Raw genomic sequence first — 48,181 nt, 5'->3', positions numbered from 1 at the left:
CGTGCAGCGCGCCCGAGCCCCCCGCGCGCCCCCGCCCCGCGCGCCCCCGCCGCGCCTTCGGCGACCGGGGCGTCTCCATCCTGGAGTTCGCCGGGTTCCTCCCGATCCTCCTGCTCGTCGGCCTCGCCGCCATCCAGCTCGGCCTCGTCGGGTACGCCGCCGGCCAGGCGGGCTCCGGCGCCCGCGCGGCGGCCCGGGTCGCGTCCCAGGGCGGCAGCGGCGAGGCGGCGGGCCGCGCCGCGATGGACGCCGACCTCGACGCGGACGTGGCCGTCGGACGCGGCGGCGACACCACCACCGCCACCGTCACCGTCCAGGTCCCCACCCTGCTCCCCTTCGTCGACGCGGACTGGGAGGTCGAGAAGACCGTGACCATGCCCAACGACGACCCCGACAACCCCGACGACCTGGGAACAGGAGGCGGCTGACGCATGAGTCTGCGCTCCCGCATCGCGTCCCCCGCCGAGGCCGCCGCGCCCAGCCGCGACGACGGCCTCGTGGCGACGTACCGCGCGAAGCTCCTCGAAGAGATCGACCTGGCCGAGATGTCGTCCCTGACGGCCGCCGACCGCCGGGTCCGCCTGGAGCGGGTGCTCGGTCACATCATCAGCCGCGAGGGCCCGGTCCTGTCCGCGTCCGAGCGCGCCCATCTGATCCGCCGCGTCGTCGACGAGGCCCTGGGGCTCGGCGTGCTCGAACCGCTCCTCGCCGACGCCTCCATCACGGAGATCATGGTCAACGGCCCCGACTCGATCTTCGTGGAGCGGGCGGGCCGCGTCGAACAGCTCCCCCTCCGCTTCGCGTCCGAGGACCAGTTGATGCAGACGATCGAGCGCATCGTCTCGACGGTCAACCGCCGCGTCGACGAGTCGAACCCCATGGTCGACGCGCGGCTGCCCACCGGTGAGCGCGTCAACGTCATCATCCCGCCGCTGGCCCTCACGGGCGCGACCCTCACCATCCGCCGCTTCCCGCGCGCGTACACGCTCCAGGAGCTGATCGGCCTCGGCTCGCTCGACGAGCACATGCTGATGCTGCTCGCGGCGTTCGTCCGGGCCCGCTTCAACATCATCGTCAGCGGTGGCACCGGCTCCGGGAAGACCACCCTCCTCAACGCCCTCTCCGGCCTCCTCCCGGCCCACGAGCGCATCATCACCATCGAGGACTCCGCCGAGCTCCAGCTCCAGCAGGACCACGTCATCCGCCTGGAGTCCCGCCCCCCGAACGTCGAGGGCAAGGGCCAGATAACCATCCGCGACCTGGTCCGCAACTCGCTGCGCATGCGCCCCGACCGCATCATCGTCGGCGAGGTCCGCGGCGGCGAGACCCTCGACATGCTCCAGGCCATGTCCACGGGCCACGACGGCTCCCTCGCCACCGTGCACGCGAACACCGCGGAGGACGCGCTGACCCGGCTCCAGACTCTGGGCTCCATGTCCGAGGTGCAGGTGCCCTTCGAGGCGCTGCGCGACCAGATCAACTCGGCCGTCGACGTGGTGGTCCAGCTCGCCCGCCACGCCGACGGCTCGCGCAAGGTCGCGGAGGTCGTCCTGCTGGTCTCCCACGGCCGCCAGCAGTTCCGCATCGCGCCCGTGACGCGCTTCGTCCCGCACCCGGTCGGCCCCGACCGGATCGTCCACGGCTACTTCGAGCACCTGCCGCTGCCCCGCCCCGTCGCCGAGCGGCTGTACGTGGCGGGGGAGCCGGTGCCGCCCGCGTACGGGGTGGCCGAGGCGGTCGACGTACTCGACACGCGCGAGGCGATCGGGTGAGCACCCGAGGCCCCGGGGAGGCGCGCACCGGCCCCGGACCGGCGCCCGACCACGGCCAGGACCCCAGCAGGCCCGAGGAGACCCGAGGACACCGATGAACAACCCCACGCTGCTCGCCCTGGGCGCCACGCTCCTCACCGGCACCCTGGCCGTCGCGGGCGTCCAGACGTACGCGTCCGGGCGCGCGCAGCGCCAGGCGCTCGTGGACCGGCTGGCCGCCGAGGGCGGCCCCGCGGCCGGGGAGGGCGGCGCACGGCGGCGCCGCTTCACGGCGGTCGACCGCCGGCTGCGCCGCACCCGCCTGGGCCGCGAGCTCCAGCTCCGCCTCTCGGCCACCGGCCTGGACCTGACGCCCGGCGAGTTCTTCACGTACGTCATGGCGGTGGTGGCGGCGCTGTGGCTGGTCGCGGCGGCGTCCCTGGCCCCGTTCTTCGGCCCGATCGCGGGCGTCGTGGCCGTCTGGAGCGCGGTGATCTTCCTCAACTGGCAGCGCCAGAAGCGCATCGAGGCCTTCATCAACCAGCTCCCCGACGTGGCCCGCATCCTCGCCAACGCCACCGCCGCGGGCCTGGCCCTGCGCACCTCCCTCGCGATGGCCGCGGAGGAGCTGGAGGCGCCCGCGGGCGAGGAACTCTCCCACGTGGCGCACCAGCTCGCCCTGGGCCGCTCCATCGACGACACGCTGGAGGAGCTGGCCCAGCGCCTGCCGTCCCGCGAACTGATAGTGCTCGTGACGACGCTGGTCCTCTCCAACAAGGCGGGCGGCTCGGTGGTGAACTCCCTGCGCAACCTCACCCAGACCCTGGAGGACCGCAAGGAGACGCGGCGCGAGGTCCGCACGATGCTCTCCGAGGTCCACGCCACGGCCTTCACCGTGCCGCTCCTCGGCCTGGGCTCGCTGCTCCTGATCAACTCCTCGAACGAGGGCGCCCTGGAGCGCGTGACGGGCTCGCCCCTGGGCCAGACCCTGATCCTGATCTCGCTGGGCCTGTACGCGGTGGGGTTCTTCGTCATCAGGCGCCTGGGCAAGATCGAGGTGTGAGACCCGGGCTCGGGGCCGGGGTTCGCGAGGGGAGTGGAGGACACGGTGCTGGGGTTGCTGCTCGCGCTGCTGACGGGCCTGGCCGTGGCCGGGGGTCTGCTGGGGCTGCGCATGTACCGGGCGGAGGCGAAGCTGCCGCCCGACCTGGCCGTCGCCCTGGAGGTCGGCGCGACGCGCGTCTCGGTGGCGGGCGGCGCGGTGGACCGCCTGGGGATGCGCTTCGCGCCCCTGGTGCTGCGCCTGATGGGCCCGAAGCGGGTCGCGGCCAAGCGCCGCAGGATCGACATGGCCGGCAACCCCGGCGGCCTGACCATCGACCGCTACGCGGCGCGCCGCGCGGTCTACGGCGCCTTCGGCGTGGTCTTGGGCCTGGTCTTCCTCACCAACGGCCAGCCCGTCTTCGGGGCGATGACCCTCGTCTTCGGCGCGGTGGCCGCCGACGCCCTCATCTGGCAGGCCATCCGCGAGCGCCGCGAGGTCATCGACCGTACGCTCCCCGACTTCCTGGACGTCCTCGCCGTCGTCGTCTCGGCCGGGCTCGGCTTCCGCCAGGCGCTGGACCGCGTGGCCGAGAAGTACGAGGGGCCGTGGGCGGACGAGCTGCGCATCACGCTGCGCCAGATGGACATGGGCGTCAGCCGCCGCCAGGCCTTCGACGAGCTGCGCCGCCGCAACTCCTCCGAGCAGGTCGCCCAGTTCGTCTCCGCCCTCCAGCAGGGCGAGGAACTGGGCTCGCCCATCGCGGAGACCCTCATCCAGCTCGCCACCGACATGCGCCGCACCGACGCGCAGAACTCCCGCCGCCGCGCCGCGAAGACCATCCCCAAGGCCACGATGGTCACGCTGGTCTTCATGCTCCCGGCGACGATGATCCTGATCGCCGCGGGGATGTTCCTGGGCTCGGGCTCGGACTTCGGGTCGATCCTGGGGGACTGAGGAAGCTGGGGGGCTGGGAGGGGCTGGAGGGTCTGAGGGGGGGGCCGAGGGGGCGGGCAGGGTCAGGCGGGGCCCGTGGCTGCCTGTCGGCCGTCGGACCCGCTCGGCCGGTCCACCCGGTAGACGTAGTGGTCCCGCCCGTCGGCCGGGTTGTCCGGGTCCAGGTCGGCGGTGCCGACGCGGCGCAGGCCGGCCTTCTCCAGGGCGCGCCAGGAGGGTCGGTTGGCGACGTTGACCGGTACGACGACCGCGGTGGCGCCCGGGTGGTCCGTCCACGTGGCCGCCACGAGGGCCCGTACGATCCGGGGGCCGAGGCCCTGCCCGGTCAGGGCGGGATCACCGATCAGATAGTCGATCGTGACCGCCCCCTCGGGCAGCGCGACCTGGGCGGCCAGCTCGTCCGCGTACGCCGGGCAGTCCGCGAAGCGGCTCCGCTGGACCAGGGCGACCGGGGTGCCGTCGAGCAGCACCATCAGGTCCTCGAACGGCTCCTCGCCGCGCGCCGCGGGCCCGAAGTCCCGGGCGACCCCCTCCGGGGAGGTGTCCTGCTGCCACCACCGCGCGACGTGCGGCCGCGCCAGCCACTCCCGCAGCAGCGGGAAGTCGGCCTCGGTGACGCGTCGCCAGGTGATCACGGGGTGCCCGCCGTGGGGCCGGCGGCTCGGCGTGCCGCACCGGGGCAGGCTGCTGCCGCAAGGAAGTCGGTCGCCGCGGGCAAGTCGGTTGCCGCCACTGCTGCCACGGGGGAGCCCTCCCGCCCCACGCCGCCCCCTCTCGACGACCACCACGGCGGCCCCGCCCGCGCCCGGCGGACGACGGCCCTCCCTGTCAACGTCCGGGTCAACTCCCGTTCCCGCGGGTCTGGTTCCCTCGTACCCGGGGCTGCGCACCGCCCAGGGTACTGGCCCGGAAGTACGGGAAACGCGGTAGCGGCTGCAACTGATGTGGGACAGTCGCCGAAGGCACGTTCGGCTGTCGGTCCGTCGCTTCGTCAGTTCGTCGGTGGTGCATGGTGACCTTGCTGAGAGGGAAGGGAACTCGCCAACTTGCCCGCACGGGTGGGCGTTGGTTGCGCAGAGTCTCTGCCGGTGCACGTGTGGTGGCGTACCTTGCCCCTGGCGACAGTGGCGTCGGTCACGGTAAGGGCACCGGTGTCCGAAGGGGTACCGGGTGGGAGAGGAAGGTCGTCCGTCGTGCTGAAGGAACGCGTGCTGGGGGCGTGGGTGACGTGGACGCTGATGGTGTCCTCACGGCTGAACCGGGTTCGGGGAGGCGAGGGGGACCGGGGAGCCGGTTTCGTGGAGTACGCGGGGCTGATGATCCTGATCGCGGGGATCTACACCCTGATCGACGGCCTGGCACTGGACAACAAGATCTCGCAGGCCATCGGCGACGCGGTCGGCGACGTCATCGGCTGACGCGCGCCTCGTTCCGGGACGACAGCGGGCAGACACTGCCGATCTACATCTGGCTCACGGCGATCCTGCTCTTCGCCGCGCTGGCCTTCTTCGCGTTCGCCCAAGCGGCGTCCGCCCGCAACGGCGCCCAATCAGCCGCCGATGCTGCCGCGTTGGCCGCCGCACAGGCGGCACGTGACGACCTGTTGGAGGGGCTGGGAACGGCGATCGAGAGCGGTGAGGACGGTGCGTGGCTCGATTGGCTCGACGGTGTCGAGTACCCGGGTGACGACGCCGGCCCTCAGAGCGCGGCCGACGCGCTGGCTGCTGACAACGACTCGCAACTCCAGAGCCTCTGGCGGGAACAGGTCGACGGCTACCTGGGCTATCGAGTTCGCATCAGGACCAATTACACGGTGGGGGACTCGATCATCCCCGGCACGGAGACGCAGCACGCGACCGCCGAGGCGACCGCCGTCATCGCACCGCGATGTGACGTCGCCCCGGCGGACGACCCGGAGGAATCCGTGGAGTTCTCCTGTAACGGCGAGCCTTTCGAGATCGACCCGGAGGACTTCGACATGGATGACTTGCCCGATGCCTCGGACATGTTTGCCGTACACCTGGCCAAGTGATTCGCGACGACTGGGAAAAGGAAGCCGCTGAGATGAACCTTCGGCGCACCACGAAGACCCGCAGGGCAACGGCCGCGGTGGCGATCACGACCGGGCTGGTCCTCACGGTGGCCAGTTGCGGCGGCGGTGACGGTGACGACGGGAAGTCGGACAAGGGAAGCTCGTCGGCTCCGTCCGCGACCAAAGGCGAACCAGGAGAGAAGCAGTCGGAGGCACCGGCGGAAGGACAGCCCTTGGCGGAGACCAGGGGGGACGGGGTCACGCTGGTCATCGACTCGGCCAAACGCGACAGCGGGGGCTTCGTCACCGTCGCGGGCAAGGTGACGAACTCGTCCGACGGCCTCTGGTCCGGGGGTCAATGGCGCGGAGACGAACAGGAACTGCGCAAGAACGGCGGGTCCATCGCCGGTGCGAGTCTCGTCGACAGCAAGGGCAAGAAGAAGTACCTGGTCCTGCGCGACACCAGTGGGCGCTGCCTCTGCACCAAGTTCGAAGGGGGCGTCGAATCCGGCCAGACGGTCGACTGGTTCGCGCAATTCCCGGCACCGCCCGAGGAGACGACCAAGGTGAGCTTCCAAGTGGGTGCGATGCCGCCCGCGCCCATCGAAATCTCAGAGGGCGAGTGACCATGGCCTCTCGTCCCCGGAAGACGGCCGTAGCAACCGCCACGGTGCTCGCGGCGGTCCTCGCGGTCCTGGCACCGGAAGTCGCCCACGCGGACGACGCCCCCAGCACACCCCCCGGAGGCACCACCACCTCCCGCCCCCCCGAGGTCGACTCCAACAGCCCCGGTCTGAAGCTCGCCGACGGCGCGACCCTCGCCCCGGCCAAGGTCCTCGACATCAAGTCCGTCGTCGAGGACCTCGGCGGCGAGGAGCGCCGGGAGGACACCAACACGGACGTGAAGTTCGCGCTCCAGGCGGAGGTCCTCTTCCCCAAGGACAGCGCGAAGCTCAACCCCGAGGCCGCCGCCCGCATCGAGGCGATCGCGGAGGAGGCGAAGGCGCAGAAGGCCACGAACATCCGCGTGTTCGGCTTCACGGACAACCTCGGCACCTACGAACACGGCAGGAAGCTCTCCAAGAGCCGCGCCGAAGCCGTCCACGACGCGCTGGCGGGCTTCCTCGGCCCGGAGGTCACGTACGCCGTACGCGGCTACAGCGAGGACTACCCGATCGCGGACAACGGCTCGGAGGAGGGGCGGAAGAAGAACCGCCGGGTCGAGGTGTCGTTCCCGCGCGGGGCGGCCGACGGCGGCACGGTGGCCGGGGGCTCCTAGCGGAACCCCTGGCTCAGGTGCCTCAGAGCAGGTGGTCGGCCTTGCCGGCCTTGATGTCGCGGATGAGGGCGCGGAGGGCCTCGCGGGAGTCGGTGAGGTACGCGTCCTCGGCCCCGGCGACGGCGATGTAGGCGTTGCCTTGGGGGTCGGTGCCTATGCGGAAGCAATTGTTCCCTTCACCGCAGAAGGGCTCTTCCCAGGTGATGTCGGCCATGGCGTGCGTCTCCTCAGAGTTCACGGGCGATCCTGCGGATGAGGTCGCGTGACCGGGCGGGCGGCAGCGCGGCACCGTCCCACCAGTCGAGGTGTGCACGGTACTTGGTCAGTTGCGCCTCGGCATGAGTGAATTCCGGCCCGTGGGCGGAGTCCAGTTGCACGGTGTCGAGCTGCGGCACGACCCCCTCCGCGTACAGCAGGGCGTGCCCGGCGCCGGGAAACGCGCCCACGCCGGTCGGTACGACGCGCACCCCGACGTTCTCACGCTCGGAAACGGCGGCCAGGTATCCCAATTGCTCGCGCGTGACCGCGACCCCGCCGAACGGCATACGCAGCGCGACTTCATGCACGTACGCCACGTACGCGAGGGGCTCCGGGCGCGTGAGGACCTGCTGCCGTTCCATGCGGTGCGCGACGCGCAGCTCGACCTCGAGTCGGGTCAGCGGGGGCAGCACGGCGTCGAAGACGGCGCGCGCGTAGCCCTCGGTCTGGAGCAGCCCCGGCACGTGCAGCACCTGTGAGGTCCGTACGCGCGCGGCGTGCCACTCCAGCTCGGCGATGTCCAGCAGCCCCGGCGGCAGGGTGCCCCGGTGCTTCTCCCACCAGCCGCGCTCCTTGTTCTCGGCCATGGCGGTGAGCGCGGCGACGTACCGGTCGTCCGCGCACGCGTAGTTGCAGGCCAGCGTCCGGATGCGGTCGGCGGAGACGGGGCGGATGCCCGACTCCATGTTGGACAGCCGCGTCCTGTCGATGCCGAGGAGCCCCGCGGCGTACTCCGTCGTGACACCCGCCGCGGCACGCATGCGACGCAACTCGGCGCCGAGCCGCCTCTGCCGCTCCGTCGGTGTGCTTCTGGTCGGCATACCGCCCCTTCTCGTGGCTGGATGCGCCCAAGTCTGCCGTGAGCGGGGTTCTTGAGCGAACCGCGATAGGGGTAATTATCTCCGAAGCGGTGGACACTGTGACTCCAGCGGTCCTACGGTCGGTGACATACCGCTCACGCTCGGCGCAGCCGGAAGCGCACGCCGTCACCGAGCCGAGTACGCCCTCTCCCGGGGCGGCGGGCCGGTGGCACGGAGATCCGCGACCGGCGCACGGGTCCGCCGAACCCACGCACTTCTGACCGGAGGTTGGCCATGCCCTTGGCCGTAGTGAACGCCTGCCCCGACCGCCAGGTCGACGACGTGCCCGTGTTCGGGGTGGGCTCCGGCCCGACCCCGGACGACCTCGCGTACAGCCTCACGCTCCCGGCGGCGGCCACGAGCCCGGCTGTCGCGCGCCGCACGGCGGCCGCCGCGCTCAAGGCCCACGGCCTGGACGACGTGGCCGACGCCGCGCTCCAGGTCGTCGCCGAACTGGCGCTGTGCGCCTGCCGCTTCGCCCCGGACGGGGAGGTGTACCTGTGCCTGCGCTACCGGGGCGGAGCCCTGCGCGTGCTGCTCTACGACGGCCACCCGCGGCACACGAACCCGCGGCTCGCCGAGGTCTGCGACGAGCGTCGGCGCGCGTCGCTGACCCTGATGGCGTGCGTGGTGCGCGCCTGCGCCGGGGACTGGGGGTTCGGGGACGCGCGGGAACCCGGGGGCGGGGCGCGCATGTGGGCGGTACTGCCCCGGGAGGGGGCGCGCGCGTACGGCCTGCCGCCGTCCCGCCGCACCTGTGCGTGACGGGAGGGGGAACACACGAGGCGGGAACCCGGTTTCGAAATCTTCCCTCCCCGAGCGGGGACAAGAGGGGCGCGGCGATCGTTGTGCAGGTGTACGAGATCGAGGGGGGACCCCGTGTCCAAGCACGACATCGACACCGGCACGAACAGCGCCACCACCACTGCCACCGACGGCGGCACCGCCCCGGCGGCCCCCGAGGTCCGCCCGGCGACCGCCGAGGACATACCGCGAGCGGTCCGCACCCTCGGGCGGGCGTTCGCGGACTACGCCTGGACGAGGCACACGGTGGCGGCGGACGACCACATACGCCGGGTCGAGCGGTTCCAGGAGCTCTTCCTGACGCGTATAGGCCTGGAGCACGGCCGGGTCTGGGTGGCCGACGACGGCGACGCGGTGGCGGCCTGGACCACGCCCGAGACCACGGACGCGGGCATGGTCTTCGCCGAACTGGCCCCGCCCTTCGCGGAGCTGGCCGGCGACCGCTTGCACGCGTACGAGGAGTGCGAGGCGGCCCTGGCCCCGCACCGCCCGACGGAGCCGGTGTGGTTCCTCGGCACGGTAGGGGTGGACCCGGCATGCCAGGGTGGCGGCCTGGGACGGGCGGTGCTGCGCCCCGGCATGGAAGCGGCGGAGCGCGACGGCGTACCGGCGTTCTTGGAGACCTCCGACGAACGCAACGTCCGCTTCTACGAGCGCTTGGGCTTCGAGGTCACTGCGGAGGTCCCCCTCCCCGGGGGCGGCCCGCGTACGTGGTGCATGATCCGCCGCACGCCATGACCGACGCGCGGCACGGCGCCCGGGAGGGAGGCAGGAGAACGGGACGGAGGGCGGTCGGAGGGAGGACGGTCGGACGGATGCCCACCGACCCCCGGGCCGCCGCGGCCCTCAGGGCCTGGGCCGACGGAACCGACACCTACCTGGACGTGGTCCGCCTGGACCTGTCGGCAGCCGACCTCTCCGGCGCGGACTTCTCCATGGGCCTCCTCTGCGAAGCCGACCTCCGGGGGGCGAGGCTCATCGACGCGGACCTGTACCGCGCGCACCTGGAGGGAGCCGTCCTGGACGGGGCGGACCTGACGGGCGCGTGCCTGGTCAAGGCCGAACTGGACGAGGCCTCGATGCGAGGCGCCGTGCTGCGCGGGGCGAACCTGGGCAGCGCCTCCCTGCACGCCGTGGACGCGCGCGCAGCCGACTTCAGTGCGGCACGACTCAACGGCGCCACACTGCGCGACGCCCGCCTCCAGGGAGCGGACCTGACCGACGCGACGGTGAAGGAGACCTCACTACGGGCGGTACTGGACGAGTCCACGGTGGTCCAAGGCCTGACAGGCACGCTGTTCGGCCCGGCAACTGTGCAGACGACCGAAACGCGGCACCAGCTCGCAGGCACAGCCCTGGCGGACTGGCTCAACACCCGGGGAGCGGACATACACGTCCTAAACACCTGACCGATACCGAACCTCTCCAAAGGGCCACTCAGCCTCCAGCCAGGCAGCAACGGCCGCACGCACGACCCCGTCCAGCTCCAGCCGATCCGCACGCACCCAGGACCGCACGACGGCGACGCGCGGCTCGTCGCGCCCCGGATAGATGTACAGACACCCGACCACATCCCCACCGTCCTCCGCCAGCACGGTGTAAGTGAATCCCCGCCGCGCGGCGAAGTCGGAAGCGTGCTCCTCGAGATCACGAAGATTGTCGGCGAGACTCATCCCCTCGGCCGGCGGCCAAGACCGCTCGCGAAAGTCCGCAGTGGACCGGATGTACGCGACGCTCCCGGACCAGGCAGCGTAATCGGCGTCATTGTGCTGCGGCCCGAGCGGCTCAAGCCGGAACCCGTCACCGACGAGACCGAGAGGCACGGTGAAGTCGTCGGGAACGAAGGGAACATGATCCATGACGCACAGACTAAGGCCCACGGGATTTGTCTAGAAGGACTGGGCGGCTTCGAGGAGTCGGGGCGGCAGATAGGGGGACGAGACCCTTACGGCCCATCCCCGGCGACGGGCGTGGCAGTTCAGAGCCAGGATGTCCAGGCTGATCGCGGCATCGGGATCGTCGGCCCGGTCGGCCACGCGGTAGTGGTCCCGGTGGGTCTCCAGCGCGTCCAGGAGTGCGAGGTTGAAGCTCTCCTCGTCTCCCTCGACCAGTTGGGACAGCAGGATGGCAGGAGGTGGGAGAAGCCCCTGCCGGACAGCGTCGTCGTACCGCACCAGGGCCCGGTCCATGGCGGGCCTGGCGTCCTGAGCACGGAGATAGTCGTGCAGGGCTCTGTGGTACGGGGTGAAGACCGAACCGTCGGCGATCAGGCTCAGGTCGGTGAGGACCAGCGGGGTGAGGTCTTCACGGACGCCGGTGATCAGGGTGAGGTTCACGGCGGTGAGCCAGCGAGTAGCGCCGGTGTAGTGCGAGTCGTACACGCCCTCAGCGCGGGAGGTCTGGAAGGTCGCAGCTCCGAACCGGGATGCCAACTGCAGGTGGCGCAGTTGCTGATCGCTGACATCGACGCCGCGCGTGGCGCGGAACGTGAACAGAAGCACTTGCCTGTTCATGTCGCGTGAAAGCTTGTTGGCGGAGGCTGGTTCATCGCGCGCGGGGTCGAGAAGAGCTTGGGCGTCCCGCTCCAGCACGGCCTCGCTGTCCGTGTCCAGCGGCCGGGGGTTCTCCGGCCGCACGACGGTGACGGGCCCGGACGACAGCTCCGCCGCCGCGTCGGGGCGGCGCTCGGGCCCGTACGCCTGGACCCTGGGGCCGGCGGACTCGAATCCGGTGACCAGCGCACGTGGCAGGTAGTCCGTCTCGAACGGCAGATGCCACCCCTCGCGACGGTAGGCGAGGGCGGCCAGAGCGAGAGGCAGGAGAGGCAGCAGGGTCGCGTACGCCACCTTTCCGACGGCCGACTCGGTGGCGTCACGGAGGACTGCCTGGGCCTCTGGAATGCCGAGGTCCGTTACCTCCGCGGACAGGGCACCCAAGTAGTCCAGGTACTCCTCGGACAGCATCCACCAGTCGTCGCCGACGACAGGCCCCACCTTGGACATCGTCCGGACCTGCGAACCCACCCTGCCGCCGAAGCCGTCGCGCACTGCCGACACCGCCTTGGCGCCGACGTGATGACGCTCTATTCGCACGATGCACTCCCCGTCACGTTGGGCTCGCTGCTGCACGCGTATCGCCGTGTCCGCGCGGCGACTCAGGCTACTGACCACTGATCGCACGTGCGTATCCCGGGTGTGTGCGGAGGCTCGCTCACGGTGGTGAACTCATCCCCATCGCTCCTTTCCGGCCAGAGTGAACACTGCGTCAAGGGTGCTGGCACCAGCCCCGCGTAGCGGTGTCGCCCGCACTGTGCCAGGTGGAACTGTCGAAAGGCGCGGGTGTCAGAGCCTGGGCACGAGCGACGTGCGGGTGCGTGTGATCCGGAGCCCGCCACCCGGCGGCGCGATTACGCCAGTCCCTACCCAACCCCGTTGCGCCTGCAACGCCGTATGGGAGAGTATGTTCGATGAGCTACGTGGCGTGAGCGGGGCGTGAGGCTGCCGGGACGTCGCGAGGGATCGGAAGCCGAAGCGGGGGTGGGTTCGTGAAGTTCGACATGGGTGAGACGACGCTGGCGACGCTGGGGAAGCAGACGTCGGGGTCGAGTGATGACCTGGGCGCGTTGATCCGGGCGCTGGTGTCGGCGGCGGAGCCGTTGGAGGGGAAGTTCAACGGCGCGGGCAAGGCGACGTTCGACGCGTTCAAGCTGCGGGTGGACGACATCACGGCGGACCTGAACGGGTCGCTGCGGTCGATCCTCGGTGGTCAGGCGGGGATGGACGAGGCGTTCGCGACGGGTACGCAGGAGCAGTCGGACAACGCCAACCGAAACATGGGTGCGGCGAACTTCCAGGCGGCCCGTTTCTCCGGCTGAGGCGTCGGAGCCGTCGGCGCGCCGTGCGTCACCGGCCCGCTGTGCGCTGCCGGCCCGGCTGTGGGCCGGTGAGTCGGCGTGAGGCCGCTGGGCCATGGGCCCTGAGTCCCGCTGCAGGTCCGTCCGTTCAGTTCATTCATTCATCGCCACTCGCCACGGGGAGTTGTCAGTCATGGCTGGTAATCAGGACCGGCGTTCGTACGACACCGGCGCATCCGCCGACGTACAGGGCAGTTTGCACATCATCATCGGCCAGTTGGAGCGCGTCCTCGGGGACCGCGACCGCGCGGTGAAGGCCGCGATGGCCGACTACCAGGCCGACGGGGTGTCGGAGGAGTACCACGGCAAGGAAGTGCGCTGGAACAAGGCGGCGAACGAGGTCCGGGAGATCATCCGGCTGGTGCGTTCGACGCTGGAGGAGAACGACGGCACGGCGCAGACCACGCTGGCGAAGGCGCGGGCGGCGGTCAACAACATCGGCTGAGGGCAGGACGACGGCGATGGCGCGGGCCGCCGTGCCGTCGCTGGACGGCGGGGATGACGGGGATCTAGGGGGCGTGTGGTGACGGCTTGGGACATCAAGCCCGGTGGCGTCGGCGGCGTGCTGCGGAAGTCGGGCGAGGCGGCTGAGCGCATGGCCAAGGCCGGCCAGAAGATGGAGAAGACGCTGCCGAGCGCGGCCGCTTCGGCGGGCACGATCGCCGAGGGCGGGCACGAGGGGGACGGCAAGCCCGACAAGGACGGCAAGGGCGGGGTGCAGGGGCCGGTGGCCTCCGCGCTGGGCGTGTTCGCCCGGCAGTGGTCGGAGGACCTGAAGTACATCTCGCGGCGGACCGCGAGTTCCCTGCTCGGCGCGCGTGCGGCGACGCAGGCGTACATCGACGGCGACCTGGAGATGGCCGCGAGCAAGCACCGGGACGCGATCAAGGGGATCGTGCCCGACATGCCCGGTGTCAACGGCGGTCGCAAGGGCGACGCGGGCGGTGGCAGGTGAGCGAGAAGGTCATCGACCCCAACGGCATTCCGCAGTTCACCGGCGACCTGGAGCAGTTGGAGCGGGACGTGTCGGACCTGCGGCGCGAGGCGTCGCAGTTCCGGGACGCGGGTGGTGACGTCCACTCCGAATTCCAGGGGCTCACGGCTTTCTACGAGGCACCGGAGGCGGAGCAGTTGTTCGCCTCGACCAAGCCGGTGCAGACGAAGACGGACGCGTTCGCCGACGACTTGGAGAAGGTCGCGCAGGCGCTGAGCGATTACGCCGGTGACGTACGGCCGCTCGTGGAGAAGCTCAAGCAACTGCAGATCGAGGCCAGCGCCTTCTACATCGACGAGGTCTCCACCGACGACGACTGGCGCAAGGACGACGACAAGGTCAAGCACAACAACCGGCTGATAGACGAGGTGAAGGCGGCGACGCAGGCCTTCCGCAAGGCCGAGCGGGATTGCCACAACAAGATCACTGCGCTGGTCGACGGCATCAAGCTGGAGCCGAGCGACAACGGTGAGCAGAGCTGCGGGACGTACGGCTTCACCGACGAGGTCCTCGACTCGGCCGAGGAGTTGCCCTGGGGCGCCAAGGCCGAGCGTGACTACGACGGCATCGAGTGGTTCACCCACCAGGCGAAGGAAGTCGGCAAGGGCTTCTTCGTGGACGGCGTCATCGGTACGGGCAAGGCGCTGAAGACGCTGGTCGGCGGGGACGGCTGGGGCGCGGCCGGGGAGGCGTGGACCAATCTGGCCAAGCTCAGCGTCGGCGTGACCCTCTCCATGGGACCTGCCGCCAGCGTCTTCTGGATGGCCAAGGACGAGCAACTGCCCGGCTGGCTGCGGGACTCCCGGCGAGCGGTGGTCGAGACGGGCAAGGGCCTGATCGCGTACGACCAGTGGAGCAAGAACCCGGCGCGGGCCGGCGGTCTGGTGGGCTTCAACGCGCTTTCCATCGCCGCCACCCGCGGCGCGGGTTCCGCCGCGAAGGCCGGCGCGGCGGCGAAGGCGATCTCGGCCGTCAGCAAGGTCGGCCGGGCGGTGGACCCGTTCACGTACGCGGCGAAGGGCGTCACGTTCACGGTGTCCAAGGTGGGGGACCTGCTGGCGCCACTGCGCCATGCGCGGACAGGGGGCCCGCTCGGCGTTGCCGACGGCTCCTACCGCTTGGTGGACGAAGGCGCGAACGCGCGTCCACGGCCCGCGGCCGTACCGGATGACGCACGGGCGTACGCCGACAGCAAGGGCAACACCCTCTACATGACGCGGGAAGGGGCCATTGTCGACGAGCACGGCAGGGTCCTGGGCGACATGAAGAAGGAGGGGGCGGGGCAGCGAGAGCCCTCTGGCGCAGAGCGCGCCGCAGCTTCCAAGAGCGAGATACCGCCGGCCCTCCGGGCTCAGGAGCGGCCGGCCGTGTTGGCTGGAGTTCATGCGAACGATGCGGTGACCGGGGAAGTGGGGAGGGTGGGCGACCACCTGCCGGGCAACAGCGCGGCCCATGGGGTCTCCGGTGAGACTGGTCCGCACACGCCTGGCGGCGGGGTGCACGACTCACACGCACCTACCGCAGACCACACCTCCCCGGGGCAAGGGGCAGGAGCAGGTTCTACCGCGCAGACGCACGCTGGGCACACGTCGAGCGACGGGTCCGATGCGGCCAGCGGCACATCACATGGCTCGGGTGGGGCACCGCCCACCGCTGGTACGGTCAGCGGGGGCAGCGCTTCTCCTCAAGGAATCCCTTCGGGAGAGCACTCACTGCTTGACCCACAGGCTGTCGACGACCGCATCAAGGAGTTGGATGATCGTCAAGGGGGCGAAGGGCATGCGCCGGGACGTCACCTGCGTCCGAGCGATCAAGCGCTGAAGGACCGTCTGGGCACTGTGCAGACCGACGCGCAAGGTGTTCCCAAGGTTTACGGCCCCAACTCAAGTGCTCCAGGCCTGCTGAAGTCCGAGAACAACGTCGACCCATTGACCGGGACCACCGTCGATGGGGTGACCGGCAGACCTCATAGGGTCGGTCCCTACGCGACGAGGTTCGATGACGCGGAGGACATGGTCATCGCGGACGCGTACTTCAGGAGCCAGATTGAGCAGGGTGTGCCGCCTGGTGAGACGCCGATCGCGGAGATATTGGGCCCTAAAGGGCATGAGCGATTCACTGGATTTTACCGCAATCCGGCGAATCCGAGTGAGTTCCTGCCGGTAGACTTCGCCGGTGGCACCATCAAGCCGGTGTACCGCTTCCATGATGGCAGATGGAACTTGCATACGATGTACGCTAATCCGGCTCCCGGTCGTCATCCGTAGAAAGGCCGCCGTGTGAACGCGGAACTTGAAAGGTTCATCAGCATCTACCTGCACCTTGAGGAGGCTTACGATACGAGTGGCACTCTGCGGCCTACCTTGATGGCGTTTGGTGACCCGTTTATAAACGGTGTGCGCACAGGCCTGCAGGAGGTGCTGCGGGAACGAAATGTCTCCGTCGGGGATTACGAGAGGATGACAGACATCGAGTTCCCTGACGAGGAGACTCTCTATGAATACCTGCAAGGGATGTATGAATATCTCTTCGGTGAAGGCATGAAGCAGCCAGTTCCACCGGAGTGATCAGAGTGCCGGTGGTGTTTTCGGCTATTTGTGGAGGGTCGACGGGCGTGTAATTGCAGGTGCGGTATGTATGCCCTCGCTGGTGATGTATCGGTCACTTCCGGCGTGCTTGACCGGTACGACTGAGTGCCGCCGGAAGACACGCCCCGATTGTGGCTCACGCGCTGTGCGTTTCAGTCGTGGAGGTCGGTGCCTCGACTCCGGCGAACGTCGCTTTGGGCTCTCGGTGAGAACACGAAAACTCGGGTGCACAACAAGGGCCGGGTGGACGTGCGGACCCCGCCGCCCGCGGATCTTGTGAGGAATGGATACTCATGGTCGCCCAGGACTACGACAGCCAGTTGCTGGAGTCCGTTTCCGTTCGGCGGCGGCGGCTTCGGGATGCTGTTGTTTTCGGTGGTGCGCGGCAGCGGCGGGGGTGGGACGAGCGGTTGGGGAAGGTGTTCGGTGGGGTGGTGATCGGTGCTGTGTTGTGTGCGGGGTGCGTGGGGTGGTCCTTCGGTTCCGAAAGGGTGATGAAGGAGAAGCCCGGGGTTTCCGGTGGTGTGACCCGTTCTCCGGCGTCCGGTGTGTCTGAAACGCCCTCCGTGGGCCCTTCTTCTCGGTGATAGGTTCGAACTTGTGATATCCGCGGGGGCATTGAGCCGTAGCCGAGGTCGTGTGGCGTTGAGCCGGGTGACCTTGGTGGGGGAGCGGCGGCGAGTTGATCTCGTACTGCCTTCTCAGGAGCCCGTCGGGGTGTTGTTGCCCGAGGTGATGCGGCTCCTCGACGACCAGGTGGGGGAGCGGCCCGAGCTCCGGCACCTGGTGACCGCCGACGGGTCCGCGCTCGCGCTCGACAGCACCTTGGAGACGTCCGGGGTCGCCGACGGGGCCGTGCTGCGGCTCGTGCGCGCCGAGGACGCGCCCTCGGCGCCCGTGGTGCACGACGTCACCGACGAGGCCGCCGGGGACCTCGACGTACGGGCGTGGCGCTGGGGGCCGCGCGCCCGGAGCGTCGTGTGCGGCGGCGCCGTCGTCGGGTGGGCGCTGCTCGCGGGGGTGCTGGCCCGGGGCGAGTTCGCCGCCTCCCGGGTGGGGGCGGGGCTCCTCGCTGTGGCCGCCCTCGCCGCGGTCGTGGGCGGTCTGCTCGGGCGCGCGCGGCGCGTCGACCTCGCGGCGGGGCTGATCACCGCCGCCGGCGCCCTGGGCGTACTCGGTGTCTGGACGGCCGCCGACGCCAACGGCTGGGGCGGTGAGGGGCGGCTCGCCGGAGTCGCCCTGGCCCTTGCCGTCGCACTGGCCCTGCTCGGGCTTGTCACGCCGCTCGGGCGTGGTGGGCTGGTGGGCGCCGGAGCGCTCGCCGGGTCCACCGTCGTGTGGGAGGCCGCCCTCGTGACGCAGGGCGATGACATGGCGCGGGTCGGCGCGGTGCTCGCCGTCGTGTGTGTGGTGGCCCTCGGCGTGCTGCCGCGGCTCGCGCTGACGGCCTCCGGCCTGTCGGGCCTCGACGACCGGCGGTCGGGCGGGGTGTCGGTGAGCCGCTACCAGGTCCGTACCGCGCTGGCCGCCACCCACCGCGGGCTCGTCCTCGCCACCCTCGTCCTCGCCGCGTCCGCCGCCGCGGCCGGCGTGCTCGTCGTACGCGACGTGTCGTCCTGGACCGTGCTGCTCGCCGTGGCCACCGCGCTGGTGCTCGCCCTGCGGGCCCGCGCCTTCCCCCTGATCGCCGAGGTCGTCGCGCTGCACCTCGGCGCCTCCGCCGTGGTGGTACGGCTGGTGTGGGTGTGGCTGGAACGGGAGGGCGCGGCCGGGCCGCTCGCGGTGCTCGTCGTCCTCGCTGTCACTCCTCTGCTCGTCCTCGCCGTCCGTCCCGCCGAGCACGTGCGGGTACGGCTGCGGCGGGTCGGTGACGTGCTGGAGTCGGTGGGCGTGATCGCGCTCGTACCGCTGCTGCTCGGTGTGTTCGGTGTGTACGGGCGTCTGCTCGACACCTTCGCGTGAGGTGGGGTGCGAGGCGTGGCAGCGGACAGGGCACAGCACGAGGCACAGGGCTGGGACTGGCAGCGTGACGTGCTGCGGGAGTTGAGCGCGGAGACTCCGCCTTCGGCGGGCCCGGCCCCGACCGGTTCGGCTTCGGTCAGCTCGGTTTCGGTGGGCCCGGCTGCGGCCGGTCTTCCCACGGCGGCTCCGGCGTCGGCCGGTTCGGTTTCGGTCAGTCCGGCTTCGGGGGGTCCGGCCGCGGAGGTTCCGCCTTCGGCGGGTCGGGCGCCGGTCGGTTCGGCCTCGCCGGGTCCGGCTGAAGCTGGTTCTCCCGCGGTGGTCCCGGCTTCGGCCGCTCCGGCTTCGGAAGCCCCGCCTTCGGCGGCCCCGGCTGCGGCCGATGGCCCCACCGCGACCCCGGCTGCGGCCGGACCTGCTGCGGGACCGGCTCCTGTGACAACCCCCGCGACGGGTCCGGCGTCCGCCGGTTCAGCCGTGGCGGCCCCGGCGCCCGCCGATTCGCCCACGGCGGCCCCGGCCTCGACGGCTTCGACCACTTCCACCACCTCAGCCACGGCGCTCCCGGCGTCCGGCGACTCCCCCGTCGCCCCGCCCGGGGTGCACCCGGCGTCCGTCGCCCCGCCCGGGGTGCACCCGGCGTCCGTCGCCCCGCCCGGGGTGCACCCGGCGTCCGTCACCCCGCCCGGGGCGCACCCGGCCCCCGTCCCCCCGCCCTCCGCGGCCCCCTCCTCCACAGCCCCCGTCGCGGCCCCCTCCTCCACATCCTCCATACAGCCGACCCCCATACCCCGTGCAGCCCCCGCGCCCCCCAAGGGCGCCCGAAGCACCGCCCCCCACAGCGCCCGCGACCACGAGGCACCCCCGCCCCCGCCGCCCGAGCCCGGCCCACCGGCCCCCCGCCCCGCGGCACCCGCCCCGGCCCCCAGCCCAGGCTCACCCCCCGCGCCGCACAACGCCCCCGGCAAACCCCCGGCCCGGACCCCCGGCCCGCCCCCTCCCCCCACCCCCACCCTCGACCCCCGCCTGGCCCTCGCCCTCGGTACCCCCGCCCACGGCGACACCGCCCTGCGCCGCACCGGCCGTACGCTGCGCAAGCTGACCGGGTCCGCCTCCCGGGACGTCGACGAGGGGGCCCGGCTCGCCCAGGAGGTGCAGCAGCCCGTCACCACCGGCCGGGTCGTCGCCGTGACCTCCATCCGCGGGGGCGTCGGCAAGACCACCGTGTCCGCGCTGCTCGGCCGTACCTTCACCCACTACCGGCACGACCCGGTGCTCACCCTGGAGGCCGACGCCGCGCTCGGCACGCTGCCGGTGCGCATGGGCGCCGAGACCGTGCGCTGGGCCTGCGGCGACCTCGCCCGCATCCTGAGCCCGGCCATGCGGCTCACCGACGTCACCGGGTACCTGGTGCCCGTCAGCGGCGGCGGCTGGCTGCTGCCCGCGAGCCAGGGTCGGGTCGGCGCGCCGCTGGACGTACCGACGTACCGGACCGTCACCCTCGCGCTGCGCCGCTACTTCGCGGTGACCGTGGTGGACTGCGAGACGCTCCCCGGCGACGTGGCCCGTACCGCGATGGACACCGCGCACGCGCGGGTCGTGGTCGCGCCGATGACCGCCGAGGGCGTCAACGGCACCCGCCTGGTCCTGGACTGGCTCGGCCGACTGCCGCACTCCGCGCTCGCCACCACCGTCGTCGCCCTCACCGCCCACTCCCCGGACATGACCCTGCACACGAAGTCCGCCACCGCGCACCTGCGCGAGACCGGCGTCACCGTCGTCCCCCTCGGCTACGACCGCCACCTCGCGGCCGGCGGCCCGATCCGCACCGAGCGGCTCGCCGAGGCCACCCGCGCCTCCGTCACGCGCCTGGCCGCCGAGGCGATGCGGCGCGCGGTACAGGTGCGGTGAGGCACCGGTGACCCAGGAGAGCCCGCGATGACCCACCGCCTCGTGCACCGCCCGGCCCGCACCACCAGGCCCCTGCCGACCGCCGACCGGCACACCGTCGAGCCGCCGCCGAACCTGCCCGAGGGCAAGCTCGGCAACGCCGCCACCGCGCTGCTGCCGATGGCCGGCGTCATGGGCTCGGTCGTGATGATGACCGTGATCCGCTCCAGCCAGTTCGCCGCGCTCGGCGCGGTCGTCCTCGTCTTCGCGCTGCTCGCCGCCGTCGCCCTGTTCCTGTCGCAGCGCGGCAAGGCCCAGCGCACCCGGCGCACGCAGCGCGAGCGCTACCTGGAGTACGTGGAGGAGCAGCGCCACGAACTCGGTGAGCGGGAGAGGCGGACCCGGGACCGCGCCCGCCTCCTCAACCCGCCCCCGGGCGCCCTCCACGACCTCGTCCGCGACCCGGCGAGGCTGTGGGAGCGGCGCCGCGCGGACAGCGACTTCCTGCACGTGCGCGTCGGCACCGGCGACGTCCCCGTCCAGGAGGTGGTGATCGCGCAGCACGGCGTCGGCGGCGTGCTCACCCCGCCCGACCCGTTCATGCTCAACGAGGCCCGGGCCCTCCAGGCCCGCTTCGCCGTCGCGCCGGACTTCCCGCTGACCGTGCCGCTGGACCGGGCGGGCAACGTGAGCGTCGTCGGCGACCGGGAGGGCGTGCTGCGCGTGGCCCGCGCGCTGCTCGTGCAGACGGCCGTCGCGCACGCGCCCGACGACGTGGCGCTCGCCCTCGGCGTCCCCGGCGAGCGGCTCGACGGCTGGGAGTGGGTCAAGTGGCTGCCGCACACCCTGACCGACGACACCGGTGCGGACGCGTACGACGAGCCGGTCGCCGCCCGGCGCATCGCCCCCGGCCTCGCCGGGCTCGCCCGTCTGTGCGCGGGCGACCTGCGCCGCCGCGCCGCCTACGCCGCGGAGGTGCGGCGCGGCCTCTCCGACCGGCGCGCCCTGCGCATGACCGACCGCATGCTGGTCGTCAGCGACGCCTACGGCGAGAACGCCGCCGAACTGCCCCGCCCGGACGCCGCCGTCGGACTCGCGGACATGGGCGTCACCGTGGTCCACCTGCTGCAGGAGCGCATCCACGAGCCCGACGAGGTGAGCGTCCGCATCACCGTCGAGGGGGAGCACCTCACCGTGGAGGACCTGCGGGCCCCCGAAGCACCCGCGGCCCACGGCCTCGCCGACACGGTGAGCTCCGAGGGCGCCGAGGGCCTGGCCCGCATGCTGGCGCCGCTGCGGCTCACCGCGGAGTCGGCCGCCGAGGGCACACCGGTGTCCGGCCCGGTCGGCTTCCCGGAGCTCCTCGGCGTCGCCGACCCGGCCGCACTGGACCCGGCCGACCTGTGGGCGCCCCGGGGCGAGCGCGACTTCCTGCGCGTCCCCATCGGCCTCGACGACCACCACGAGCCCGTCCTGCTCGACCTGAAGGAGTCCGCGGAGCTCGGCATGGGCCCGCACGGCCTGTGCGTGGGCGCCACCGGGTCCGGCAAGAGCGAGCTCCTGCGCACCCTCGTCCTCGCGCTCACCGCCACGCACCCGCCCGAGGACCTGGCCCTGGTCCTCGTCGACTACAAGGGCGGCGCCACCTTCGCGCCCTTCACCGCGCTGCCGCACGTCGCCGGGGTCATCACCAACCTGGAGAACCAGGCCGACCTCGTCGAGCGCGTCCACACCAGCCTCGCCGGCGAGATCACCCGCCGCCAGCAGGTGCTCAAGGACGCGGGCGACGTCGCCGACATCGGGCACTACGCCGCGCTGCGCGCCAAGGAGCCCGGCCGTGGCCTCGAACCGCTGCCGCACCTGTTCGTCGTCATCGACGAGTTCGGCGAACTCATCACCGCCAAGCCCGACTTCATCGACCTGTTCCTGTCCATCGGACGGATCGGCCGGTCCATCGGCGTGCACCTGCTGCTGTCCAGCCAGCGCATCGAGAGCGGCAAGCTGCGGGGCCTGGAGACGTACCTGTCGTACCGCCTCGGCCTGCGCACGTTCTCCGCCGACGAGTCCCGTACGGTCCTGGACACCGCGGACGCCTTCGAACTCCCGCCGCTGCCCGGCTTCGGCTACCTGAAGGTGGACACGTCCACGTACACGCGCTTCAAGGCCGGATACGTCTCCGGGGCGCTCCCCGGCCCCGCCGTACCGGACCACGACGCCGACACCCGGCCGCTCGTGTGGCCCTACCCGGCCTTCAACACCGCGGTACGGGACGACGCCGGGCCCGGCGAGCAGACCTCGGCGCGCGAGCGCGTGACCGGGCCCACCGTGCTGTCCACCATGGTGGAGCGGCTCGCCACCGCCGCCCCGCCCGTGCGCCGCATCTGGCTGCCGCCGCTGCCCGACGCCCTCACCCTCGACGCGGCGGCCGGGCCGCTGCGCGTGTCCGGTCGCGGCCTGCACCTGAGCCGCGGCCAGGGTCACCTGCGCGTCCCGCTCGGCGTCCTCGACGACCCGGCCAAGCAGTGGCAGGGGCTGTGGACCCTCGACCTGACCGTGGCGGGCGGGCATGTCGCCGTCATCGGCGGGCCCCAGTCCGGCAAGACCACGCTGCTGCGCACGCTGACCCTCGCGCTGGCGCTCACCCACACCCCCGAGGAGGTCGCCGTGTACGGCCTCGACCTCGTCGGCGGCGGCCTCACCGCGCTCGCCGGGCTCCCGCACGTCGGCGGCGTCGCCTCCCGCGCCGACCACGAGCGCCTCGCCCGCACCGTGGCCGAGCTGACGGCCCAGCTCGCCCTGCGCGAGGAGGTGTTCCGCGAGCACGGCATCGACTCCCTCGACCGGCTGCGGAGCCTGCGCGCCCACGGCGAGCTCCCGGAGCTCGGCTCCACCGACCTGGTCTTGCTCGTGGACGGGTTCGGCGCGCTGCGCGAGGAGTTCACCGACCTCGACGACGCCATCGCCGACCTGCTCAAGCGGGGCGGCGGCTACGGCATCCACGTCGTCGCGGGCATGCTCCGCTGGAACGACGTGCGCATCGCCACCCAGTCCCTCTTCGGCACCCGCGTCGAGCTGCGCCTGAACGACCCCTCCGACTCCACGGTCGACCGCAAGCTCGCCGAGACCTTCACCGCGGACGCGCCCGGCCGAGTCCTGACCGACGGCAAGCTCTTCGCCCACACCGCGCTGCCCCGCACCGACGGCCGCCCGGAGACCGGGGACCTGGGCACGGCCCTGGAGGAGGCCGCCCGCACGGTCGCCGCCACCTGGCACGGCGACGTCGCCGCACCCGTCCGGGTGCTGCCCACGCGCCTGCCCGCCGACCGGCTGCCCGGCCCGGGCGCCGAGCCGCACCGCATCGCGCTGGGCGTCGACCAGGACGCCCTCGCCCCCGTCCACCTCGACCTCTTCGCGGGCGACCAGCACCTGCTGGTCCTCGGCGACAACGAGTGCGGCAAGACCAACCTGCTCAAGCTCGTCGCCGCCCAGCTCATCGACCGGTACGGCGACAAGGACCTGGTCTTCGGCGTCTTCGACCCGCGCCGCGGCCTTCGCGGCCACATCCCCGAGCCGTACCGCGGCGGCTACGCCCACAACGCCAAGCTCGCCGCCGCCCTCGCCACCGGCATCGCGGGCGAGCTGGAGAAACGCCTCCCGGAAACCGCTGATCCGGACGCCCCCGAAACCTCTGGCCCCGCCTTCACCGGCCCCCGCATCGTCATCCTCGTGGACGACTACGACATCCTCACCGCCGCGGGCCAGCAGCCCCTCACCCCCTTCCTGCCCTACGTCTCCTCCGCCCAGGACATCGGCCTGCACTTCGTCGTCACCCGCCGCGTCGCGGGTGCCTCACGCGCCCTGTACGAGCCGTTCCTGACCGCCCTGCGCGAGACCGGCACCACCACCCTCCTCATGACCGGCGACCGCAGCGAGGGCCAGCTCCTCCCCGGCCTCTACCCGTCCGCCCAGCCCCCCGGCCGGGGCACCCTGTCCCGCCGCGGCAGGCCCCACCGGATCGTCCAGACCGCCCTCGCCCCCGAGCCCGACGGGACCCAGTCACCGTGACCAAGGACGTCATCGCCCTCACCCCCGCCATGCCCGACGCGGCGGCCCTGGTCGCGGGCCTGCACGCGGGTGGCCCCGGCCTCGGCGTGACGACCGCCGCCGACGACGCCGTCATCCAGCTACGGAGCCCCGGGGGCCGCCCCCTCGTCTCGGTCGAGGCACCCGTCGTCGTGCACACCCCGGGCGAGGCCCAGCGCCTCCTCGGCCCGGAGTTCCCCGCCCCCGACGTGCCGTTCTGGTGGACGGAGGCCCGCGCCTCCACCGCCCTGCCGGAGGCCGAGGCCCTCGCCGGGTCGTTCTGCGGCCGCCTCACGCTGCTCCTCGGCGGCACCACGTGGCCGCCGCGGGCCGGTACGGTCGGGGTCGTCCCGGTACCGGACGACTCCGGCGACGGCGGTGCCCACGGCGACGGCAGCGCCCGCACGGTCGGCGGTGCCCACGGCGACGGCAGCGCCCGCACGGTCTCCGGGGCGCGCGGCGGTTCCGGCACGGCCCCCGGGCCCGCCGCGGGCGGCGGGTCCGACGCCGCGCTGCCCGCCGTCGACGTCCTCACCGACTCCACCGCCGTCGTCCTCGCCGACCGGCCCGTCATCGCCCTCACCGCGTGGCTGTCCGACGTACTGCGCGCCACCGCCGCCTCCGGGCGGGCCCTGCACATCGTCACGCCGGCGCACGCCCGTCTGAGCCTGCCCCTGCGCACCGCCCTGACCGGTCCGCCCAACCGCTGGGTCGTCCAGGACCCGGACCACGGGTACTACGACGGCCTGACCGGCGCCGTGCTGCACTGGCGGGACGGCACCTTCACACCCGCCCGCACCGAGGACGGCGAATCCGTCGTGGCGGACGCCTTCGCGCCGCAGGAACCGCCCGCGGGGCACCGGCTCACCCTCGCCTTCCGCACCCAGCACGCCCCGGACCCCGACCTCGTCCTCGGCCGCGGCCTGGAGGCCGCCTGGCGCCACCTCACCGGCGCCGCCCCCGCGGGCTGGGGCACGGCCGAGCCCATCAACCTGCCCTGGTCGACCCGGCAGTTGACCGCCCTGGCCCGCGACCGCGCCCCGGCCCCGAGCCATCTGCTCGCCGTCGGCCACCCGGACCGGCCCGCGCTCGCCACGCTGCGCGTCCTGCGCACCGGCACGGGCGTCGCCCAGGAGGTCACCCTCGACATCGGCCTCGCCGCCGGGGCGCCCGTGCCCCTGGACGCCGTCGAGCCGCTCGCCGAGACCCTCGTGGCCGGGCACGGACTGAGCACCCTGCTCGTCACCCTGCACCGGGCCCGCCCCGATCTCACGGTCCCCGCCCGTCTGGAGCACCCGCCCGTGCCCGTCTCCTTCACCCTGGGCGCCGCCGACGTACGCGCGGTCGGCCGCGCCCACGCCGGGAGCCCGCCCCTGCCGCACCGCCCCACCCCGCTCGGGCCGGTGGGCGCCCCCGCGCTGCACTACCGCTTCGGCGACGGCACGGACCCCGCCGCGTGGGCAGACGTCGACCGGCTCGTACGGCACCTCGAAGCGGCCCGTAGGTAATCCCGGGCGGACCGGGCGCACTCTGGGACCATCGGCCCATGAGTACCTCCCCCCACGGCGCGTCCACCGGTCGCCGCACCTTCGACGACCTCCTCACCGAAGCCGAAGCCGCCCCCACCGAAGGCTGGGACTTCTCCTGGTTCGAGGGGCGGGCCACCGAGGCGCGGCCCTCGTGGGGGTACGCGCGGGCCATGGGGGAGCGGCTCGGGCGGGCCTCGGCGTCGCTCGACGTGCAGACCGGGGGCGGGGAGGTGCTCGGGGCGGCGCCCTCGCTGCCGCCGGTCGCCGTCGCCACGGAGGGGTGGCCGCCGAACCTCGCCAAGGCGACGGCCCTGCTGCACCCGCGCGGTGCCGTCGTCGTGGCCTCGGCCGAGGACGCGCCGCTGCCGTTCGCCGACGGCGCGTTCGACCTCGTGACGAGCAGGCACCCCGTGACCCCGGACTTCGACGAGATCGCCCGGGTGCTGCGGCCCGGCGGGACGTACTTCGCCCAGCACGTGGGGCCGCGCAGCGTGTTCGAGCTCGTCGAGTACTTCCTGGGCGAGCAGCCCCGGGACGTCCGCGACGCCCGTGCCCCCGAGGGCGAGCGGGCCGCGGCCGAGGCCGCCGGGCTCGAGGTGGTGGCGCTGCGCGCCGAGCGGCTGCGGATGGAGTTCTTCGACATCGGGGCCGTCGTCCACTTCCTCCGCAAGGTGGTGTGGATCGTGCCCGGGTTCACCGTCGACGCCTACCGGGAGCCGCTGCGCGCCCTGCACGAACGCATCCTGCGCGACGGGCCGTTCGTGGCCCACAGCACCCGGCACCTCTTCGACGCCCGCAAGCGGTGAACTCCCGCGCCCGCGCCCGGTGCTCCCCTGCCGGTACGGCTGTACTGTCGATCCGGTGAGTGAGGCGGATCCGCGGCGCGGTCGGGCGGCGCGGGCGCCGTACGCAGACGAGGAGTTGGCACATGGCGAAGGGCAAGGCGCCGTACGCGTGCGGTCTGGACGCGGCCGTGGACGTCGTCGGCGGCAAGTGGAAGCCCATGATCCTGTGGGCGCTGCACGCGGGCGGCACGCTGCGCTTCGGGGAGCTGCGGCGGCACGTGCCGGGTGTCAGCGAGAAGATGCTGATCCAGCAGCTCCGCGAGATGGAGGCGGACGGCATCGTGCACCGCGAGGTCTACCGCGAGGTGCCGCCCAAGGTCGAGTACTCCCTCACCGATCTCGGCCAGTCGCTGAACAAGGCCCTGGAACCGCTCGGCCTCTGGGGCGACGAGCACATGGCCCGCATCGTGGCCAACCAGGAGGCCAAGGCCGCCGCGGCGGCCGCGCGCATCGCCTGAGGCGGCGGGGCGGCGCCGCCGCGCGTCGTGCGTGGGCGGTGATGCGGGTGATGTGGGGTGTGTGCGGTGATGCGTGGGCGGTGGGGTGTCGGGGCGGTACGGCTCGCGGGGTGAAGGCCCAGGCCTGTGCGGGCAATTCGGGCAATCGGGGGCGACTCGGTCCGTCATCTCCGCGTCGAGTCAACATTGTTATCGACCGGTGCGGGCACTGGCTCGATTCCGCCCGGGGAGGCACGGTAAGTTCAGACCAACGCTAATTCGCGGGCGCAAAGCTGCGCGGGCGGCGCCGCGCAGTGGAGGGGGCTGCGCGGCCTCGTGCGCGCCCCGCCCGGGCGCCGGCGCCGCACCGTACTCCCATGTGCGGTCCCGGTCGCGTGCACTCAGGTCCACCACCGGGCGCACGCCGCGGCGCACCTCCGGATTCCGCCGCCGCCCCGGCCTCCGCCGCTCCCGCACCCGGAAGAGACCGACCGGGCCCGGTCGCGCCGTCCGCACCGGCCGCACCATCTGCGCCGTCCGCGCCACCTGCGCCCGCGAGCACCGCACCGCCGACGCCGACGCCGTCCCGCGTCCCGACCCGGTACGCCACGCCCACGGCGCACCGCGTCCCCAGCCTGTGGACGGCGCACGCGCCCCGGGGCGGGGCCGCCGCCTCCCGGGGGCCACCCCCGGCCCCTGAGAGAGGGCACCACCGCCATGGGGGTGGCACAGGGGCCCGGCCGCGCTCCCGTACGGCGCTCGCGGGCGCCCGGCCGCGCCCAGTACGTCAAGTGCGCGCCACGCCCCGCGTCACCCCTTCGGAGCTACCGCTTCCGAGGACCGGAAACCGCCGTCCGGGCCGGAAACCGGCGCACCACCGGGGCCGGGCGGTCGCCGGACGGTCTCGGAGAGTAGTTGTGGCACGCCGATGCACCGCGAACCACTTACGAAGGGTTATGGTGGAAACCCCCCCTCGGGCCGGTCCGTCTCCCCCCCCCACGGACCGGCCCGTTTTCTTTTGCCCCGCGCGTGCCCCGCGCGCCCGCCGGAGAGCCGTCCGCGCGCCCGCCGAGGAGCCCGCCGCGCGCCCGCCCGAAAGCCCTCGCGCCCCGGGGGCGAGCCGTCCGGGCGACCGCCACGGGGCGTCGTACGTCCGGAAGCGCCAGGAGCGAGCCCCTCCCGTACGGCGCCCCGCCACGGGGCCCGCCCGGCCCACCGGCCCCGTCGCCCGCCCGGGGCCGGTGGCGGGGCCGGGGGCGTCAGCTCCTGCCGGCCCAGATGTTCGTGCCCGGCGTCGACACCGCGAACGTGTCGATCTCCGCCAGTTCCGCCTCCGTGAGCTTCGGCCCGGACAGGGCCGCCACGTTCTCCTCGAGCTGTCGGACGCTGGAGGCGCCGATGAGGGCGGACGTCATGCGCTCGTCGCGCAGCACCCAGTTCAGCGCCAGTTGCGCGAGCGACTGCCCGCGCCGGGACGCGATGTCGTTCAAGCCATTGAGACGGCGTACGACCTCGTCGTTCAGGAGGTCGGGGTCCAGCGACTTGCCCTGGGTCGCGCGCGAGCCCTCCGGGATGCCCTTCAGGTACTTGTTCGTGAGCAGCCCCTGGGCGAGCGGGACGAAGGAGATGCAGCCCATGCCCTCCGCCTCCAGCGTGTCGAGGAGGCCGTCCTCCTCGGTCCAGCGGTTGATCATCGAGTACGACGGCTGGTGGATGAGGGGGCGCACGCCCATCTCGCGCAGCAGCCGGGCCGCCTCGGCGGTCTGCTCGCTGTTGTACGAGGAGACGCCGACGTACAGCGCCTTGCCCTGCTGGACCGCGGACGCGAGCGCGCCCATGGTCTCCTCCAGCGGCGTGTCCGGGTCGAAGCGGTGGGAGTAGAAGATGTCGACGTAGTCCAGGCCCATGCGCCGCAAGGACGCGTCCAGCGAGGACAGCAGGTACTTGCGCGAGCCCCACTCGCCGTACGGGCCGGGGTGCATGAGGTAGCCCGCCTTGGTCGAGACGACCAGCTCGTCGCGGTAGGGGGCGAAGTCCTGGGCGAAGAGCTTGCCGAAGTTCAGCTCCGCGCTGCCGGGCGGCGGGCCGTAGTTGTTCGCCAGGTCGAAGTGGGTGACGCCCAGGTCGAAGGCGCGGCGCAGGATCGCCCGCTGGGAGTCGAGGGTGCGGTCGTCGCCGAAGTTGTGCCACAGGCCGAGCGAGACGGCCGGCAGCCGCAGGCCGCTGCTGCCGGAGCGGCGGTACTCCATCGTGTCGTAGCGGGCGGGCGCGGCGCGGTACGCGGAGATGTCGTTCATGGGACGACGCTACGGCACGGTGTGCGGCTGCGGGGCTCGCTGTTGCCCTTCCCTCCCGCCCACCCGCCCCTCACCGGCCTTCGGCCTCGTCCTCAAACGCCGGACGGGCTGAGGCATCGCGCTGCGCGCTCGTCCTCAAGCGCCGGACGGGCTGAGAGCATCGCGCTGCGCGCTCGTCCTCAAGCGCCGGACGGGCTGAAAGCGTCGTGCCGCGGGCTCGTCCTCGGGCGCCGGGCGGGCTGGAACCCGCGTGCCGTCCGCACGCGCCGAACGCGCCGCACGCGCCCACGCTCACGGAACTCCCTCCGCCAAGGCCCCCACCTGCTCGTCCTCCGTGTCGGTGCCAAGTGCCGGGCGGGCCCCGTGTCCTGCTTTGTTCCGGCCGGGGCGGCACCCGGGCCGGAAGCCCGTCCGCACAGCGGTACCCTTTCCGCCTCAGGGGCTGCCGTCCGCCCCCGCACCCCCGGCCGGCCGGCCCATCGGGGCAGCGGCCAACTTTCGTGAGAGGTGGAATCTCGTGAGCTTGCGCGACCTGGTGTACCGGCTGTACGCACACCGGGTGGAAGGCCGCCTCGACCACGCGCAGGTGCCCAAGCACATCGGCGTCATCCTCGACGGCAACCGTCGCTGGGCGAAGGCCTCCGGGGGCACCACCGCGCAGGGCCACCAGGCCGGCGCCTACAAGATCGAGGAGTTCCTCGGCTGGTGCGCCGAGACCGACGTCGAGGTCGTCACGCTGTGGATGCTCTCCACGGACAACCTCGACCGGCCCGACGAGGAACTCGTCCCGCTCGTCGGCATCATCGAGGGAACGGTCCGCAGCCTCGCCGCCGACGGCCGCTGGCGCGTGCACCACGTGGGCACCCTCGACCTGCTCCCGGCCAGCACCCAGCGCGTCCTGAAGGAGGCCGAGCAGGCCACCGACACCAACCAGGGCATACTGGTCAACGTGGCCGTGGGCTACGGCGGCCGGCAGGAGATCGCCGACGCCGTCCGCTCGCTGCTCCTCGACCACGCCGAGCGCGGCACGTCCATCGAGGAGATCGCCGACAGCGTCGACGTCGAGCAGATCTCCAAGCACCTCTACACCAGCGGCCAGCCCGACCCCGACCTGGTGATCCGCACGAGCGGCGAACAGCGCCTCTCGGGGTTCATGCTGTGGCAGTCCGCCCACTCCGAGTACTACTTCTGCGAAGTCTTCTGGCCCGCCTTCCGGAAGGTGGACTTCCTGCGCGCGCTGCGTGACTACGCCGCGCGCCACCGCCGTTACGGCGGATGACGTACGGCCGGAACGAGGTTCAGGTAACCGGGAGTTAACGAACGCGCCGTCATATGCCCTGGCATGGCTGTGCTTCTTCGAGGGAATGAACCCTCCAGGTCGGCGCCCGAGTCACGGGCGCCGTATCTCAGCGGACGGCACGGGGCCGTCCGCCCGGGAGGCCCTTTGCGCCAGGACGACCGCGCGGTGAGCGCGGACGACACGGAGGGCCGGTCTCCGGCCCGCGCGGGGGCCGCAGACCGGCCCAGTTCCCTCCGTCGCTCCCCGACGACCTCATCCGAGGGGGTACGTCCTTCCGTGGTGACCAGCACGAAGCGCCAGCAAGGCCGGCGCACCTATGTACTCGACACCAGCGTCCTGCTCGCCGACCCGAACGCGCTCGCGCGCTTCGACGAGCACGAAGTGGTGCTGCCGATCGTCGTCGTGACGGAGCTGGAGGCCAAGCGCCACCACCCCGAACTCGGCTACTTCGCCCGGCAGGCCCTGCGCCTGCTCGACGACTGCCGGATCCGGCACGGGCGCCTGGACGCGCCCATCCCGATCGGCGGCCTCGGCGGAACGCTGCGCGTCGAGCTCAACCACTCCGACCCCGGCGTGCTCCCCGCGGGGTACCGCCTGGGCGACAACGACTCGCGGATCCTCGCCGTGGCCCGCAACCTCCAGGCCGAGGGCTACGACGTCACCGTCGTCTCGAAGGACCTGCCGCTGCGGATCAAGGCGTCCTCCGTGGGCCTCCTCGCCGAGGAGTACCGCGCGGAGCTCGCCATCACGGACTCCTCCGGCTGGACGGGCATGGCCGAACTGACCCTGTCGGCCGAGCAGGTGGACCTCCTCTACGAGACGGAGACGCTGTACGTCCCCGACGTGGCGGGGCTGCCCGTGCACACCGGGCTGACCATCCAGTCCGAGCGCGGCAAGGCCCTCGGCCGGGTCACGGCCGAGGGCAGCGTCCGGCTGGTCCGCGGCGACCGCGAGGCCTTCGGGCTCAAGGGCCGCAGCGCCGAGCAGCGGGTCGCCCTCGACCTGCTCCTCGACCCGGACGTCGGCATCGTCTCCATGGGCGGCCGGGCCGGCACCGGCAAGTCGGCGCTCGCCCTGTGCGCGGGCCTGGAGGCCGTCCTGGAGCGGCGCCAGCACCAGAAGGTGATGGTCTTCCGGCCGCTGTACGCGGTGGGCGGTCAGGAGCTCGGCTATCTGCCCGGCACCGAGGCCGAGAAGATGGGGCCCTGGGCGCAGGCCGTCTTCGACACGCTCGGCTCGGTCGCGAGCAAGGAGGTCATCGAGGAGGTGTCGGCGCGCGGCATGCTGGAGGTGCTGCCGCTCACGCACATCCGCGGCCGCTCCCTGCACGACGCGTTCGTCATCGTGGACGAGGCCCAGTCCCTGGAGCGCAACGTCCTGCTGACCGTGCTGTCCCGGGTCGGCGCGAACTCCCGCGTGGTCCTGACCCACGACGTCGCCCAGCGCGACAACCTCAGAGTCGGCCGGTACGACGGCGTGGTCGCCGTCATCGAGAAGCTGAAGGGGCACCCGCTCTTCGCCCACGTCACGCTCACCCGCTCGGAGCGGTCGCAGATCGCGGCCCTGGTGACGGAGATGCTGGAGGACAGCCAGATCTGACCCGGTCCGCACGGGTACACGGGTACACGGGTACACGGGTACACGGACACACGGACACACGGGTACACGGACACACGGGTACACGGACACACGGACCGGCTGAGCCGCCCGGAATCCCCCGATCCCGCCCGGGGCGGGGGATTTTCCGTGGATGGGGCGGGTTTTGCCGAAACACCCCCGGGGCGGGGGCGGTTGCCCGCGGCCGGTGAAGCGAGCGAGCCTAGTGGGGCTGCTGCCCCGCGCGTCTGGGTTTCCGTAAAACTCCTGGGACAAACGGGATGTGAGCTTTCCCACGCAACGCGGAATTGCCTCGCGGCGTCTCGCTACGGCAGAGTCTGGGTCCTGTCAGGCCCCGCATACGGCACTCCTGTACCCCCAGCGGTACGGAACAACAGAACTTCATAGTGGTCGCCGTATGCCGCCCGAAGCACCACGCGGCGCTCCCGTCACGGGAGTTGTCCACCGGGCCCGCGCCTCCCGTGACCGAGTAGCAAGCGGAGGCCAGCGTCAGGGGCACGATTGCGTCCGCGAGGTCACCTATGCGGGCGATGCTGGAAGGAAACCGTGTGAGCCGGATTTCGGTCCGGGGACTCGCAGTGGCCTCGGCCACCGCGGTCACCACTGTCGGCGCCGTCGTGGGCGTCGCTTCGGGCAACACCGAGTCCTCGAACTCGAACGACCTCGAGGCGACGGCGAGCGACGCGACCCTCCTCGCGGACATCCCGGCGGGCGAACAGGCCCAGGTGCAGACCACCTCCGTGGCGCAGCAGGCCGACGCCCAGGCGACGGCCGCCGACTCCGCCGCGAAGACGTCCGCCGCCGAGGCCGCCCGCGTCCAGGCCGCCAAGAACGCCGTCGCCAAGCAGAAGGCGGCGAAGCAGGCGGAGGCGGACAGGAAGGCCGCCGCCAAGGAGGCCGCGGAGAAGAAGGAGAAGGAGAAGAAGGAGCGCCTCGAGAACAAGGCGAGCCGTTCTTCCAGCCGCGACGCCTCCGACTTCGCCCCGCAGAGCTCCTACACGGTCGCCCAGGTCCAGGCGATGGCACGGCAGATGGTCCCCGCGGGCCAGTTCCAGTGCTTCAGCAACATCGTGAACCACGAGTCCACCTGGAACTACCGCGCCACCAACGCCTCCTCCGGCGCATACGGCCTTGTCCAGGCGCTGCCCGGCTCCAAGATGGCCTCGGCCGGCGCCGACTGGCGCACCAACCCGGCCACGCAGATCAAGTGGGGCCTCAACTACATGAACGAGCGTTACGGCAGCCCGTGCGGAGCATGGGACTTCTGGCAGGCCAACCACTGGTACTGAGCGCGCGCTCAACCGCCTGCGGCTCCCTACCGTCCTACGGTGGGGGGCTTCGCCCGTGTACGGTCGGTGCGGACGCCCCGGTCGGCCGGGGCCACGGCGGGGCAACACGGGGGAAGAGGACGGGATCATGTCGCGAGTTCCAGGGTGGCGCCGCCGTGTCGGCACCGGCCTGACCAGGCTGGGGGAGCGCCTGGGCGCGGGCCGCGCCCAGGACGACGGCCCGGACACCCCCGAACCGGAACCGGCGGCGCCCGCCGCCCCGACGAGGCCTGACGGCCCCGACAGCACGGGCACCCTCGGTGGCACCGGCAGCGTCGGCAGCACCGGGAGAAACGTACCGTCGGACGCGCCTCCGCCGACCGCGACCACCGCGCCGGGCTCCGCCCCCGGCGCTCCCGAGGACGCCTCCGCCGACGCCTCCGCCGCCCCTGACACCTCAGCCGTCTCCTCCGGCTCCTCTGCCTCCGCCTCCGCAGGCGCCGACGCGGACGGGCGCGCGGGCGTGAACCCCGGCGTGAACGCGGGCGCACCCACGGACGGACCCGCCGGTGCGTCCGCCGACGGAGCTGCTGACGCATCCGCCGACGGAGCTGCCGACGCGACCGTCGACAGTGGCGTGCCCGGTACGGGGACGACGTCCGGTACGGGGACGACGTCCGCGGCGGTCGGTGCCGCGGCGGACTCCGGTCCCGCCCGGGGGCGGCCGGCCGGGCCCAAGCTGTCACTGCGGAAGCGGTACGCCGACCTGGTGCGGCACGCCGCGGACGCGCGCGCGGGCGACGACTCCGGTACGGACGCGGACGGCGACGGGGAGGCGGGTGCCGCCGCGGGCCAGGTGCCCGCGCCGCCCACCTACGCCCCCGCCATAGCGGCACGCCCCGACCCGGTGGCCGCCGTGCCGTGGGGCATGCGGGTCGCGGCCGAGGCCGGGTGGCGGCTGCTCGTGCTCGCGGGCACCGTCTGGGTCCTGATGAGGGTCATCAGCGCGGTGCAGCTCGTCGTGTTCGCGTTCGTGGCCGCGCTGCTCATCACCGCGCTGCTCCAGCCGACCGTGGCCCGGCTCTCCCGGCTCGGCCTGCCGCGCGGGCTCGCCACGATGGTCACCGCCGTACTCGGCTTCGTGATCATGGGCTTGGTGGGCTGGTTCGTGGTCTGGCAGGTCATGGAGAACGTCGACACGCTCTCCAGCCAGGTCCAGGACGGCATCGAGGACCTGCGCAAGTGGCTGCTCAACAGCCCCTTCCACGTCACCGAGGACCAGATCAACGACATCGCGAAGAGCCTGCGCGAGGCGGTGGGCGCGAACTCCGAGGAGATCACCTCCGCGAGCCTCGAAGGCGTCACCGTCATCATGGAGACGCTGACGGGCATCCTGCTGGCGATGTTCTCCACGCTCTTCCTGCTGTACGACGGGCCGCGCATCTGGAAGTGGTGCCTCAAGCTGGTGCCCGCCGCGGCGCGGCCGGGCGTCGCGGGAGCGGGGCCGCGGGCGTGGAAGACGCTCACCGCGTACGTGCGGGGCACGGTGATAGTGGCCCTCATCGACGCGGTCTTCATCGGGCTCGGGATCTACTTCCTCGGCGTGCCCATGGCCGTGCCGCTGGCCGTCTTCATCTTCCTGTTCGCGTTCATCCCGCTGGTGGGCGCGGTGGTGTCCGGGGCGCTCGCGGTCGTGGTCGCGCTGGTGACGCAGGGCGTGTTCACGGCGGTGATGGCGCTCGTGGTGGTGCTGGCGGTGCAGCAGATCGAGGGGCACATCCTGCAGCCCTTCATCCTGGGCCGGGCGGTGCAGGTGCATCCGCTGGCGGTGGTGCTCTCCGTGGCCGCGGGCGGCATGGTCGCGGGCATCGGCGGGGCCGTGGTGGCCGTGCCGCTGGTCGCGGTGACCAACACGGTGGTGGGCTACCTGCGGGCCTACGCCCGGGAGATGGCTCTGCGCCAAGCCGAAGCAGTGGCGGACCCCCCACCCCAAGACGCCTGACCCCCCAACTCCCACCTCCCGCCCACCCGCCCCCCATCCCCGCTCCGCGACTAGCCCTCGACCACCAGGCAGCCCCCACCCACCCGCCCGCTCGCGAAGGGCCCCGGGCGGCCACCGAAGCCGCCTCCCGCCCGCGACGGGCCGCGGGCGGCCACCGAAGCCGCCTCCCACCCCTCCATGGCCCCTGCGCAGCTCGCCCTCAACCACCGGACGGGCTCAAACTCCCGCCTGCCCGCGACCGGCCTAGGCCAGCCGCCGAGCCCGCTTCCCAGCCCACCCGCCCCTCCATGGCTGCTGCGCAGCTCGTCCTCAACCGCCGGACGGGCTGAATGCTTACGTCTGCCCGCGACCGACCTTGGGCAGCCGCCGAATCCCGCTTCCCCGCCCACCCGCCCCTTCATCGCCGCTGCGCGGCTTGTCCTCAATCGCCGGACGGGCTGAATGCTCCGGCCTGCCGGCGTCCGCTCCTGGGTGGCTGCCGATGTATGGACCCCGGCTCACCCGCCGCTGCGCGGCTTGTCCTCATTCGCCGGACGGGCTCGGTGTGCCCCCCGGTCGGCGACTGGTTCTGGGCGGCTGCCGCAGCGGGGGTTTCCGTCCTCCACCCCTTCGTCGCCGCTGCGCGGCTCGTCCACAACCGGCGGGCAGGCTCAACGCTCCGGCCTGCCCGCGACCGGCCCCCCGGACCGCTGCCGAAGCCCCGCTTCCCCGCCCACCCGCGCCTTGGTCACCGCGGCGCGGCTCGCCCGCAACCGTCGGGCGGGCTGAATGCTTCCGTCTGCCCGCGTCCAATATTTGGGTGGCTGCCGGAGCATGGGCCCCCGCCCACCCGCCCCTTCATTGCCGCTGCGCGGCTCGTCCTCAATCGCCGGACGGGCTGGAAGGTCTCGTCCGCCCGCTGCACAGGGATGGTCAAGCGGAGCAGCCAACGACTCACCTGCAAGCCGCCAGGTCGGGGTGGGACGTGGTCGCCGAGGCAGTATGGGTGGGCGGGTGGGAGGGATTCGCCGCGGAGCGGCGAGCAGGGTGGGCACTCGCCTGTAAGCCGCCAGGTCGGGGTCGGGCGTGGTCGCTGGGGTGGTACGGGTGGGCGGGTGGGAGGGATTCGCCGCGGAGCGGCGAGCAGGGTGGGCACTCGCCTGTAAGCCGCCAGGTCGGGGCTAGGCGTAGTCGCCGGGGTGGTACGGGTGGGCGGGTGGGAAGCGTTCGTCGCGGAGCGGCGGGTGGGGTGGCCGCTCACCTATGGGCCGCCAGGCTGCGGGTGGGTGAGTGGGAGGGCGTGGGGGTGCCAGGCCGTGGCCTGGGGGCGTACGCGGGGCTGCGGGCTCGGGTGCGTACAAGAAAGCCCCAGGGCCCCGCTCGCGGGGAGCGGGGCCCTGGGGGAGGGGGAGGCACGTGGCCGTCAGGCCAGGTGGGACTCCGTCTCCAGGGTGACGCCGACGGCCTGGATCACCGAAGCGATCTTGAAGGCCTCCTGGATGGTGTCCCGGTCGACACCGGCCTTGCGGAGCACCTGCTCGTGCGAGTCGAGGCACATCCCGCAGCCGTTGATCGCGGAGACCGCGAGCGACCACAGCTCGAAGTCGACCTTCTCGACGCCCGGGTTGCCGATGACGTTCATCCGCAGGCCCGCGCGCATCGTCCCGTACTCCGGGTCGGAGAGCAGGTGACGCGTGCGGTAGAAGACGTTGTTCATCGCCATGATGGCGGCCGCGGACTTGGCCGCGGTGTACGCCTCCGGCGACAGGTTCGCCTTCGCCTCGGGCTCCAGCTCACGCAGCACCTGCGCGGAGCGCGAGGCGATCGCGCAGGCGAGCACCGTGCCCCAGAGCTGCTGCTTGGGCAGCTCGGAGTTGCCGATGACCGAGCCGAGGTTCAGCTTCAGGTCCTTGGCGTAGTCCGGGACGGCGGCCTTCAGTTCATCGAGGGCCATGCTCACTCACCGGCCAGCAGCGCGACCGGGTCCAGGGTCTCCTCGCCCTTGCTCCAGTTGCACGGGCACAGCTCGTCCGTCTGGAGGGCGTCGAGGACCCGGAGGACCTCCTTCGGGTTACGGCCGACGGAGCCGGCGGTCACCATCGTGAACTGGATCTCGTTGTTCTGGTCCACGATGAAGACGGCGCGCTGCGCGAAGCCGTCCTCGCCCTCGATGCCGAGCGCGCGCATGAGCTCGTGCTTGGAGTCGGCCAGCATCGGGAAGGGCAGGTCGGTCAGGTCCGGGTGGTCCTTGCGCCAGGCGTGGTGCACGAACTCGGAGTCGCCGGAGAAGCCGAGGATCTGGGCGTCGCGGTCAGCGAACTCGTCGTTCAGCTTGCCGAACGCGGCGATCTCGGTCGGGCACACGAAGGTGAAGTCCTTGGGCCACGCGAAGACGATCTTCCACTTGCCCTCGTAGGTCTTGTGGTTGATCTGCTCGAACTCCTTGCCCTTCTCCAGCGAGACGCAGGCGGTCAGGTCGAACTCGGGGAACTTGTCACCGACAGTGAGCACGCGCTCTCCTTGCAGCGATCGGAACCCGGTAAGGGGTTCCACGGGGTTGGACTGCTGACGATCGTGGCACAGAGTGCATTGATTAGGGAAATAGCTACACTCGGTCGTGTTGATTGGAGGTAGTTATCAGTGCCTGCCGTAAATAGGGGCAAGCAGCCCAGCCTCGCACAGCTCCGTGCCTTCGCCGCCGTCGCCGAACATCTGCACTTCCGGGACGCGGCGGCAGCAATCGGGATGAGTCAGCCCGCGCTGTCCGGTGCCGTCTCCGCGCTGGAGGAGGCACTCGGTGTCCAGCTCCTGGAGCGCACCACGCGCAAGGTGCTGCTCTCCCCGGCGGGGGAGCGGCTCGCCGTGCGCGCCAAGGCGGTCCTCGACGAGGTCGAGGCGCTCCTGGAGGAGGCCGACGCGGTGAAGGCGCCGTTCACCGGGGCGCTGCGGCTCGGCGTGATCCCGACCGTGGCGCCGTACCTGCTGCCGGCGGTGCTGACCCTGGTCCACGAGAAGTACCCGGACCTGGACCTCCAGGTGCACGAGGAGCAGACGTCCTCGCTGCTTGAAGGGCTGGCCGCCGGGCGGCTCGACCTGCTGCTGCTCGCCGTGCCGCTCGGGGTGCCGGGCATCACGGAGCTGCCGCTCTTCGACGAGGACTTCGTGCTTGTCACGCCGCTCGACCACTGGCTGGGCGGGCGCGAGGGCATTCCGCGCGAGGCGCTGCGCGAGCTGAACCTGCTGCTGCTCGACGAGGGGCACTGCCTGCGGGACCAGGCCCTCGACATCTGCCGGGAGGCGGGCCGGGACGACGCGCCGGTCACCACGACCGCCGCGGGGCTCTCCACGCTCGTGCAGCTCGTGGCCGGAGGGCTGGGGGTGACGCTGCTGCCGCGGACGGCTGTGCGGGTGGAGACGAGCCGCAGCAGTCAGTTGCTCACCGGGTACTTCGCCGATCCCGCGCCGAGTCGGCGGGTCGCCTTCGCGATGCGGTCGGGGGCGGCGCGGGCCGCGGAGTACGAGGAGTTGGCGCGGGCCCTGCGGGAGGCCTTGCGGTCGCTGCCCGTGCGGGTGCTTTAGCCGCGCCGCGGCGGGTGCGAGGGCTGTGGCCCGGCTGGGCTTCCGGCTGGGGCCCGGCTGCGCCGGGGCTCTGCGGCTTGCCGCCGCGGGGGTGTCTGCCGTTGCCGTCCGCCGCGCCTCGTTGGCCGGTCGCGCAGTTCCCCGCGCCCCTTCAGGGGCCTGTGCCGTCGGCCGGCTGCCGCGCCGTCGTGGCTGGTCGCGCAGTTCCCCGCGCCCCTTCGGGGGCTTGTGCCGTCGGCCGGCTGCCGCGCCGTCGTGGCTGGTCGCGCAGTTCCCCGCGCCCCTTCGGGGGCTTGTGTCGTCGGCCGGCTGCCGCGCCGTCGTGGCTGGTCGCGCAGTTCCCCGCGCCCCTTCGGGGGCTTGTGTCGTCGGCCGACTGCCGCGCCGTCGTGGCTGGTCGCGCAGTTCCCCGCGCCCCTTCGGGGGCTTGTGCCGTCGGGCGTGTGCCGCGCCGTCGTGGCTGGTCGCGCAGTTCCCCGCGCCCCTTTGGGGCCCGGGGAACCACGCCGCACTGCTACTCCGTGCGCAAGCCGTCCGGGCGCATCATGCGCCACAGGGGTGGCAGGCTCAGCAGGGTGACCAGCGCCACCAGGGCCGCGCCCGCGGCGGTGAGGGGGAGGAAGACCAGCCAGTCCGTGACCGACTTGTTCACCATGCGGCACATCACGGCGCCCAGGGCCAGGCCGCCCGCGACCGCGAGGGCCAGGCCGAGGGCCACCGGGATCGCCGTCTGCCACAGGACCGACCAGGCCATCGACGTACGCCGGGTGCCGAAGGCGGTCAGGGCCGCCAGCAGGCGCTTGCGCTCGCGCAGTTGCTCCAGCATCGACACCAGCATGGACGCGGCGATCAGGGTCATCGTCGCCATGGCCCCGGCCTGGAGGCCCCGCTGGATGGAGGCGTACTGCTTGTCGCGCTCGATCATGCGGATGGTGTTCACGCGGACCAGCGGGTCCATGCGCGCCGCGGTGTTGCGCACGTACTCCTCCGCGTCCGTCACGCCGGGGTCGATCTGGACCATGGCGCGGGTCTGCGCGTCGGCCATGCGGTCCACGTCGACGGCGCCCGGCGTCGCGAGGATGCCGTTGTACCGGTCGCCGACCGGGTCGGGCCGGGCCTGTACGACGCGGGTCGACTTCGGCAGCGTCCACGGCGCGTGCGCGCCGTGCCCCTTGGTCGTGGAGTCGCCCCAACTGTCGTAGTTGAGGTCGATCCGCTTGCCGGGGCGCGCGGTCCGGTCGACCCAGGCGTTCTGCTCCTGGTCGTCCGCGTGCACGATGAACGTGTCACCGTCCTCGCACCGGCCGACGTGCGCCAGCTCGCGCAGCGTGGCGCAGGTCCCGACCGACAGCTCGGTGGTCGGCCGGATGTCGTCGCCCTTGCCGAGCTTCCCGGGCTTCACGACGTACGCCGAGACCGTGCCGATGACGCCCTCGACGCCCTTGGTGGCGCGGAAGTCGTCGATCATGCGCTGGGCGAGCGGACCGCTGCCCTTCGGCGAGTACACGCTGAGCTGGGCGCGGTGCGGGTCCTGGTCCGTGGTGGTGTTGAAGTCGTCGTGCATGGACGCGAACAGCATCTGCAGGGCGACGGCGCCCGCCACCGCGACCGTGATGCCGCTGACCGCGCGGGCCGCCGTACCGCTGTTCATCTGCAGCCGGCGGGTGGCGAGCTGCCAGGGCACCGGGCCGCCGCGCAGCCGCCGCACGGCCGCCTCCACCAGCCAGGGGAGCAGCGTCGCGAGGCCCACCAGGGCGAGGGTCGCGCCGACCGCGATGGTGTAGACGTGCACGTCGTCGGAGGTGGCCGAGGAGCCGATGCGGTCCTGGCCGAGCAGGATGAGCAGGCCGGTGACCGGCAGCAGCAGCCGCCACCACAGGCGGCGCCCGCGCGGGGACGCACTGCGCACCACGCCCAGCGGCTCGATGGCGACCGCGCGCAGCGACACCAGGGTGACGAGCACCGACGAGACCGGCACGGCGAGCAGGATCAGCGCGGCGAGCCCCGGCAGCGGCACCATGTCCGAGGGGAACGCGTTGACCTGCCAGATGTCGACGACGCCCAGCAACTGGCGCGCGGCGAGGAAGAACCCGGCACCCGCGACGAGCCCGAGCAGCGCCCCGCACAGCGCCTCGCCCGCCGCGATGCGGCGCACCGCCCGCCGGTCCGCGCCCACCAGGCGCAGCGCGGCGAGCCGCTGGTCGCGCCGCTCACCGCCGAAGCGGACCGCCGTACCGATGAAGATCAGTACGGGGGTCAGCAGGACGACGCAGATCAGGACGACGAGGACGACCAGGAGCGGGTCGAGGGGGTCCTCGGTGACCTTGTAGCCGAAGGCGCCGGTGCGGTAGGCGCCGTCGCTCTTGGTGAGGGTGTCGGAGCCGAGGTAGTAGAAGAGCTCGTTGGGGCGCATCAGGCCCGCGTCACCGATGGTGCCCGTGAGGCGGTACTGGCTGAAGCGCTCCTTGAGGAGCTTGCCGTCGGAGCTGTCCATCAGCTCCCGCAGCGCGGGGGAGACGACCAGCTCGCCGGGGCCCGGCAGCGCGTCGAGGCCGGGCGGCAGGACCGGGTGGCCGCCGTCGGCGCGGACCACGCGGCCGCTGATCTCCGAGTCGCGGAAGTCGGTGCCCGCGTTGACGATCAGGACCGTCGAGTCGGAGCGCTCGACCTTCTCGCCGCTCATCTCGCCGAGCGGCGTCCGGGCGGTGGAGCGGGCGTCGCGGTGGTGCATCAGCTCCGGCACCGACGCGGCGCCGAGCAGCAGCGCCACGCCGAGGCCCACGCCGACCGCGGTGAGGATCGTGCGGATCCAGCCCTCACGGCCGCCGCCGACCGCGAAGCGCAGCCCCATGGCCAGGTCGCGCGCCCAGGCGCGGGCACCGGTCGGGCCCGCGGGGCGGTCCGGGGAGGCGGGGGCCGCCTGCCGCGCCGGGTCCGCCGACGGGCCCGAGCGCGTCGGGGTCATGCTCATACGGCGCGCTCCATGTCCCGTGACCTGCCGTCGCGGACGACGATCTCGCGGTCGGAGTACGCCGCCACGCGGGTCTCGTGCGTGACGAGGACGACGGCGGCGTTGGCGCTGCGGGCGGCGTCGGTGAGCAGCTCCATGACGCGCTCGCCGTTGAGCGAGTCGAGCGCGCCGGTCGGCTCGTCGGCGAAGACCACGCGCGGGCTCGTGGCCAGCGCGCGGGCCACGGCGACGCGCTGCCCCTGGCCGCCGGAGACCTCGCCGGGGCGCTTGCCGCGCACGTCGTCGACCTCCAGGCGCTCCAGCCAGGTCAGGGCGGTGCGCTCGGCGTCCTTGCGCCGGGCGCCGTTCAGCCGCAGCGGCAGCGCCACGTTCTCGACGCAGGTGAGCTCCGGCACGAGCTGGCCGAACTGGAAGACGAAGCCGAACTCGCTGCGCCGCAGCGCGCTGAGCGCAGTGTCCGTCATACCCGTCAATTCCTGGCCGTTGTACGAGATTTCGCCCGCGTCAGGGCGCACGATCCCGGCCAGGCAGTGCAGGAGCGTGGACTTGCCGGAGCCGGAGGGGCCCATCACGGCGACCACCTCGCCCGGGTGGATGGAGAACTCGGCGCCGTCGAGCGCGGTCGTGGGCCCGTAGGCCTTGCGCAGCCCGTGGGCGGAGAGCAGGGAGCCGGCGGGGGTCATGCGGGCAGTACCTCCTTGGCGAGCCGGCCGAGCCGGGCGGAGGTCAGCTCCAGCCAGCGCAGGTCCGCCTCCAGGTGGAACAGGGCGTGGTCGCAGATCAACTGGTCGGCGAGGTCGCCCTTGCGCTTGCGGTCGGTCAGGATGCGCATCATGCGCAGGTGCTCCGAGCGCTGGGTGTCGAGGATGTCGGCGGCGTCGCGGTGCGTGAGCAGCGCGAGGACGACCTTGGTGTAGAGGGTGGACTGGAGGTACGGCTCGGGCTTCTCCGGCGTGGCGAGCCACCGCTGGACATCGGTGATGCCCGCCTCGGTGATGGCGTACCGCTTGCGCTCCGGACCCTCGCCCGCCTCGATCCCGTCGACCTCCACGAGGCCGTTCTTCAGCAGGCGGGACATGGTCGAGTAGACCTGCCCGTAGTGCAGTGGCTTGTCGTGCCCGAACTTCTCGTCGAAGGCGCGCTTGAGGTCGTAACCGTGGCGCGGTCCGGACTCGAGCAGCCCGAGGAGGGTGTGACCGATGGACATGCGGAGCACTATACACACCACGTATACGTGCGGTGTATACGCCGAGTGTGTAGGCGCGGAAGGGAGTACTCCGGCGGAAACGGGAGGCAACCGTCCGCGCTTCGGGGGAGTCGATTCCGGTGGAGTGGTAAGGGTTCCCTCGCGGTGGGTGCTCATTGTCACGTCCGGAAAAGACCGGATCGGGCGTCTTCTGTCATTCGGTGCGGTGTTAGCTTCATGAGCTGACCTGTCCTGTATGGGACGCGGGGGACGCGTGGGCTGCACGGGGGCGAGGAGCCGGCGAACCGGCGCCGGGCCGTCGGCGGGCGGGCGACGCGGAGCGACCAGAAGCGACGAGAAGCGACGACGAGAAGAGCGGAGCGACCACAGTCATGGGCCGAGCGGAAGAGCGAAAAGCGCGGCAGCGCGGTGCGCGCCGGGCAGCGCGCGGCCGCCCGTCCGGCGGCACTCCGGCCGCCGGCACTCCCGCCGACGCCGGTACTCCGGACACCGGTACGCACCCGGGTGCCGGTACGGGCCCCGCGGCGGACGGCCCGGCGGGCACCGGCCCCGGCGGGCCCGGTGCCGGGGCCGGGTCCGGCTCCGGTGGCTCCGGCTCCGGCGGCCGCCCGGGCAAGCGCCCCCGCGGCGGCAAGCCCAAGCCCACCGGCATCCGCCGCTTCTTCACCTGGAAGAAGCTCCTCGGCTACTTCTTCGGCGTCATCCTGCTCGGCATCCTCGGCTTCGTCGTCCTCTACCTGGTGGTGGACATCCCCAAGGGCAACGCCCTGGCGAAGAAGCAGAGCAACATCTTCAAGTACAGCGACGGCACGGTCTTCTACCGCGACGGCGACGTCAACCGCGAGATCGTCGACCTGGACGAGATCCCCAAGGACGTCCAGCGCACCTTCGTCGCCGCCGAGAACAAGTCCTTCTACAAGGACACCGGCATCGACTTCAAGGGCACCGCGCGCGGCGTGCTCAACACCCTGTCCGGCAAGGGCAAGCAGGGCGGTTCGACGATCACGCAGCAGTACGTCAAGAACTACTACCTGTCGCAGGAACAGACCGTCTCGCGCAAGCTCAAGGAACTCGTCATCTCGCTGAAGGTGGACCGCGAGAAGAGCAAGGACGACATCCTCGCGGGCTACATCAACACCAGCTACTACGGCCGCGGCGCCTACGGCATCCAGGCCGCCGCCCAGGCGTACTACGGCGTCGACGCAGCGAAGCTGAACGTCGCGCAGGGCGCCTACCTCGCCGCGCTCCTCCAGGCGCCGAGCTCCTACGACTGGGCCACCGCCTCCGACACCGGCAAGAAGCTGGTCAAGGAGCGCTGGAACTACGTCCTGGACAACATGGTCGAGGAGGACTGGCTGGACTCCGGCGAGCGCGACGGCCTGAAGTTCCCCTACCCGGACCCGCCGAAGGCCGCGCCCGGTATGAAGGGGCAGACGGGCTACCTGGTGCAGTTCGCCAACGAGATCGTGCAGCGGCAGATCATGCGGCAGGGCTACACCAAGTCCGAGGCGGAGGCGCAGCTCAAGCTGGGCGGCTACACCATCACGCTGAACATCGACCGCAAGAAGCAGCGCCAGCTAGAGAAGGCCGTCGACCGCAAGCTCAACGACCGCCTCGACCCGAAGAAGAGCAAGGCCGACGCGCGCGTCCAGGCGGGCGCCGTGTCCGTGGACCCCAAGACCGGCGCGGTCGTCGCGATGTACGGCGGCAGCGACTACCTCAAGCACTACCGGAACAACGCGACCCGGACCGACTACCAGCCCGCGTCCACCTTCAAGCCGCTGATACTCGCCGCCGCCCTGGAGGAGGGCGCCACCACGCAGGACGGCACGCCGATCACGGCGAACACGATCTACAGCGGCCGCAGCGAGCGCCCCGTCAAGGGCAGCGACATCGCCTTCGCGCCGCCGAACGAGGACGACGTCTCCTACGGCCCGGTCACCGTGCAGACCGCGATGAACAAGTCCATCAACTCCGTGTTCGCGCAGATGGGCGTGGACGTGAAGATGGACAAGGTCCTGGAGACCGCGGGCAAGCTCGGCATGGACGTCAAGGGCCTGCCCGCCGTGCCCGCGCAGACGCTCGGCTCGATGGGCGCGAGCCCCCTGGAGATGGCCGGGGTGTACGCCACCCTCGACAACCACGGCAAGAAGGTCACCCCGCGGCTCGTGAAGTCCGTCGAGCACAAGGACCGCGCCGTCGAGCTGCCCGGGGCGATCGGCGATCAGGTCATCAAGCGGGGCGCCGCGGACTCCGTGACCTCCGTGCTCACCGGCGTGGTCGACGACGGCACCGCCCGGAAGTCCGTGCGCGACGCGCCGACCCGCGACGGGCAGCAGGTGGCGGGCAAGACCGGTACGTCCGACGACAACAAGTCGGCCTGGTTCGTCGGCTACACGCCGAAGCTGGTCACTTCGGTCGGCCTGTTCGGCGAGCAGCCCAAGGACGACGGCGATGTCAAGCGCGGCACCCAGGTCTCCATGCGGGGCGCGGGCGGCAAGCCGCGCGTCGACGGCGGCAGCTTCCCGGCGGAGATCTGGGCGGCGTACACCTTCGACGCGACCGGCTCGCGCACCAAGTTCGACCTCGACACCGACATGGGCGCGGCCGTCGCGCCGCCGCCGGAGCCGACCACCCAGGCCCCGCCGACGCCGACCCTGCGGCCGACCCAGCCGGAGGAGGACGAGGACAAGCCGAGCAGCAAGCCGCCGACGACGCCGCCGTCCTCGACGAAGCCGCCGACGACCAAGCCGCCGACGACTCCGCCGCCCACCACCCCGACGACGACGCCGCCGACGACCCCGTCGACGAATCCGCCGTCCACCGGGGGCACGGGCACGCCCGACGACCCCGAGGACCGGCGGGCGGACCGGTCGAGCAGGTCCGACGAATAGGGCTGCCGCGGGACACGGCCCGGATACGCCAACGCCCCGGAACCAATGGTTCCGGGGCGTTGGCGTATCCGGGCAGGAGCAGGCCGGGGCACGGCGGGGCCTGTTCGGCTCCAGCCCGGCCCCGGCTCAGCTCTGGTTCAGCTCGAACCAGACCACCTTGCCCGTGCTCAGCCGGGTGGCGCCCCAGCGCCGCGCCAGCCTGTTGACCAGGTAGAGGCCGCGGCCGCCCTCGTCCGTGGCCCGCGCCTGCCGCAGCCGCGGCAACTGCGGCACGTCGTCGCCGACCTCGCAGCGCAGTACGTCGGTGCGCAGCAGCCGCAGCGTGATCGGGCGCGTGGCGTACCGCACGGCGTTCGTGACGACCTCGCTGACCAGCAGCTCCACGGCGTCGTTCAGGTCCGTCAGGCCCCACCGCTCCAGGGCGGAGCGGGCCAGGCGGCGGGCGCGCGACGGCGTGGCGTCCTCCGGTTCCAGGAACCAGTACGCCACGTCGCTGGGCGCGATGCCGTCGAAGCGGGCGGCGAGCAGGGCGATGTCGTCGTCGCGGTCGCCGGGCCCGAGCATGTCGAGCACCTCGTCGCAGAGCGCCTCCAGCGGCGGCGGGTGGTCCGGCCCGGTGAGCTGGGCGGTGGCGGCGAGCCGCTCGCGGAGCTGCTCTATGCCGGTCCACACGTCCCGCAGCCGGGACTCCACGAGCCCGTCCGTGTACAGCAGCAGCGTCGCGCCCGCCGGGGCGTCCAGCTCGACGGCCTCGAAGTCCACGCCGCCCACGCCGATGGGCGCGCCCGGGGGCACGCGCAGCACCTCCGCGCGCCCGCCCAGGTGCAGCAGGACGGGCGGCGGGTGGCCCGCGTTGGCGATGGTGATGCGGTGCGAGACCGGGTCGTAGACCGCGTACAGGCAGGTCGCCATGCGGTCCGAGCCGAGCCGCTGGGCCTGCTCGTCGAGGTGGTGCAGCACCTCCTGCGGCGGCAGGTCCAGCCCGGCGAGGGTCTGCGCGGTGGTGCGGAGCTGGCCCATGATCGCCGCGGACGTCATCGAGTGGCCCATGACGTCGCCGACGACGAGGGCGACGCGGCTGCCGGGCAGCGGGATCGCGTCGTACCAGTCGCCGCCGACGCGGGCGGTCTCGGCGGCCGGGAGGTAGCGCGAGGCGAGCCGCACGCCGGTGGCGCGCGGCAGGGTCTCGGGGAGCATCGTGCGCTGCAACTCGTCGGCGATGTACGCCTCGCGGCCGTACAGGACGGCCTTGTCGATGCCGAGGGCGCTGTGCGTGGCGAGCTGGGCCGCCACAAGGAGGTCGTCGGCCTCGAAGGGGTGCCGGTCCGGGCGGCGCAGGAACACCGCCGCGCCGATCACCCGGCGCCGCCCCCGCAGCGGCGCCAGGATCGCCCGCTGCCCGCCCGGGACCGAGCGGCCCGCGCCGAGCAGCTCCGGCAGCGCGCCGAGCGCCACGGCGGAGTCCGCGAACACCGGCCGGACGCCGCGCAGCACGTGGTCGAGGGCGCTGTTGACGCGGACCTCGCACAGCTCGGAGGCCGTCGCCAGGTCGGACTGCACCTGGAGCGCGGGCAGCGTGCCGCCGTCGGCGTCGTGGTCCTCGGGGATGCGGTCGGTGCGGCGCAGGCGCAGCAGCAGCGGCCCGACCGGGCGCTCGTCGCCCACCGGCAGCGGGTCGCGCAGATAGACCAGGATCGCGTCCGAGAACGTCGGGACCGTGGCCCGGCACAGGCCCATCACGATCTCGTCGAGGTCGATGCCGCGGGCGATGCGCCGCGTCGCGGCGCCCACGAACCGCAGCCGGTCGCCGTCGCGCCGCATCGCGGCCGGGCCCGGCGGCCGCGGC

Annotated in this window: 40 protein-coding genes; 28 read left to right on the top strand and 12 right to left on the bottom strand. The window is 72.5% G+C overall.

The window, feature by feature from the left end:
• The first annotated feature begins 77 nt into the window (after positions 1–77).
• The 4 genes from IE330_RS19020 to IE330_RS19005 all read left to right on the top strand — a co-directional run bounded on the left by IE330_RS19020 (position 78) and on the right by IE330_RS19005 (position 3,750).
• Positions 78–428: a TadE/TadG family type IV pilus assembly protein gene (locus tag IE330_RS19020; protein ID WP_190137251.1), complete on the top strand. Its 351-nt coding sequence runs from the start codon at positions 78–80 to the stop codon at positions 426–428.
• Between the two features lie 3 nt (positions 429–431).
• Positions 432–1,772, top strand: a complete 1,341-nt coding sequence (locus tag IE330_RS19015) for a TadA family conjugal transfer-associated ATPase (protein ID WP_190137242.1) — start codon at positions 432–434, stop codon at positions 1,770–1,772.
• Between the two features lie 94 nt (positions 1,773–1,866).
• Positions 1,867–2,814, top strand: a complete 948-nt coding sequence (locus IE330_RS19010) for a type II secretion system F family protein (protein ID WP_190137241.1) — start codon at positions 1,867–1,869, stop codon at positions 2,812–2,814.
• A 45-nt stretch (positions 2,815–2,859) separates the two neighbouring features.
• Positions 2,860–3,750 carry a DUF5936 domain-containing protein gene (locus IE330_RS19005; protein WP_373314686.1) on the top strand — a complete coding sequence of 297 codons (891 nt, stop codon included), beginning with the start codon at positions 2,860–2,862 and terminating at the stop codon, positions 3,748–3,750.
• Between the two features lie 62 nt (positions 3,751–3,812).
• Here IE330_RS19005 and IE330_RS19000 read toward each other — a convergent pair whose 3' ends face one another.
• Positions 3,813–4,385: a GNAT family N-acetyltransferase gene (locus IE330_RS19000; protein ID WP_190137239.1), complete on the bottom strand. Its 573-nt coding sequence runs from the start codon at positions 4,383–4,385 to the stop codon at positions 3,813–3,815.
• A 603-nt stretch (positions 4,386–4,988) separates the two neighbouring features.
• Here IE330_RS19000 and IE330_RS18995 point away from each other — a divergent pair.
• From IE330_RS18995 to IE330_RS18980, 4 genes are read left to right on the top strand one after another with little or no spacing between them, the layout of a single operon-like run.
• Positions 4,989–5,168: a hypothetical protein gene (locus IE330_RS18995; RefSeq protein ID WP_190137250.1), complete on the top strand. Its 180-nt coding sequence runs from the start codon at positions 4,989–4,991 to the stop codon at positions 5,166–5,168.
• Positions 5,165–5,782 carry a pilus assembly protein TadG-related protein gene (locus tag IE330_RS18990; RefSeq protein ID WP_268257309.1) on the top strand — a complete coding sequence of 206 codons (618 nt, stop codon included), beginning with the start codon at positions 5,165–5,167 and terminating at the stop codon, positions 5,780–5,782. The genes IE330_RS18995 and IE330_RS18990 overlap by 4 nt, the downstream gene beginning before the upstream one ends.
• Positions 5,783–5,814: 32 nt before the next feature.
• The gene (locus IE330_RS18985; protein WP_190137248.1) at positions 5,815–6,408 is read left to right on the top strand and encodes a hypothetical protein; all 594 of its coding nucleotides are present in this window, start codon (positions 5,815–5,817) and stop codon (positions 6,406–6,408) included.
• A complete protein-coding gene (locus IE330_RS18980) occupies positions 6,405–7,061 on the top strand; it encodes an OmpA family protein (protein ID WP_373314685.1) in 657 nt (218 codons plus the stop codon). Before IE330_RS18985 ends, IE330_RS18980 begins: the two co-directional genes overlap by 4 nt.
• A gap of 22 nt (positions 7,062–7,083) precedes the next feature.
• Here IE330_RS18980 and IE330_RS18975 read toward each other — a convergent pair whose 3' ends face one another.
• Together IE330_RS18975 and IE330_RS18970 are read right to left on the bottom strand one after the other, a co-directional pair.
• Positions 7,084–7,275 carry a hypothetical protein gene (locus tag IE330_RS18975; RefSeq protein ID WP_190137247.1) on the bottom strand — a complete coding sequence of 64 codons (192 nt, stop codon included), beginning with the start codon at positions 7,273–7,275 and terminating at the stop codon, positions 7,084–7,086.
• Between the two features lie 13 nt (positions 7,276–7,288).
• Positions 7,289–8,140, bottom strand: coding sequence for a helix-turn-helix domain-containing protein (locus tag IE330_RS18970; RefSeq protein WP_190137237.1), 852 nt, complete (start codon positions 8,138–8,140; stop codon positions 7,289–7,291).
• 273 nt (positions 8,141–8,413) lie between these two features.
• On the opposite strand from IE330_RS18970, the gene IE330_RS18965 reads away from it, so the two are divergent.
• The 3 genes from IE330_RS18965 to IE330_RS18955 all read left to right on the top strand — a co-directional run bounded on the left by IE330_RS18965 (position 8,414) and on the right by IE330_RS18955 (position 10,392).
• Positions 8,414–8,944, top strand: a complete 531-nt coding sequence (locus IE330_RS18965) for an ATP-binding protein (RefSeq protein WP_229925762.1) — start codon at positions 8,414–8,416, stop codon at positions 8,942–8,944.
• Positions 8,945–9,166: 222 nt separating this feature from the next.
• Complete coding sequence (locus IE330_RS18960) at positions 9,167–9,721, top strand: GNAT family N-acetyltransferase (RefSeq protein WP_229925765.1); 555 nt, start codon at positions 9,167–9,169, stop codon at positions 9,719–9,721.
• A gap of 77 nt (positions 9,722–9,798) precedes the next feature.
• Entirely contained in the window at positions 9,799–10,392 is a 594-nt protein-coding gene (locus IE330_RS18955) for a pentapeptide repeat-containing protein (RefSeq protein WP_229925761.1), read from the top strand.
• Here the strand turns inward: IE330_RS18955 and IE330_RS18950 are convergent.
• Both IE330_RS18950 and IE330_RS18945 read right to left on the bottom strand, forming a co-directional pair.
• Positions 10,381–10,842, bottom strand: coding sequence for a GNAT family N-acetyltransferase (locus tag IE330_RS18950; protein ID WP_190137235.1), 462 nt, complete (start codon positions 10,840–10,842; stop codon positions 10,381–10,383). The genes IE330_RS18955 and IE330_RS18950 overlap by 12 nt on opposite strands.
• Positions 10,843–10,872: 30 nt before the next feature.
• The gene (locus IE330_RS18945) at positions 10,873–12,075 is read right to left on the bottom strand and encodes an immunity 49 family protein (RefSeq protein ID WP_190137234.1); all 1,203 of its coding nucleotides are present in this window, start codon (positions 12,073–12,075) and stop codon (positions 10,873–10,875) included.
• Between the two features lie 452 nt (positions 12,076–12,527).
• On the opposite strand from IE330_RS18945, the gene IE330_RS18940 reads away from it, so the two are divergent.
• From IE330_RS18940 to IE330_RS18890, 11 genes are all read left to right on the top strand, one after another.
• Positions 12,528–12,857 (top strand): hypothetical protein, encoded by a 330-nt coding sequence (locus tag IE330_RS18940; RefSeq protein ID WP_190137233.1) that lies wholly within the window; start codon positions 12,528–12,530, stop codon positions 12,855–12,857.
• 172 nt (positions 12,858–13,029) lie between these two features.
• Positions 13,030–13,341 (top strand): pore-forming ESAT-6 family protein, encoded by a 312-nt coding sequence (locus IE330_RS18935; protein ID WP_190137232.1) that lies wholly within the window; start codon positions 13,030–13,032, stop codon positions 13,339–13,341.
• A gap of 78 nt (positions 13,342–13,419) precedes the next feature.
• The gene (locus IE330_RS18930; protein WP_190137231.1) at positions 13,420–13,851 is read left to right on the top strand and encodes a DUF6507 family protein; all 432 of its coding nucleotides are present in this window, start codon (positions 13,420–13,422) and stop codon (positions 13,849–13,851) included.
• Positions 13,848–16,157, top strand: a complete 2,310-nt coding sequence (locus IE330_RS18925; protein WP_190137230.1) for a hypothetical protein — start codon at positions 13,848–13,850, stop codon at positions 16,155–16,157. Before IE330_RS18930 ends, IE330_RS18925 begins: the two co-directional genes overlap by 4 nt.
• 12 nt (positions 16,158–16,169) lie before the next feature.
• Positions 16,170–16,457: a hypothetical protein gene (locus tag IE330_RS18920; protein ID WP_190137252.1), complete on the top strand. Its 288-nt coding sequence runs from the start codon at positions 16,170–16,172 to the stop codon at positions 16,455–16,457.
• Positions 16,458–17,078: 621 nt separating this feature from the next.
• Positions 17,079–18,440 (top strand): type VII secretion integral membrane protein EccD, encoded by a 1,362-nt coding sequence (gene eccD, locus IE330_RS18915; protein WP_373314684.1) that lies wholly within the window; start codon positions 17,079–17,081, stop codon positions 18,438–18,440.
• Positions 18,441–19,589: 1,149 nt separating this feature from the next.
• Entirely contained in the window at positions 19,590–20,348 is a 759-nt protein-coding gene (locus IE330_RS18910) for a CpaE/TadZ family protein (RefSeq protein WP_190137228.1), read from the top strand.
• 27 nt (positions 20,349–20,375) lie between these two features.
• Entirely contained in the window at positions 20,376–24,392 is a 4,017-nt protein-coding gene (eccCa, locus tag IE330_RS18905) for a type VII secretion protein EccCa (RefSeq protein ID WP_190137227.1), read from the top strand.
• Positions 24,389–25,918: a DUF6177 family protein gene (locus IE330_RS18900; protein ID WP_190137226.1), complete on the top strand. Its 1,530-nt coding sequence runs from the start codon at positions 24,389–24,391 to the stop codon at positions 25,916–25,918. Before eccCa ends, IE330_RS18900 begins: the two co-directional genes overlap by 4 nt.
• Positions 25,919–25,956: 38 nt before the next feature.
• Positions 25,957–26,745 (top strand): class I SAM-dependent methyltransferase, encoded by a 789-nt coding sequence (locus IE330_RS18895; protein ID WP_190137225.1) that lies wholly within the window; start codon positions 25,957–25,959, stop codon positions 26,743–26,745.
• A 122-nt stretch (positions 26,746–26,867) separates the two neighbouring features.
• Positions 26,868–27,242, top strand: coding sequence for a winged helix-turn-helix transcriptional regulator (locus IE330_RS18890; RefSeq protein ID WP_190137224.1), 375 nt, complete (start codon positions 26,868–26,870; stop codon positions 27,240–27,242).
• 1,238 nt (positions 27,243–28,480) lie between these two features.
• Here IE330_RS18890 and mgrA read toward each other — a convergent pair.
• Positions 28,481–29,518 carry an L-glyceraldehyde 3-phosphate reductase gene (mgrA, locus tag IE330_RS18885; RefSeq protein ID WP_190137223.1) on the bottom strand — a complete coding sequence of 346 codons (1,038 nt, stop codon included), beginning with the start codon at positions 29,516–29,518 and terminating at the stop codon, positions 28,481–28,483.
• Positions 29,519–30,035: 517 nt separating this feature from the next.
• On the opposite strand from mgrA, the gene IE330_RS18880 reads away from it, so the two are divergent.
• From IE330_RS18880 to IE330_RS18865, 4 genes are all read left to right on the top strand, one after another.
• On the top strand, positions 30,036–30,797 hold the full coding sequence (locus IE330_RS18880) for an isoprenyl transferase (protein WP_190137222.1): 762 nt from the start codon (positions 30,036–30,038) through the stop codon (positions 30,795–30,797).
• A gap of 297 nt (positions 30,798–31,094) precedes the next feature.
• A complete protein-coding gene (phoH2, locus tag IE330_RS18875; protein WP_190137221.1) occupies positions 31,095–32,417 on the top strand; it encodes an RNA 5'-3' helicase PhoH2 in 1,323 nt (440 codons plus the stop codon).
• A gap of 566 nt (positions 32,418–32,983) precedes the next feature.
• The gene (locus IE330_RS18870) at positions 32,984–33,724 is read left to right on the top strand and encodes a lysozyme family protein (protein WP_506005382.1); all 741 of its coding nucleotides are present in this window, start codon (positions 32,984–32,986) and stop codon (positions 33,722–33,724) included.
• Positions 33,725–34,226: 502 nt separating this feature from the next.
• Positions 34,227–35,705 (top strand): AI-2E family transporter, encoded by a 1,479-nt coding sequence (locus IE330_RS18865; protein WP_229925764.1) that lies wholly within the window; start codon positions 34,227–34,229, stop codon positions 35,703–35,705.
• Positions 35,706–37,107: 1,402 nt separating this feature from the next.
• On the opposite strand, the gene IE330_RS18860 is transcribed toward IE330_RS18865, so the two are convergent.
• Positions 37,108–37,638, bottom strand: a complete 531-nt coding sequence (locus IE330_RS18860; protein WP_190137219.1) for an alkyl hydroperoxide reductase — start codon at positions 37,636–37,638, stop codon at positions 37,108–37,110.
• A gap of 2 nt (positions 37,639–37,640) precedes the next feature.
• Complete coding sequence (locus IE330_RS18855) at positions 37,641–38,195, bottom strand: peroxiredoxin (protein WP_190137218.1); 555 nt, start codon at positions 38,193–38,195, stop codon at positions 37,641–37,643.
• Positions 38,196–38,324: 129 nt separating this feature from the next.
• Between IE330_RS18855 and IE330_RS18850 the strand changes: the two genes are divergently transcribed.
• Positions 38,325–39,263, top strand: coding sequence for a LysR substrate-binding domain-containing protein (locus tag IE330_RS18850; RefSeq protein WP_190137217.1), 939 nt, complete (start codon positions 38,325–38,327; stop codon positions 39,261–39,263).
• A 514-nt stretch (positions 39,264–39,777) separates the two neighbouring features.
• Here IE330_RS18850 and IE330_RS18845 read toward each other — a convergent pair.
• Genes IE330_RS18845 through IE330_RS18835 form a run of 3 tightly spaced genes read right to left on the bottom strand, consistent with a single transcriptional unit; the run spans position 39,778 to position 43,441 of the window.
• Positions 39,778–42,234, bottom strand: coding sequence for an FtsX-like permease family protein (locus tag IE330_RS18845; protein WP_190137216.1), 2,457 nt, complete (start codon positions 42,232–42,234; stop codon positions 39,778–39,780).
• Positions 42,231–42,917 carry an ABC transporter ATP-binding protein gene (locus tag IE330_RS18840; RefSeq protein ID WP_190137215.1) on the bottom strand — a complete coding sequence of 229 codons (687 nt, stop codon included), beginning with the start codon at positions 42,915–42,917 and terminating at the stop codon, positions 42,231–42,233. The genes IE330_RS18845 and IE330_RS18840 overlap by 4 nt, the downstream gene beginning before the upstream one ends.
• Positions 42,914–43,441: a PadR family transcriptional regulator gene (locus IE330_RS18835; RefSeq protein ID WP_190137214.1), complete on the bottom strand. Its 528-nt coding sequence runs from the start codon at positions 43,439–43,441 to the stop codon at positions 42,914–42,916. Before IE330_RS18835 ends, IE330_RS18840 begins: the two co-directional genes overlap by 4 nt.
• A gap of 371 nt (positions 43,442–43,812) precedes the next feature.
• Between IE330_RS18835 and IE330_RS18830 the strand changes: the two genes are divergently transcribed.
• Positions 43,813–46,335: a transglycosylase domain-containing protein gene (locus tag IE330_RS18830; protein ID WP_190137213.1), complete on the top strand. Its 2,523-nt coding sequence runs from the start codon at positions 43,813–43,815 to the stop codon at positions 46,333–46,335.
• Positions 46,336–46,461: 126 nt separating this feature from the next.
• On the opposite strand, the gene IE330_RS18825 is transcribed toward IE330_RS18830, so the two are convergent.
• Positions 46,462–48,181: ATP-binding SpoIIE family protein phosphatase (locus tag IE330_RS18825; protein WP_373314683.1), on the bottom strand; the 1,720-nt coding region annotated here is incomplete at its 5' end.

Origin of the sequence: Streptomyces longispororuber (assembly GCF_014656095.1) — a bacterium.
Taxonomy (GTDB): Bacteria; Actinomycetota; Actinomycetes; order Streptomycetales; family Streptomycetaceae; genus Streptomyces; species Streptomyces longispororuber.
This window is presented reverse-complemented; position numbering and strand designations above follow the sequence as displayed.

What these genes read in the sequence shown, in the direction of transcription:
- IE330_RS19015 (WP_190137242.1), top strand. Translation starts at nt 432, where the DNA reads ATGAGTCTGCGCTCCCGCATCGCGTCCCCCGCCGAGGCCGCCGCGCCC.
- IE330_RS19010 (WP_190137241.1), top strand. Translation starts at nt 1,867, where the DNA reads ATGAACAACCCCACGCTGCTCGCCCTGGGCGCCACGCTCCTCACCGGC.
- IE330_RS18995 (WP_190137250.1), top strand. Translation starts at nt 4,989, where the DNA reads ATGGTGTCCTCACGGCTGAACCGGGTTCGGGGAGGCGAGGGGGACCGG.
- IE330_RS18985 (WP_190137248.1), top strand. Translation starts at nt 5,815, where the DNA reads ATGAACCTTCGGCGCACCACGAAGACCCGCAGGGCAACGGCCGCGGTG.
- IE330_RS18975 (WP_190137247.1), bottom strand. Translation starts at nt 7,275, where the DNA reads ATGGCCGACATCACCTGGGAAGAGCCCTTCTGCGGTGAAGGGAACAAT.
- IE330_RS18970 (WP_190137237.1), bottom strand. Translation starts at nt 8,140, where the DNA reads ATGCCGACCAGAAGCACACCGACGGAGCGGCAGAGGCGGCTCGGCGCC.
- IE330_RS18965 (WP_229925762.1), top strand. Translation starts at nt 8,414, where the DNA reads ATGCCCTTGGCCGTAGTGAACGCCTGCCCCGACCGCCAGGTCGACGAC.
- IE330_RS18955 (WP_229925761.1), top strand. Translation starts at nt 9,799, where the DNA reads ATGCCCACCGACCCCCGGGCCGCCGCGGCCCTCAGGGCCTGGGCCGAC.
- IE330_RS18950 (WP_190137235.1), bottom strand. Translation starts at nt 10,842, where the DNA reads ATGGATCATGTTCCCTTCGTTCCCGACGACTTCACCGTGCCTCTCGGT.
- IE330_RS18935 (WP_190137232.1), top strand. Translation starts at nt 13,030, where the DNA reads ATGGCTGGTAATCAGGACCGGCGTTCGTACGACACCGGCGCATCCGCC.
- eccCa (WP_190137227.1), top strand. Translation starts at nt 20,376, where the DNA reads ATGACCCACCGCCTCGTGCACCGCCCGGCCCGCACCACCAGGCCCCTG.
- IE330_RS18895 (WP_190137225.1), top strand. Translation starts at nt 25,957, where the DNA reads ATGAGTACCTCCCCCCACGGCGCGTCCACCGGTCGCCGCACCTTCGAC.
- IE330_RS18890 (WP_190137224.1), top strand. Translation starts at nt 26,868, where the DNA reads ATGGCGAAGGGCAAGGCGCCGTACGCGTGCGGTCTGGACGCGGCCGTG.
- mgrA (WP_190137223.1), bottom strand. Translation starts at nt 29,518, where the DNA reads ATGAACGACATCTCCGCGTACCGCGCCGCGCCCGCCCGCTACGACACG.
- IE330_RS18860 (WP_190137219.1), bottom strand. Translation starts at nt 37,638, where the DNA reads ATGGCCCTCGATGAACTGAAGGCCGCCGTCCCGGACTACGCCAAGGAC.
- IE330_RS18845 (WP_190137216.1), bottom strand. Translation starts at nt 42,234, where the DNA reads ATGAGCATGACCCCGACGCGCTCGGGCCCGTCGGCGGACCCGGCGCGG.
- IE330_RS18840 (WP_190137215.1), bottom strand. Translation starts at nt 42,917, where the DNA reads ATGACCCCCGCCGGCTCCCTGCTCTCCGCCCACGGGCTGCGCAAGGCC.
- IE330_RS18835 (WP_190137214.1), bottom strand. Translation starts at nt 43,441, where the DNA reads ATGTCCATCGGTCACACCCTCCTCGGGCTGCTCGAGTCCGGACCGCGC.
- IE330_RS18830 (WP_190137213.1), top strand. Translation starts at nt 43,813, where the DNA reads ATGGGCCGAGCGGAAGAGCGAAAAGCGCGGCAGCGCGGTGCGCGCCGG.